Annotated in this window: 52 protein-coding genes and 2 other RNA genes (1 of these 54 running past the window's edge); 27 read left to right on the top strand and 27 right to left on the bottom strand. The window is 38.7% G+C overall.

The genetic code is table 11. The annotated features are described in order from the left end of the window. Window positions 1-843: the 3' portion of a GlxA family transcriptional regulator gene (locus tag ADA56_RS02270; RefSeq protein WP_049368986.1), read on the top strand. Its footprint begins 111 nt before the window's first position; the window shows 843 of its 954 coding nt (coding positions 112-954); the start codon falls outside the window, past its left edge; it ends in the stop codon at window positions 841-843. Window positions 844-1,024: 181 nt separating this feature from the next. Here the strand turns inward: ADA56_RS02270 and ADA56_RS02265 are convergent, their stop codons facing one another. Together ADA56_RS02265 and ssrA are read right to left on the bottom strand one after the other, a co-directional pair. Continuing rightward, window positions 1,025-1,603, bottom strand: coding sequence for an NAD(P)H-dependent oxidoreductase (locus ADA56_RS02265; protein WP_049368985.1), 579 nt, complete (start codon window positions 1,601-1,603; stop codon window positions 1,025-1,027). Between the two features lie 200 nt (window positions 1,604-1,803). Further along, window positions 1,804-2,169, bottom strand: a transfer-messenger RNA (tmRNA) gene (gene ssrA / locus ADA56_RS09605). Window positions 2,170-2,276: 107 nt separating this feature from the next. On the opposite strand from ssrA, the gene ADA56_RS02260 reads away from it, so the two are divergent. Together ADA56_RS02260 and dinB are read left to right on the top strand one after the other, a co-directional pair. Then, complete coding sequence (locus ADA56_RS02260) at window positions 2,277-2,774, top strand: hypothetical protein (protein WP_049368984.1); 498 nt, start codon at window positions 2,277-2,279, stop codon at window positions 2,772-2,774. A gap of 109 nt (window positions 2,775-2,883) precedes the next feature. Continuing rightward, window positions 2,884-3,951: a DNA polymerase IV gene (gene dinB / locus ADA56_RS02255; RefSeq protein WP_049368983.1), complete on the top strand. Its 1,068-nt coding sequence runs from the start codon at window positions 2,884-2,886 to the stop codon at window positions 3,949-3,951. Between the two features lie 85 nt (window positions 3,952-4,036). Here dinB and rnpB read toward each other — a convergent pair. Next, an RNA gene (gene rnpB, locus ADA56_RS09570) (RNase P RNA component class A) lies at window positions 4,037-4,413 on the bottom strand. Window positions 4,414-4,537: 124 nt separating this feature from the next. Here rnpB and ADA56_RS02250 point away from each other — a divergent pair. Together ADA56_RS02250 and ADA56_RS02245 are read left to right on the top strand one after the other, a co-directional pair. Continuing rightward, window positions 4,538-5,473 (top strand): KpsF/GutQ family sugar isomerase, encoded by a 936-nt coding sequence (locus ADA56_RS02250; RefSeq protein ID WP_049368982.1) that lies wholly within the window; start codon window positions 4,538-4,540, stop codon window positions 5,471-5,473. Beyond that, on the top strand, window positions 5,473-6,018 hold the full coding sequence (locus tag ADA56_RS02245; protein ID WP_049367444.1) for a KdsC family phosphatase: 546 nt from the start codon (window positions 5,473-5,475) through the stop codon (window positions 6,016-6,018). Before ADA56_RS02250 ends, ADA56_RS02245 begins: the two co-directional genes overlap by 1 nt. Window positions 6,019-6,089: 71 nt before the next feature. Here ADA56_RS02245 and ADA56_RS02240 read toward each other — a convergent pair whose 3' ends face one another. Beyond that, complete coding sequence (locus tag ADA56_RS02240; RefSeq protein WP_049368981.1) at window positions 6,090-8,747, bottom strand: PqiB family protein; 2,658 nt, start codon at window positions 8,745-8,747, stop codon at window positions 6,090-6,092. After that, window positions 8,731-9,984: a PqiA/YebS family transporter subunit gene (locus ADA56_RS02235; protein ID WP_049368980.1), complete on the bottom strand. Its 1,254-nt coding sequence runs from the start codon at window positions 9,982-9,984 to the stop codon at window positions 8,731-8,733. The genes ADA56_RS02240 and ADA56_RS02235 overlap by 17 nt, the downstream gene beginning before the upstream one ends. A gap of 169 nt (window positions 9,985-10,153) precedes the next feature. Between ADA56_RS02235 and proQ the strand changes: the two genes are divergently transcribed. The 5 genes from proQ (at window position 10,154) to ADA56_RS02210 (ending at window position 15,781) form a co-directional block, all read left to right on the top strand. Continuing rightward, complete coding sequence (gene proQ, locus ADA56_RS02230) at window positions 10,154-10,801, top strand: RNA chaperone ProQ (protein ID WP_049368979.1); 648 nt, start codon at window positions 10,154-10,156, stop codon at window positions 10,799-10,801. Between the two features lie 28 nt (window positions 10,802-10,829). After that, on the top strand, window positions 10,830-12,899 hold the full coding sequence (prc, locus tag ADA56_RS02225; protein ID WP_049368978.1) for a carboxy terminal-processing peptidase: 2,070 nt from the start codon (window positions 10,830-10,832) through the stop codon (window positions 12,897-12,899). A gap of 80 nt (window positions 12,900-12,979) precedes the next feature. Then, window positions 12,980-14,449, top strand: a complete 1,470-nt coding sequence (locus ADA56_RS02220) for a L,D-transpeptidase family protein (protein ID WP_049366156.1) — start codon at window positions 12,980-12,982, stop codon at window positions 14,447-14,449. Between the two features lie 75 nt (window positions 14,450-14,524). After that, window positions 14,525-15,085 (top strand): YcbK family protein, encoded by a 561-nt coding sequence (locus ADA56_RS02215; RefSeq protein ID WP_049365945.1) that lies wholly within the window; start codon window positions 14,525-14,527, stop codon window positions 15,083-15,085. A gap of 66 nt (window positions 15,086-15,151) precedes the next feature. Continuing rightward, a complete protein-coding gene (locus ADA56_RS02210) occupies window positions 15,152-15,781 on the top strand; it encodes an MBL fold metallo-hydrolase (protein WP_049365946.1) in 630 nt (209 codons plus the stop codon). A gap of 165 nt (window positions 15,782-15,946) precedes the next feature. On the opposite strand, the gene pepT is transcribed toward ADA56_RS02210, so the two are convergent. Beyond that, the gene (gene pepT / locus ADA56_RS02205; protein ID WP_049368977.1) at window positions 15,947-17,182 is read right to left on the bottom strand and encodes a peptidase T; all 1,236 of its coding nucleotides are present in this window, start codon (window positions 17,180-17,182) and stop codon (window positions 15,947-15,949) included. A gap of 278 nt (window positions 17,183-17,460) precedes the next feature. Here pepT and potA point away from each other — a divergent pair, with 278 nt between their 5' ends. The 4 genes from potA (at window position 17,461) to ADA56_RS02185 (ending at window position 21,410) form a co-directional block, all read left to right on the top strand. Further along, window positions 17,461-18,579 (top strand): spermidine/putrescine ABC transporter ATP-binding protein PotA, encoded by a 1,119-nt coding sequence (gene potA, locus ADA56_RS02200; RefSeq protein WP_005698520.1) that lies wholly within the window; start codon window positions 17,461-17,463, stop codon window positions 18,577-18,579. Next, window positions 18,563-19,423, top strand: a complete 861-nt coding sequence (potB, locus tag ADA56_RS02195) for a spermidine/putrescine ABC transporter permease PotB (protein WP_005695833.1) — start codon at window positions 18,563-18,565, stop codon at window positions 19,421-19,423. The genes potA and potB overlap by 17 nt, the downstream gene beginning before the upstream one ends. Then, complete coding sequence (gene potC / locus ADA56_RS02190; protein WP_005695832.1) at window positions 19,423-20,193, top strand: spermidine/putrescine ABC transporter permease PotC; 771 nt, start codon at window positions 19,423-19,425, stop codon at window positions 20,191-20,193. Before potB ends, potC begins: the two co-directional genes overlap by 1 nt. A gap of 134 nt (window positions 20,194-20,327) precedes the next feature. After that, on the top strand, window positions 20,328-21,410 hold the full coding sequence (locus ADA56_RS02185; protein WP_049368976.1) for an extracellular solute-binding protein: 1,083 nt from the start codon (window positions 20,328-20,330) through the stop codon (window positions 21,408-21,410). Window positions 21,411-21,484: 74 nt separating this feature from the next. Here ADA56_RS02185 and ADA56_RS02180 read toward each other — a convergent pair whose 3' ends face one another. The 6 genes from ADA56_RS02180 to ADA56_RS02155 all read right to left on the bottom strand — a co-directional run bounded on the left by ADA56_RS02180 (window position 21,485) and on the right by ADA56_RS02155 (window position 29,324). After that, window positions 21,485-22,825, bottom strand: a complete 1,341-nt coding sequence (locus ADA56_RS02180) for a replication-associated recombination protein A (protein ID WP_049368975.1) — start codon at window positions 22,823-22,825, stop codon at window positions 21,485-21,487. Between the two features lie 53 nt (window positions 22,826-22,878). Further along, window positions 22,879-23,505: an outer membrane lipoprotein chaperone LolA gene (gene lolA, locus ADA56_RS02175; RefSeq protein ID WP_049365952.1), complete on the bottom strand. Its 627-nt coding sequence runs from the start codon at window positions 23,503-23,505 to the stop codon at window positions 22,879-22,881. A 36-nt stretch (window positions 23,506-23,541) separates the two neighbouring features. Next, complete coding sequence (locus ADA56_RS02170) at window positions 23,542-26,331, bottom strand: DNA translocase FtsK (RefSeq protein WP_049368974.1); 2,790 nt, start codon at window positions 26,329-26,331, stop codon at window positions 23,542-23,544. A 2-nt stretch (window positions 26,332-26,333) separates the two neighbouring features. Further along, the gene (lrp, locus tag ADA56_RS02165; RefSeq protein WP_005695827.1) at window positions 26,334-26,813 is read right to left on the bottom strand and encodes a leucine-responsive transcriptional regulator Lrp; all 480 of its coding nucleotides are present in this window, start codon (window positions 26,811-26,813) and stop codon (window positions 26,334-26,336) included. A gap of 82 nt (window positions 26,814-26,895) precedes the next feature. After that, complete coding sequence (gene radA, locus ADA56_RS02160) at window positions 26,896-28,275, bottom strand: DNA repair protein RadA (protein ID WP_049368973.1); 1,380 nt, start codon at window positions 28,273-28,275, stop codon at window positions 26,896-26,898. Window positions 28,276-28,301: 26 nt separating this feature from the next. Then, entirely contained in the window at window positions 28,302-29,324 is a 1,023-nt protein-coding gene (locus ADA56_RS02155) for an inorganic triphosphatase (RefSeq protein ID WP_049368972.1), read from the bottom strand. Between the two features lie 137 nt (window positions 29,325-29,461). On the opposite strand from ADA56_RS02155, the gene ADA56_RS02150 reads away from it, so the two are divergent. The 7 genes from ADA56_RS02150 (at window position 29,462) to ADA56_RS02120 (ending at window position 35,994) form a co-directional block, all read left to right on the top strand. Next, entirely contained in the window at window positions 29,462-30,142 is a 681-nt protein-coding gene (locus ADA56_RS02150) for a TIGR00153 family protein (protein WP_049368971.1), read from the top strand. A 36-nt stretch (window positions 30,143-30,178) separates the two neighbouring features. Then, window positions 30,179-31,441 carry an inorganic phosphate transporter gene (locus ADA56_RS02145; protein ID WP_049368970.1) on the top strand — a complete coding sequence of 421 codons (1,263 nt, stop codon included), beginning with the start codon at window positions 30,179-30,181 and terminating at the stop codon, window positions 31,439-31,441. A 74-nt stretch (window positions 31,442-31,515) separates the two neighbouring features. Beyond that, entirely contained in the window at window positions 31,516-32,124 is a 609-nt protein-coding gene (locus tag ADA56_RS02140) for a TIGR04211 family SH3 domain-containing protein (protein ID WP_049365958.1), read from the top strand. Between the two features lie 61 nt (window positions 32,125-32,185). Beyond that, window positions 32,186-33,430 (top strand): multifunctional CCA addition/repair protein, encoded by a 1,245-nt coding sequence (locus tag ADA56_RS02135; protein ID WP_049368969.1) that lies wholly within the window; start codon window positions 32,186-32,188, stop codon window positions 33,428-33,430. Window positions 33,431-33,494: 64 nt separating this feature from the next. Next, a complete protein-coding gene (lolB, locus tag ADA56_RS02130) occupies window positions 33,495-34,118 on the top strand; it encodes a lipoprotein insertase outer membrane protein LolB (protein ID WP_005698818.1) in 624 nt (207 codons plus the stop codon). Next, window positions 34,118-35,035, top strand: a complete 918-nt coding sequence (ispE, locus tag ADA56_RS02125) for a 4-(cytidine 5'-diphospho)-2-C-methyl-D-erythritol kinase (RefSeq protein ID WP_049368968.1) — start codon at window positions 34,118-34,120, stop codon at window positions 35,033-35,035. Before lolB ends, ispE begins: the two co-directional genes overlap by 1 nt. Before the next feature lie 11 nt (window positions 35,036-35,046). After that, window positions 35,047-35,994 (top strand): ribose-phosphate pyrophosphokinase, encoded by a 948-nt coding sequence (locus tag ADA56_RS02120; RefSeq protein ID WP_005695817.1) that lies wholly within the window; start codon window positions 35,047-35,049, stop codon window positions 35,992-35,994. A 322-nt stretch (window positions 35,995-36,316) separates the two neighbouring features. On the opposite strand, the gene mdh is transcribed toward ADA56_RS02120, so the two are convergent. Next, window positions 36,317-37,252, bottom strand: coding sequence for a malate dehydrogenase (gene mdh, locus ADA56_RS02115; RefSeq protein ID WP_005698784.1), 936 nt, complete (start codon window positions 37,250-37,252; stop codon window positions 36,317-36,319). 186 nt (window positions 37,253-37,438) lie between these two features. On the opposite strand from mdh, the gene argR reads away from it, so the two are divergent. Then, on the top strand, window positions 37,439-37,894 hold the full coding sequence (argR, locus tag ADA56_RS02110) for a transcriptional regulator ArgR (protein WP_005698809.1): 456 nt from the start codon (window positions 37,439-37,441) through the stop codon (window positions 37,892-37,894). Then, the gene (locus ADA56_RS02105; RefSeq protein ID WP_049368967.1) at window positions 37,894-38,778 is read left to right on the top strand and encodes a TIGR01777 family oxidoreductase; all 885 of its coding nucleotides are present in this window, start codon (window positions 37,894-37,896) and stop codon (window positions 38,776-38,778) included. The genes argR and ADA56_RS02105 overlap by 1 nt, the downstream gene beginning before the upstream one ends. A gap of 47 nt (window positions 38,779-38,825) precedes the next feature. Here ADA56_RS02105 and folC read toward each other — a convergent pair whose 3' ends face one another. From folC to rplY, 4 genes are all read right to left on the bottom strand, one after another. Continuing rightward, on the bottom strand, window positions 38,826-40,130 hold the full coding sequence (gene folC / locus ADA56_RS02100; RefSeq protein WP_049368966.1) for a bifunctional tetrahydrofolate synthase/dihydrofolate synthase: 1,305 nt from the start codon (window positions 40,128-40,130) through the stop codon (window positions 38,826-38,828). 4 nt (window positions 40,131-40,134) lie between these two features. Further along, on the bottom strand, window positions 40,135-41,025 hold the full coding sequence (gene accD, locus ADA56_RS02095; protein ID WP_049368965.1) for an acetyl-CoA carboxylase, carboxyltransferase subunit beta: 891 nt from the start codon (window positions 41,023-41,025) through the stop codon (window positions 40,135-40,137). Between the two features lie 65 nt (window positions 41,026-41,090). Further along, complete coding sequence (gene truA / locus ADA56_RS02090; RefSeq protein ID WP_049356504.1) at window positions 41,091-41,885, bottom strand: tRNA pseudouridine(38-40) synthase TruA; 795 nt, start codon at window positions 41,883-41,885, stop codon at window positions 41,091-41,093. 103 nt (window positions 41,886-41,988) lie between these two features. Then, window positions 41,989-42,276 carry a 50S ribosomal protein L25 gene (gene rplY, locus ADA56_RS02085; RefSeq protein ID WP_005698823.1) on the bottom strand — a complete coding sequence of 96 codons (288 nt, stop codon included), beginning with the start codon at window positions 42,274-42,276 and terminating at the stop codon, window positions 41,989-41,991. Between the two features lie 226 nt (window positions 42,277-42,502). Between rplY and ADA56_RS02080 the strand changes: the two genes are divergently transcribed. Further along, window positions 42,503-43,108 (top strand): DedA family protein, encoded by a 606-nt coding sequence (locus ADA56_RS02080; protein WP_049368964.1) that lies wholly within the window; start codon window positions 42,503-42,505, stop codon window positions 43,106-43,108. Window positions 43,109-43,316: 208 nt separating this feature from the next. On the opposite strand, the gene ADA56_RS02075 is transcribed toward ADA56_RS02080, so the two are convergent. The 4 genes from ADA56_RS02075 to ADA56_RS02060 form a co-directional block, all read right to left on the bottom strand. Beyond that, a complete protein-coding gene (locus ADA56_RS02075) occupies window positions 43,317-45,134 on the bottom strand; it encodes a DUF2326 domain-containing protein (RefSeq protein WP_049368963.1) in 1,818 nt (605 codons plus the stop codon). A 1-nt stretch (window position 45,135) separates the two neighbouring features. Further along, window positions 45,136-45,378 (bottom strand): ABC-three component system middle component 8, encoded by a 243-nt coding sequence (locus tag ADA56_RS02070; RefSeq protein WP_049368962.1) that lies wholly within the window; start codon window positions 45,376-45,378, stop codon window positions 45,136-45,138. A gap of 3 nt (window positions 45,379-45,381) precedes the next feature. Next, window positions 45,382-46,329, bottom strand: coding sequence for an ABC-three component system protein (locus tag ADA56_RS02065; protein ID WP_049368961.1), 948 nt, complete (start codon window positions 46,327-46,329; stop codon window positions 45,382-45,384). 295 nt (window positions 46,330-46,624) lie between these two features. Continuing rightward, window positions 46,625-47,236: a riboflavin synthase subunit alpha gene (locus tag ADA56_RS02060; RefSeq protein ID WP_049368960.1), complete on the bottom strand. Its 612-nt coding sequence runs from the start codon at window positions 47,234-47,236 to the stop codon at window positions 46,625-46,627. Between the two features lie 45 nt (window positions 47,237-47,281). Here ADA56_RS02060 and ADA56_RS02055 point away from each other — a divergent pair, with 45 nt between their 5' ends. After that, window positions 47,282-48,679, top strand: coding sequence for an MATE family efflux transporter (locus ADA56_RS02055; RefSeq protein WP_049368959.1), 1,398 nt, complete (start codon window positions 47,282-47,284; stop codon window positions 48,677-48,679). A 68-nt stretch (window positions 48,680-48,747) separates the two neighbouring features. Here ADA56_RS02055 and ADA56_RS02050 read toward each other — a convergent pair whose 3' ends face one another. Both ADA56_RS02050 and rng read right to left on the bottom strand, forming a co-directional pair. Next, entirely contained in the window at window positions 48,748-49,089 is a 342-nt protein-coding gene (locus tag ADA56_RS02050) for an Imm8 family immunity protein (protein ID WP_049368958.1), read from the bottom strand. Between the two features lie 135 nt (window positions 49,090-49,224). After that, entirely contained in the window at window positions 49,225-50,700 is a 1,476-nt protein-coding gene (gene rng, locus ADA56_RS02045; RefSeq protein WP_049368957.1) for a ribonuclease G, read from the bottom strand. Between the two features lie 117 nt (window positions 50,701-50,817). Between rng and putP the strand changes: the two genes are divergently transcribed. Both putP and cmoB read left to right on the top strand, forming a co-directional pair. Further along, window positions 50,818-52,332, top strand: coding sequence for a sodium/proline symporter PutP (gene putP / locus ADA56_RS02040; protein WP_049368956.1), 1,515 nt, complete (start codon window positions 50,818-50,820; stop codon window positions 52,330-52,332). Beyond that, window positions 52,332-53,297: a tRNA 5-methoxyuridine(34)/uridine 5-oxyacetic acid(34) synthase CmoB gene (gene cmoB / locus ADA56_RS02035; RefSeq protein WP_014065579.1), complete on the top strand. Its 966-nt coding sequence runs from the start codon at window positions 52,332-52,334 to the stop codon at window positions 53,295-53,297. Before putP ends, cmoB begins: the two co-directional genes overlap by 1 nt. A 164-nt stretch (window positions 53,298-53,461) precedes the next feature. Here the strand turns inward: cmoB and ADA56_RS02030 are convergent, their stop codons facing one another. From ADA56_RS02030 to ADA56_RS02015, 4 genes are all read right to left on the bottom strand, one after another. Next, a complete protein-coding gene (locus ADA56_RS02030; RefSeq protein ID WP_049368955.1) occupies window positions 53,462-53,944 on the bottom strand; it encodes a hypothetical protein in 483 nt (160 codons plus the stop codon). Between the two features lie 28 nt (window positions 53,945-53,972). Further along, a complete protein-coding gene (locus ADA56_RS02025; RefSeq protein ID WP_049368954.1) occupies window positions 53,973-55,064 on the bottom strand; it encodes an IS1595 family transposase in 1,092 nt (363 codons plus the stop codon). A 370-nt stretch (window positions 55,065-55,434) separates the two neighbouring features. After that, window positions 55,435-56,553 carry a GmrSD restriction endonuclease domain-containing protein gene (locus ADA56_RS02020; protein ID WP_049368953.1) on the bottom strand — a complete coding sequence of 373 codons (1,119 nt, stop codon included), beginning with the start codon at window positions 56,551-56,553 and terminating at the stop codon, window positions 55,435-55,437. Between the two features lie 3 nt (window positions 56,554-56,556). Next, window positions 56,557-57,555, bottom strand: coding sequence for an adenine-specific methyltransferase EcoRI family protein (locus ADA56_RS02015; RefSeq protein WP_049368952.1), 999 nt, complete (start codon window positions 57,553-57,555; stop codon window positions 56,557-56,559). Window positions 57,556-57,671: the final 116 nt, after the last annotated feature.

Raw genomic sequence — 57,671 nt, 5'->3', positions numbered from 1 at the left:
GAGTGTAAAATCGTTAGCGATTCGGACAACCTGACAAACTCGCTATTTCACATACATTTAGATGGAGGTTTAGAGTGGTTGGAGAATGCCGATATTGTTGTGATGACTGGATGGCATGATACTCAAGTAATGCCGAGTGAGGCTTTATTAACAGCATTACGGCAAGCGTATCAACGTGGTGCGACAGTAGTGGGGTTATGTTATGGCGCCTATGTGTTAGCGTGCAGTGGCCTACTTAACGGCAAAAAAGCAACCACACATTGGTTGGGAGATAGTGATTTTACTAGTCGCTTTCCTCAGGTGAAATGGGATTTAAATCCTATTTATTTGGAACAAGATCGACTGATTACCTCCGCAGGAACGGCAGCTTCCATGGATTGTTGTCTTTCTATTGTCCGTAAATTATATGGTGTGAAAATTGCCAATCATATTGCCCGAATACTGGTTATCCCCCCTCATCGTGAAGGCGGACAAGCACAATTTATCGAACGCCCTATTTCTCGTTCGACACCTAATCATAATATCAATGCGTTGCTTGCTTATTTAAATGAAAATCTGACCGCACTTCATTCGACTGATAGCCTTGCCGAACGTTTGTCAATGAGCCGTAGCACTTTCACCCGACATTTTCGTAAAGCAACCGGAATGTCATTAAATCAATGGTTAATTGAAGCAAGGCTACAACGAGCAAGAGAGCTTTTGGAAAGCACAGATTTATCTATCACTGACATTGCAGAACAAAGTGGATTTCATAGCGATACCGCCTTACGTCAGCACTTCTTGAAAAAACATAAGATTTCACCGAATCGCTGGCGTAAGCAGTTTCAAATTAAGGATGTTTAGATCTTTTTATTTTAAAGTGCGGTCAGATTTTTAGATGTTTTTGCAAATTCAATTCAAAATTAGACCGCTTGTTTGATCTAAAGTCAGTCTATTCCTCTTCCCTTCCCCGTTAGGAAATTTGATTAGAGAAAAATAAAAAAGGTGAGTTCAAATGCTCACCTTCTAAACTAATATTTTACAATTAACCGAATACTTTTTCCAAATGTGCTTGGTAGTCTGCTAAGTATTGTTCTACTTGTGGATTTTTAATCACATCGTTACATAAGAATGTTGGCAGACGAGTCAAACCGATGAATTCGTTGAGTTTGTGGAAGTGCATGTATAACGCATCCACGCCTTTGCCTTCGAAGAAGTCGCCTTCACGGGTGAACGCTTCAATCGGGGCATTCCATGTAAGTGAGAGCATGTGTTTTTTGCCTTGCAACAAGCCACCTGTGCCGTAGCCTTCTGTCGGATTGACACGATGACGGCCGTCACTGTGGTAAAGCTTGCCGTGTCCGGCGGTTAATACTTCGTCTATGTATTTTTTAACTGTCCAAGGTTCGTGCATCCACCAACCTGGCATCTGCCAAATCACGGCATCCATCCACAAGAATTTTTCAATTTCTGCTTCAACATCATAGCCGGCATCAATCACAGTTTCTTTTATATTGTGTCCAAGTGCAGTCAAAACTTCTTTCGCTTTTTTGTGAAGTGTGTGATTTAACTCACCATGTGAATGGCCAAACTCTTTTCCACCGTCTAATAATAAAATATTCATTTTTTCTCCTTTAGCTGATAATTTACCGATTACTAAGCACTTTAGTAATACAACAATTTAACCAATCAATAAGCGCCAACTATTAAACTTACTACTCAAGTTCGAGAGTTTAATAGAAGTTAAAAGCGTAATAAAAAAGCCTTGAAGTCATTATTTTCAAGGCTTTAAAGTCTTTCATAGGACTTGATAGGTTTATTTTGTGGTGGAGCTGGCGGGAGTTGAACCCGCGTCCGAAATTACTCTACCTTCAGTACTACACGTTTAGTCTCATCTTTAATTTCACTTAAGCATGCGGACAGACACGCTAAACTTAAGCTAGTTTGATTCAATTTAGTGCTTCGATCCTCAAACAGCGGCTTCCACACGATCTCGTTTTGGTTTGACTCCGCTTTATCCCCGTCTTACGAGCGGAAGCTGGGGAGCGAAGGCTATGAGCAGGTTATTAAGCTGCTAAAGCGTATTGTTCGTCGTTTGCGACTATTTTTTTGCGGTTTATTTACGAGGCCTACCGCACCTCGACGTGCACCTTGGGCTTCGCTAATCCCGTCGAATCCAGAATCAGCCCCAAAATTGTTCGGCAGTTTATCAAAAAATCCAAGAAAGGAAAAGAAGCTATTTATTAACCATAGAAGTTAGGGTAAAATTTTGCCACTTTTTTATAAGGAATCGAATAATGAAAACATTGAAATCTCTGACCGCACTTTCATTAGGTGCATTATGTTTAGCATTTAACACGCAAGTTATTGCAAAAGAAGCCCCCCCCGCAAAAGCAACACAAACCCAACAACAAGCGGTAAAAGCGAGTGATAACATCGACAAATACCTTGCCATCAATATTGGTAATCGTGAAATGGTGGTTGATGAAAATGGCCAAGCATTAAGTGCATTCAAACATGAAATCATCAATATTGGTCAAAAACCAATCAAAAACATTCAATGGGTGGGTGTGTATGTGAATAACCGCAAAGTTATTTACAGCCAAGATATGCAAATCAATTTAGAAACCCCATTACAACCAGGCAAATCCATCAATATTAATTTACAAATTCCATTTGTTCAATTAGCTGAAGATGCGCGTAAAGTCTTTATGAACCAACAAGAAAAAATTGATGTTTATCCTATTGAACGCGTTATCCTGTTTGGTGATAAAACCGTTCTCTCAGATCGTTAATTTTCTTATCTAGCCCACGTAATGTGGGCTTTTTAATAACTGTATACTTGAACAGTTATTTTCTTTTAGATATACTAAAAACACGCCTAATTTTGACCGCACTTACAGCATGAATTCCACCCGAAAAATCATTCACATTGACATGGATTGCTTTTATGCCTCTGTTGAAATCCGTGAAAATCCAACGCTACAGGGCAAACCTGTCGCAGTGGGGGGAAGTTCTCGACAACGTGGTGTACTCACGACCTGTAATTATGAAGCACGAAAATTTGGGCTGCACAGTGCGATGCCGACAGCACAAGCTATCAAAAAATGCCCTAATCTGATTTTAGTGCCCGTTAATATGCCCCTTTATAAACAGGTATCCGCACAAATTCATCAGATCTTTCAACGCTATACTTCTATCATTGAGCCACTTTCCTTAGATGAAGCTTATTTAGATGTTACGGATTGTACACAATGTTCAGGATCCGCCACTTGGATCGCACAAGAAATTCGCCAAGCCATTTTTGATGAATTAAAGTTGACCGCCTCTGCTGGTGTGGCGCCCCTTAAATTTCTCGCCAAAATTGCCTCCGATATGAATAAACCGAACGGACAATTTGTGATTCAACCTCATGAAGTTGAGCTGTTTGTAAAAACACTGCCATTAAAAAAAATCCCTGGTGTGGGCAAAGTCACTTCTGAACGTTTATTGAAAATGGGCTTAGAAACTTGTGAAGATGTGCAAAAACTCGATCAATCTATTTTGTTAAATATCTTCGGGAAAATGGGCAAGCGAATTTGGGATTTTAGCCATGGCATTGATGATCGTGAAATTCAAGCTCATCGAGAACGAAAATCTATCGGCGTAGAACGCACTTTATCCGAAAATATTCGTCATCTCGAACAAGGCATAGCATTGTTAGATAATCTCTATACCGAGCTTATTCGTCGCATTGAACGAAGTGCACCGAATATCCCTTTAACCGCTTTTCGCAAAATTGGGGTGAAATTAAAGTTTGAAGATTTTCAGGTGACGACCTTAGAAAAAACAGGCTTGCCTTTATCACTAAAAAGCTTTCAACAATTACTGGAACAAATTTGGCAACGTAGCCACGGAAAATCCATTCGTCTTGTTGGATTACACGTGAATTTACCGGAAGAAAGTCATTTAGAACAAATGAGCTTGTGGTAAAACACAAAAGAAAATGACCGCACTTTTATTCATTCCATCCTGAGTAGGATAATGAAAAACAAAAGTGCGGTCATTTTTGATGAATTTGTTGAGTTGGTCGATAAGCCGAGTTCTGTCGTGGACAATCATTCCTCTAGGCGACAAATTACTCTGCCGCTCAAGCAACCTACCCGAACTCTGGACGGGCCACCCATTGAGTTCCTATTTGGTCTTGCTACGAGTGGAGTTTACCTTGCTGCACGTTGTTACCAACGGCACGGTGTGCTCTTACCACACCCTTTCACCCTTACCGTTTTCACGGCGGTCTGCTCTCTGTTGCACTGGTCGTCGGCTCACGCCGCCCGGACGTTATCCGGCACTCTGCCCTTTGTAGCTCGGACTTTCCTCTCGTTTACTTGTCCCACTAGGTCGTGCGAACACGGTTAAGGGCTTCAATAAACCAGCGATTGTCTAACCAACTCGCGGCGTAGTATAGGGGGAATTCAAAGGGTGGTCAAATTTTCATTCTTATTTTTAATAACTTCCGTTAGAATAGCCCTACAAAACACGGTTATTATCAACCGCACTTTTATCATAAGGATCTCCTATGAATTATTTACAAATCGCACGAGAAACCCTTTCTGTCGAAAGCCAAGCGCTCGCACAATTAAGCCAACGCTTGGATGATGAGTTTTCTCAAGTTGTGGATCTTATCCTTGCTTGCGAAGGTCGTTTAGTCATCGGCGGCATTGGTAAATCGGGGCTAATTGGCAAAAAAATGGTGGCGACTTTTGCCTCAACGGGAACCCCAAGTTTCTTCCTTCACCCTACTGAAGCCTTTCATGGCGATTTAGGCATGTTAAAACCGATCGACATCGTGATGCTGATTTCTTATAGCGGTGAAACTGATGATGTAAATAAACTCATTCCAAGTTTGAAAAACTTTGGTAATAAAATTATTGCGTTAACCAGCAATAAAAACTCAACACTTGCTCTCCATGCGGATTATGTTTTAGATATCACCGTAGAGCGTGAAGTCTGCCCAAACAATCTCGCCCCAACCACTTCTGCGTTAGTGACTCTAGCTTTAGGCGATGCCCTTGCGGTTTCATTAATTACAGCTCGTCATTTCCAACCGGCTGATTTTGCGAAATTTCATCCAGGTGGCAGCCTTGGCCGTCGTTTGTTATGTAAAGTAAAAGATCAAATGCAAACTCGATTGCCGATTACTACACCAGATACCAGCTTTACTGATTGCTTAACTATTATGAATGAAGGTCGTATGGGTGTAGCATTAGTCATGGAAAACCAACAACTTAAAGGCATTATTACCGATGGTGATGTGCGCCGAGCATTAACGGCTAACGGTGCTGACACGCTTAATAAGACCGCGAAAGAATTGATGACCTCGTCACCAAAAACTATTCATGAAAATGAATTCTTAGCGAAAGCGGAAGACTTGATGAAAGAGAAGAAAATTCACTCTCTTGTTGTGGTCAATGATGAAAATAATGTTGTGGGCTTAGTGGAGTTCTCAAGCTAATGATTAACGAAAAATTAAAGAAAATTAAATTAGTCATCACCGATGTCGATGGCGTATTAACTGACGGACTACTCCATTATGATGCAAATGGCGAAGCGATTAAAAGTTTCCATGTGCGCGATGGACTTGGTGTCAAAATGTTGATGGATGCAGGTATTCAGGTAGCCGTATTATCGGGCAGAGATTCGGCGATTCTGCGTAAGCGAATTAGCGATCTCGGAATTAAGTTGTTCTTTTTAGGCAAGCTTGAAAAAGAAAGTGCTTGTTTGGATCTCATGAAACAAGCTGGTGTTACCGCAGAACAAACTGCCTATATTGGTGATGACAGTGTCGATCTCCCCGCTTTTGCAACCTGTGGCCTTTCTTTTGCCGTGGCAGACTCTGCACCTTATGTACAAAATGCCGTGGATTATGTGCTTGCACTTGGAGGCGGGAAAGGCGCTTTCCGAGAAATGTCGGATATGATTTTACATGCTCAGGGCAAAGATGAAGTCTATACTTCAGCCAAAGGCTTTTTAAAATCAGTCAAAAATATGGGCCAATAGCACTCCTCAAAACACCTAAAAAAATAACCGCACTTTGATGATTCAAAAGTGCGGTTATTTCTTTTTATGTTTTATTGATTTGCCGGTAAAGCACCTGAATTCCAAGTCGGTGCTTCAGCTGGTTTCTTCACTTGTAACATAAAGCGCTGATTTGCCGTTGCTTGTGGTTGAACGATCGTACCCGATGGAGTCGAGAACGAAATACCGCCTTTCAACAATTGTTGTACACTACCGGTATTAAACTCTGCGCCTTTCCAACCAAGGTTGAAATCATAACCTGATGAAACCCAGAACTCTGAATTTTTACGTACCAAATGTTGATATTTCGGTGTAATCACAATATGTACCAACACACGATCGCCTAAAGAATTCAATTCAAATTTACGAACAGTTCCCACTTCAACACCGCGATAAAGGACAGGGGAGCCTTCCGTTAAATTCATCGCATCACTGGTTTCCAAAATAAATGGCACGCCATTGCTGTATTTATTTCGAGGTTGTGCAGTTTGCGCTAAATTAAACTGTGTTTTTGCTGGACCTTTGCCTAACTCAATATCAATGTAAGGCTGTAAAAGGCTATCTAAGTTTTCAATTCCACCCGCTGAGATTTGTGGGGAAATCACTTTAAATACAGTCCCCTCTTTTGCAATCATCCCCATATAACTTGGGTTAATTAATGCTTTTGCGGTGATACGGTTTGTCTTTTGATCAAGGGCAATCTGCTCGACTTCACCCACATTCATACCTAGATAACGCAAACTCATTCCTTTACTTAAAGCCGTTGCATCATCTGTAAGTAACGTAATCACTTGCCCCGCTGATTTGGCTCGCAGTTCACTTGGATAAAGCGTTTTATTTTTACCTGACCCCGTATTATCAAAGCTTATCGCGCCTTTTAATGAACGAGCAACTGGTGATGCCTGGATACTAATGCCTTTCGGCGTAATATCAATTTGTGCTGCACTTTCTACCCAGAATACACTTTTATCTGTAAGAAGATTTTGATAAGCCGGATAAATATACACATCAATATCAAAGTTATTGGCTTTCGGTCTTACGTTAATAATTTTACCCACTTCAAACTGACGATAAAGCACCACAGAACCTTTGCTAATACTTGGTAAATTAGTGGAGTGTAACACAATACTTGGATTCACTAAGTTACCCGTAATGCCCGTTTCTGCACTACTGATATCTTTATAAAGTGGATAGCTTGAATGTGGGGCGCCACTTCCTTTTTTAGGTAATACTCTCACCCCACCTTGTAGCCATTTTGATGGTGTTGCTGATTCAAAACGTAATCCGTCGATACCAAAACTTACATCAAAATTAGAGGCAGCCACAAATTGAGTGTTCTCATGAATAAGATTGCGATATTCTGATGCAATCGCCACTTCAAATTTGACACCATCAACATTCAAGTGCTGTTTCACAATTTGCCCAATGGCAATATTGTTATAAAACACCGATTGTCCTTCCGCGATACCATAAGTCTCTGGTGCCGTTAAGGTCAAAACCAAGGTATTTGGTGCTTTGAGTAATAACTCATTTTCTCGAATGACTTCGAATTGCGTTTTGCTTTCCCCACTTCCTGGAATAATTTCGAAATAATCACCACGGAAGAATTTCTGTGGGTTAGCAATATCGCCTAAATCTAACTTACGATTTTTTAATACAATATGTGTATTGGTTTTTAAGAGATTTGCCTGGCTTGGCTCAATTAATAATGTCCCTTGTAAAATATCTTCATTGTTTTCGACGGTTCTTAAAGACGAAAGCAAACCAACTTGCTCATCACCATAATAAACAGAAGTTTGTCCTGCTTGTAACCCAGCAGAAACAGGTAGAGTCACCTCAACTTCAATCCCGCGTTTAGCCGCTTGCAAATTAGAATAAAGGATATAGTTGCTGTTAGTCACCGCTTGCGGGCTATCTGATGGCGAGTCGAATGATACGGCACCTTGCACCACCGCATTTAAACTTTCAACCGACACATTCATACCAGATGAATTAATATTGGCGTTAATACCGCTAATATTCCAGAAACGTGAATCTTTCTTCACAAAATGCGCGAAGGCTTTATCAATTACTACATCAATTTCAACTTTATTGTCTTTATTAAATCGGTAATCATAAATTTTCCCGACTGGCATTTTTTTGAAATACACAGAAGCACCAATCGAAATTGATCCTAAATCATCTGAAATTAAATGAATTAATAAATCCCCAGGATTGACTTGTGCAATAGGGCCTTGCTCTTCTGCAATAAATTCATCTTCTGAATCCCCATCACCTGGTTGTAGGGTAATATAATTTCCTGAAACTAAAGAGTCTAAACCTGAAATCCCCGCGAGCGATACGCTCGGTTGCACAAGCCAAAATTTAGTATTTTCCTTTAACACATCGGTGGCTTCAGAATGAATACTTGCCTCAACTTTCACTTTTTGCATGTTGTCAGTAAAGTTAACCTTCTTCACGACACCGATTTGCAAACCCTGATAGCGTATAGGCGTTTTATCTGCAACTAATCCTGCGCCATTGGAAAACGTGATCGTAATCATCTTTCCTTGTTCTTGCACAATTTGGAAAAATAAAATCGCACCAATACATAATGCAATAAAAGGTAACAACCAAAACGGTGAGATGCGTTTATTCTTACGTAATAACGCTTCTACATTGTTATATTGCTCATCAATAGATTGAGATTCTGGTTTATTGTTTTCTGTCATAAATTTTCCAAATTAATCGACTATCAAACTGAGAAGTTGAAATCATAGTTAAAAACACTGCTGCACCGAAATAAAATGCGGCAGGGCCTACAGTAAAATTAATAATCTGTCCGCGTGTTACTAGAGACATCATCAAGGCTAACACAAAAAGATCCAGCATTGACCAACGTCCTACAAAGTGAACGATATGTAATAACCGCATCTGCCATTTAATTGAATGTCGCCATTTAAAATGCACACTAGCCAGTAAATATAACATAATGAGAATTTTGCTTACTGGCACAAAAATACTGGCGAAGAATACCACGAAAGCAACAAAATAGCTCCCCATGCTTATAAATGACATCACGCCCGACATCAAGGTATCTTGTGACAAATTTCCTGTTAAATAAACACCGGATATTGGGAGTAAGTTTGCGGGGAAAAGCATGATAATCCCTGCCACTAATGTCGCCCAAACGCGTTGTAATTTTACACTATCAGGTGTTTCAATAAGCGATGCACAACGTGGACAAATTGCACGATGACGGTGATCGTATTCTTGATCTTCTTTTAAAAAAGTGTAATCACAGGCGGTACAAAGTTCTAACGGTTTATCGCTTTTGGTAACCGGTTTCTGATCGGGATAAAAATCATGCCACAAGTCATCTAAATTAATTTTAATGAATAATAAAGTGGTTAAAAGTGCAGTAAAAACAAAAGCAATTAAATATACATCCACTTCTAATGTGGCATATTCGCGCACTTTAAACATGGTGACACCCAGTGCAACTAAATAGACGTCAAACATGACCCAAGGCTTAATATATCCCACAAATAATAAGACATTACGAGGCTTAATTTTGAGTAATTTAGAAAGCTGCAACATAATGACTAAAATCGCAAAAGAGACAGGCATTAAAACAGCACAGATAAAAATCATAAATGCAGTATAGGAATATCCCTCCACTGCCATTTTCCAAATTCCTTTCCAAACAGAAGCATCAATTTTAGTACCCAGTAAATCTAAGCTCAATAAAGGATAGCCTAAAGCAAATGGCATTAAAATTAAGATAGAAAGGGCGATTAATGAACAACGTTTAAGTGACCAATGACTTCCTGATTGCAATTTATGATGGCAACGCGGACATTGCGCGTATTCCCCTTCTTGCGGACGACAAACAGACACCGTTGCATCGCATCCTATGCAACGCACTAGTCTATAAGTGGCATGAGTAAAATCAGGTGTTTTTGTCATTATGTTTTCAGAAATTATAAAAGTGAACTATTTTAGCCTGAATTAAGGGAATTTGTGAAGTTATTCATTAGAATTAGAAACGGAATTATTCTGTCCAACCATTGTCAATCCTTATAAAAGTGCGGTACACTGTGCAAGTTTTTATTTTTTATCCTAGGAAAACTCAGAAATGACAGATTCTCAAGTTGAAGCCCAAGTTGAAAATAATGCTGAAGGCGTTCAAAAATTAACTGATACAAAAGCGATCATTGCATATCTTGTAGAAAAATTCCCACTTTGCTTTATTGCTGAAGGTGAAGCAAAGCCATTAAAAATTGGGCTTTTCCAAGATCTTGCTGAAGCATTAAAAGATGATGAACGTGTCAGCAAAACTCAATTACGTCAGGCTTTACGTCAATACACTTCTAACTGGCGCTATTTACACGGTTGCCGTGAAGGTGCTGAGCGTGTGGATTTATACGGCAACCCTGCTGGTGTATTAGACGCAGAACATGTTTCTCATGCAACTCAACAATTAGCAGATGCAAAAGCTAAATTTGCAGAAAAACGCAAAGCAGAATTAGCAGCCAAAAAAGCACAACAAAAACGACCTGCTCGTAAACCAAATTCAAATCAAGCCACTCGCAAACCCAAAGCCCCGCAAGTAAAACTAAGTGCGGTTGATTTCACAACACTTTCTGCAGGTAGCAAAGTGAAAGTGAAAGTAGCAGAACAAGCGAAAAATGCGACCGTATTAAATGTGGAAAAAGATGGCGCACGCGTAGAACTTGAAAATGGTTTAGTGATGACAGTCACCGCAGATCGTTTATTTGCCTAATAATTTATTTCTTATCGGGAAAGGTTAAATGAAATTACATACAACCAAAAGTCTTATTGCGACAGCAATTTTAGGTGCGTTATTTCTTCATTCGTCTGACACATTTGCCGTGCAGCCGAAATTAAAGCAAAGCGATATTACGATTCCTTCGGCAACTGACGCAAATCAGTTGGCAACAAAGCGTGCAACAACACGTTTAACCCAATCACATTATCGTAAATTCCAGCTTGATGACGCCTTTTCCGAAAAGATTTTTGATCGTTATATTAAAAGCTTAGATTACAGCCATAACACCTTTTTAAAATCAGATATTGATGATTTACGTGCTAAATATGGTTCTAAATTAGATGACCAACTTAATGAGGGCGATCTTTCAGCTGCATTTGCGATTTACGATCTGATGATGAAACGTCGTTATGAGCGTTATGCTTATGCTCTATCTCTATTGGATAAAGAACCTGATCTAAAAGGTAATGATCAAATTGAGATTGATCGTGAAAAATCTGCTTTCCCAGCAACGGAAGAAGAAGCGAATAAGCTTTGGGAAGAACGCGTCAAAAATGATGTAATCAGCCTGAAATTAAAAGATAAAAAATGGCCTGAAATTAAAGAAAAACTCACTAAACGTTATAATTTAGCGATCCGTCGATTAACTCAAACCAAAGCGGATGACATTGTTCAAACTTATATTAATGCTTTTGCTCGAGAAATTGACCCACATACAAGCTACCTTGCGCCACGTACTGCAAAAAGCTTTAATGAAAGCATGAACCTTTCTTTAGAAGGGATTGGTGCAACATTACAATCTGAAGATGACGAAACTAGCATCAAGTCTTTAGTACCTGGTGCACCGGCTGAACGCAGTAAAAAATTACAAGCGGGCGATAAAATCATTGGTGTAGGCCAAGAAAAAGGTGAAATCGAAGATATTATCGGTTGGCGTTTAGAAGATATCGTTGACAAAATTAAAGGGAAAAAAGGAACAAAAGTTCGTCTTGAAATTGAACCTGCAAAAGGTGGAAAAAGCCGTATTGTTACCTTAGTTCGCGATAAAGTCCGTATTGAAGACCAAGCAGCAAAACTCACTGTTTCTAAAGTGGAGGGTGAAACCGTTGGCGTCATTAAAATTCCAAGTTTCTACATTGGCTTAACTGATGATGTGAAGAAATTATTAGTGGATGCTGAAAAGAAAAAAATTGGCGCTTTAATTGTGGATCTTCGTGAAAATGGCGGTGGTGCTTTAACAGAAGCCGTTGCGTTGAGTGGTTTATTCATTACTGATGGTCCGGTGGTTCAAGTTCGTGATGCTTATCAACGTATTCGTGTACACGAAGATGATGATAATGCTCAGCAATATAAAGGGCCATTGTTGGTAATGATTAATCGCTTCAGCGCATCCGCCTCTGAAATTTTTGCTGCGGCAATGCAAGATTACAATCGTGGTATCATTATTGGGCAAAATACCTTTGGTAAAGGTACGGTACAACAAAGTCGTTCATTAAACTTTGTTTATGATTTAGACCAAACGCCACTTGGTGTGTTGCAATATACTATCCAAAAATTCTATCGAATTAATGGTGGTTCAACCCAATTAAAAGGTGTCGCAGCAGATATTAATTTCCCTGAAATTATTGATGCCAAAGAAATTGGTGAAGAAAAAGAAGATAACGCCTTACCTTGGGATAAAATTCCACCAGCGACTTATTCTGAAACCAATAAAGCACGTAAAGATGTTGAAGCATTAAATGAAAAACATCTTGAACGTATTGCAAAAGATCCTGAATTTATTGCTTTAAATGAAGATCTTAAAATCCGTGATGAACGTCGTGAGCGCAAATTCTTATCATTGAATTTCCAAGAGCGTAAAGCAGAAAATGATAAAGATGATGCGAGACGTTTAAAAGATCTCAATGATCGTTTTAAACGTGAAGGTAAAAAAACATTAAAAGATATTGATGATTTGCCAAAAGACTATGAAGCACCTGATTTCTTCTTAAAAGAAGCGGAAAAAATGGCAGCTGATTTAGTTAAACTTAATGCGAGTCAACAAAAAGTGGATGCTGAAATAAAACAAGAAGCGGCAAAAGCAACAAAATAACGATTATTTTGACCGCACTTTGGCAGATGAAAAAAACTGAAGTGCGGTTATTTTTTATGAATATTTTTAAAGGTACAGCAATGTTAAAAGGAACAATGAAATTAAGCGCATTAGTCTTATCATTATCAATGATGACGTCAGGTTGTGCATTAGCTGAATGGGCTAAAACAGTTGGACAGCCTCAACAAGCCGAAAATAAAGGCGTTGATATGTCTAAATTAAGTCCAGAAGAGCGAGCAAAACTTGAAGCTGAAATCAAAGAAGATCAAGCTCGTCTTGCCGCTGAAAAGCAAGCGATGCTAGAGATGTCATTAACGCATGAAATTGGTGAACAAAATCTACAGTTCAAACCAATTTTGGCTAAATTATATGCCGATAATAAATATGACCTAATGTGGAAAGACAAGGCGGCTGAGAAACAATTCCTACGTGAATATGCAGCCATGGTGGCATCTGGTATTTCTAAACGTTCAGCTCAATCGTTAGTCAATTTACATAACGCTGAAAAAACGGGTGGACTCACCTATGATGTGTTGTTAAGTGATGCTTTCCTTGATTACTTGTATTACAGCAAGAACGTAAATCAACAAGCACAACGTTGGTTATATGCAACGAATGCTTATAAACCAGAATTACCAAATCAAGAAGTTATCGACCAATGGCAAAGTGCAGTTAAAAACAATGCTGTTTCTGGTTTTATAAACGGATTATCTAACCATAATCGTTTATATCGTGAAACGGTACAAGCACTTCCATCGATGATTTCAGCTTCAGGTATTTCTGCAATGGGTAAAAAACTTGCCCTTAATGCACAACGCTTACGCGTCATTCCTGATTTTGAAAATGGAATCTTTGTTAATATTCCAAGCTATCAATTGAAATATTATCGTGATGGTAAAGCAATTTTAGAATCACGCGTTATCGTAGGGAAAAATGAACGTCGTACACCGGTAATGTACAGCCGTTTGAGCAATGTGGTTGTTAATCCACCTTGGAATGCCCCTACACGCTTAATTAATGAAGATATTTTACCGAAATTAAAACGTGACCCTGGGTATGCGGCTGCACACAACTACTCTATTTTGGATAGCAAAGGTAATACTATCGATCCTTACTCAATTAATTGGAGTAGCATCGGTGATAAATTCCCGTACCGAATCCGTCAAGCAGCTGGCGACAGTGCATTAGGTAACTATAAATTTAATATGCCAAGCTCTGATGCGATTTATCTTCACGATACACCAAATCATAGCTTATTCAGCAAAAAAGACCGAGCATTAAGCTCAGGTTGTGTGCGTGTAGAAAAATCCGATCAACTTGCCTCTATTCTGTTACAAGAAGCTGGTTGGTCAGAAGATAAAAAACGTAACGTTTTAGAAAGTAAGAAAACAACGTCTGCGAGCATTCGTACAAATGATCCTGTATTCTTATATTATGTAACTGCATGGGTTGAAAACGGCCAAACACAGGTTTTACCGGATATTTATAAATACGACGATGCCGCGACTTTTAATGGTATTGACTGGGCTGTTGTAAAAAAATATCTTTAAACAATGTTCACGCTAGAACTTTTTAAAGAAAAAATTGTCTAGGGTGAGAGATGGGTAATAAAAGAGACTAAAAAAATGGGTAACATTGACAAAAATCGTCGTAAATGGCTTTCATTAGGCGGCATCGTTTTAGGCGCAAGCATGATGCCGAGCACGGTGTTAGCGATGGTCTCTACCCCTAAACCTCGCATTCTTAGCTTTTATAATGTCAATACCAATGAACGATTAAGCGGTGAGTTCTCTGCAACGACTGGATTTAATCGTTCATTACTTGGTAAACTTGATTACTTCATGAGAGATCGCCGTACTGACCAAGTACGCCGAATGGATCCGAATCTCTTCATGAAGTTTTATCATTTACAAAGTGATTTAGGTTTACGTACTGCACAAATTGATGTGATTTGTGGCTATCGTAGTGCAGCGACAAATGCCATGCGTCGTAGACAAAGTCGTGATGTAGCAAGCAACAGCTATCATATTAAAGGCCAAGCGATTGATTTTAAAATCCCTGGTGTACCTTTAGCAAGATTACGCCAAGCGGCTGAAAATCTTGATAGCGGTGGTGTAGGATATTACCCGTATAGTAATTTTATTCACGTGGATACTGGCCCTGTAAGAACATGGCGTGGTGCATAAAAAACAGTTTAATTTTAGACCGCACTTTAGTGCGGTTTTTTTTGTTATCAACGATAAGGAAAAAAGATGAATATTGAAATTATTCCAGTTACAGCCTTTCAGCAAAATTGCTCACTTATTTGGGATGATGAAAAAAATGCGGCAATTATCGATCCTGGTGGTAATGCGGAAAAGCTTATTCAACGCATTGAGGAATTAGAATTAAACCTAAAAGCAGTCTTATTGACGCATGGTCATCTTGATCATGTAGGTGCGGCAGAAACGATTCGCGATCATTTTAACATTGAAATTTGGGGCTCACAGGAAGATGATCGTTTCCTTTTTGAAAGTCTACCACAGCAATCTCAGCAGTTTGGCTTACCTTATATTTCTGCATTTACACCTGATCGCTGGTTTAATCAAGAAGGAGAAAAAATTCAAATTGGTACATTTACCTTTGAAATTCTTCATCTTCCTGGTCATACACCTGGCCACATTGGTTTTATTGAACATGAAAAAAATATTGCTTTTACTGGCGATGTCCTTTTCCAAAACAGTATTGGTCGTACAGACTTCCCTCGTGGAAATTTCGACACATTGATCTCATCAATCAAAAATAAATTATTTACATTGAACGATGATATGGTTGTTATTGCAGGACATGGCCCTTACACCACCATTGGACAAGAAAAACGAAGCAATCCGTTTTTGAAGTAAAGATCTGAATTTAGGGTAAAAAAAAGCTCCTAATTTCTTAGGAGCACCAAAAAGGAATTTATGAATAAAATCTCTAAAGTTTAGCTTTATCAAAGGAATCTCGATAAAACGCTAACGATTATATTGACATATTCTGACAAATGCAAGCTTTTTCTTTACACTAATTTACAAATCTTTACAGTTTGCTATTTTTATAACCACTTCGACGGCTTTTTCCATCCCTTCAAGGGTCACTAATTCATGTTTGCTATGGAAATTATAGCCACCAGTAAAGATATTTGGACAAGCTAATCCTTTTTCCGCTAAAAATGCCCCATCGGTTCCACCCCGTATTGGTTTGTGATTTGGTGTAATACCACAAGCTTTCATTGCTGCATCAGCAAGTTTAATCGCCTGTGGAACATTTTTGACAGTGTCATACATGTTTTTGTAACTGTCTTCAATCACACATTCCACGGGCTCTTTCAAGCTTTTCTCTCTATTAAATTTTTCCACCAGTTGATAAATAAACGCCTTGCGTTGCTCAAAATTAGCTTGGTCAAAATCTCGAATCAGATAATGTAATTCAACTTTCTCAATATCCCCTTTAAAATCATCTAAATGGAAAAAACCTTCTTTTCCTGATGTTTTTTCGGGAACATCATCTTTTGGAAAGCCTTGTTGAAACTCACAAGCTAAGGTAAGCGCATTCACTAATTTGTTTTTCGCATAACCCGGATGAATACCTCGACCTTTAAAGGTAATTTTTGCCGTTGCCGCATTAAAGTTCTCATACTCGAGCTCGCCCACTTCTCCCCCATCAATGGTATATGCCCAATCACAAGGAAAATCGTCTAATGGGAAATAATGCATTCCTAAACCAATTTCTTCATCAGGCGTAAATGCCACTCGAATATTGCAATGTGGGATATTTTCCTGTTGTAAGACAGAAAGTGCGGTCATAATTTCTGCGATTCCGGCCTTATTATCCGCACCTAGTAAAGTGGTTCCATCTGTCACAATCAAGGTTTTACCAATAAGCTGATGTAAAAATGGATAATAAACAGGGCTAATAAACTCTTCCCCTAAACCTAATGCGATATCTCCTCCCCGATAGTTTTCAATCACTTCGGGTTGAACATTTTTACCGCTACATTGTGGTGAGGTATCTAGGTGAGAAATAAAACCAATGGTTTGTGTTAAATCAGGATGATTTGAGGGTAAATAAGCCGTGACGACGGCATGCTTAGTCACATTGACATCTTGTAAACCAAGTTCAATTAATTCTTGCTGCAAATGCAAAGCTAATTTCATTTGTCCTGGCGAACTGGGTGAATGTTTTGCAGACGATTTAGATTGCGTATCAAACGCGACATAAGTTAAAAATCGCTGTAATAATTCATTGTTATTATGTTCTTCCATTTTAAAATTCTCCTTTATATCGGCACTAGTCTAATCCCAAAATTCGTTACAGTTCTTGATATATAACAATAAAGTAGAGAGTTATAAGATTTTCTGAAAAAAGTGCGGTCAAATTTTCGATAATTTTTTTCCTAAAAACACGATTAAATCCTTTTCATCATTAACAATTCGCTATATCATATCTGTTCAATTTTATGTCGCCCCTGCATCATTTTTTGCAGGTTTATTTCTACTCAGTACCAATCAAATTGGTGAAATTAGGGAGAAAACCAAAGCTAGTGGAAAATCTGGTTCAAAACAAGCCTATTATTGAGCTTCGTTCTATCAAAAAATCCTATGGTTCCAACACAATCATTAATGATTTCAATCTAACCATTAATAACGGTGAATTCGTCACAATTCTTGGCCCTTCTGGCTGTGGTAAAACTACAGTTTTGCGTTTATTAGCGGGTTTAGAAGAATTAGATGAAGGTCATATTATTTTGGACGGTGAGGACATTACTAATGTTCCGGCGGAAAAACGCCACATTAACACCGTATTCCAAAGTTATGCATTATTCCCGCATATGACTATTTTTGATAACGTGGCTTTTGGTTTGCGTATGCAAAAAGTGGCAGAAAGTGAGATTAAACCTCGTGTTCTGGATGCATTGCGTATGGTGCAATTAGAGGAAATGGCCGACCGTAAACCAGCTCAACTTTCTGGTGGTCAGCAACAACGTATCGCGATTGCTCGTGCTGTTGTGAATAAGCCAAAAGTATTGCTACTGGATGAATCTTTATCTGCGCTGGATTATAAGTTACGTAAACAAATGCAAAACGAACTTAAACAATTACAGCGTCAACTTGGCATTACCTTTATTTTCGTTACTCACGATCAAGAAGAAGCAATCACCATGTCAGACCGTATCGTCTTATTGCGTAAAGGTAAAATTGCACAAGATGGTTCACCACGTGAAATCTATGAAGATCCTGCCAACTTATTCGTCGCTCGCTTCATCGGTGAAATCAACGTATTTGATGCCACTGTGATTGAACGTAAATCTGACGATGAGCTACTTGCTAACGTAGAAGGTCGTGTATGTGATATTCACACCAGTATCTCTGCTGAAAAAGGTCAAAAACTACAAGTGTTATTACGCCCAGAAGATATTGTGATTGAAGAGCTTGACGAAAATGAGCACTCAAATGCAATTATCGGTCGCATTGTGGATCGTACCTATAAAGGGATGACACTTGAGTCTACAGTAGAATTTGATCATAACGGCAAACGCGTATTAGTAAGCGAATTCTTTAACGAAGACGACCCACATATGGATCACAGTGTTGGTCAACGTGTAGGTATTACATGGCACGAAGGTTGGGAGGTTGTACTCAACGATGAAGATAATCAATAATAAATTCCAGAAAATTACTGTTGCAATTATCTTCAGTTGGTTAATCTTCTTTGTGCTAATTCCAAACTTATTAGTATTAACCGTAAGTTTTTTAACCCGAGATGGTAGCGACTTTTATGCTTTGCCATTTACTTTAGATAACTACACTAACCTGTTTAATCCGCTTTATGCGCAAGTGGTGTGGAACTCATTGTATATGTCTGGCATCGCGACGATTATTTGCTTACTGATTGGCTATCCATTTGCCTTTATGGTCAGCAAAATTAATCCAAAATATCGTCCATTTTTGTTATTCCTCGTGGTATTGCCATTCTGGACAAACTCACTGATTCGTATCTATGGGATGAAAGTCTTCCTTGGTGTGAAAGGTGTGTTGAATACCATGTTAATGGATATGGGCATTTTGAGTGAGCCTATTCGTATTTTAAATACCGAAGTAGCTGTAATCATTGGTTTAGTGTATCTCCTTTTACCATTTATGATTCTACCGCTCTACTCTGCTATTGAAAAATTAGATGGCCGTTTATTAGAAGCGGCAAGAGATTTAGGCGCGAATGCAGTTCAACGTTTCTTCCGTGTAATTTTGCCATTAACCATGCCAGGTATCGTAGCGGGTTGTTTATTAGTATTACTACCTGCAATGGGTATGTTCTATGTAGCTGACTTACTGGGTGGTGCGAAAGTGTTATTAGTCGGTAACGTGATTAAGAGTGAGTTCTTAATTTCTCGTAACTGGCCATTTGGTTCGGCAATCAGTATCGGCTTAACCATCTTAATGGCATTGTTGATTTTCGTTTACTATCGTGCAAATAAATTGTTGAATAAGAAAGTGGAGTTAGAATAATGAGTCGTTTACTGCGTAATATTTTTATGTTTGTGGTATACGCTTATTTGTATATCCCAATTATTATCTTGGTGACTAACTCCTTTAACGAAGACCGTTATGGTTTAAGTTGGAAAGGCTTTAGTTGGAACTGGTATGAGCGTTTATTTAATAACGATACCTTAATCCAAGCGGCGTTCCACTCTGTCACGATTGCTTTCTTTGCTGCAACCTTAGCAACTATTGTGGGTGGTTTAACCGCGATTGCACTTTATCGCTATCGTTTCCGTGGTAAACAAGCAGTAAGTGGTATGTTATTTATCGTCATGATGTCACCAGATATCGTAATGGCGGTTTCTCTACTTGCCTTATTCATGGTTGTAGGGATTTCGCTTGGTTTCTGGTCATTATTGTTAGCGCACGTAACATTCTGTCTACCTTATGTTACCGTAACGATTTTCTCTCGCTTAAATGGCTTTGATGCAAGAATGCTTGAAGCGGCGAAAGATTTAGGTGCTAGCGAAGTCACTATTTTGCGTAAAATTATCCTACCACTTGCCTTACCTGCAGTGGTATCAGGTTGGTTATTAAGCTTTACTATTTCATTAGATGATGTTGTTGTATCCTCTTTCGTAAGTGGTGTAAGCTATGAAATCCTACCGTTGCGTATCTTCTCACTTGTAAAAACAGGGGTAACACCAGAAGTAAACGCGTTAGCAACGATTATGATCGTGCTTTCATTAGGATTAGTCATTTTAAGCCAATTAGTTACACGCAAAAATAATCATTAAACATTGATATAAAAAGGTTTCACAAATCTTTTAAGATCAAATAGAATACGCCTTGACGCACAATCAAGGCGTTTTTTTATACCTGCATTAATGCAGGTGGTTTTTTACCCCTCTTTTACGGAGAACAAAGAAAAATGAAAAAATTTGCAGGTTTGCTTACTGCCGGTTTAGTTGCCGCTACATTAACTGCTTGTAACGACAAAGAAGCCAAGTCTGATGCAACAAAAGCACAGACTCCAGCAAATGATACTGTGTACTTATATACTTGGACTGAATACGTACCAGATGGTCTTTTAGATGACTTCACAAAAGAAACTGGTATCAAAGTTATCGTAGCAAGTCTTGAATCTAATGAGACGATGTATGCCAAAATGAAAACCCAAGGTGATGCAGGTGGTTATGATGTTATTGCACCATCTAACTACTTCGTATCTAAAATGGCACGCGAAGGCATGCTACAAGAATTAGATCACAGTAAATTACCTGTTATCAAAGAATTAGACCCTGATTGGCTCAACAAACCTTATGACAAAGGCAATAAATACTCGCTTCCTCAGTTGTTAGGTGCGCCAGGTATTGCATTTAATACCAATACCTATAAAGGTTCTGACTTCACTTCTTGGGGTGATTTCTGGAAACCTGAATACGCAAACAAAATCCAATTATTGGATGATGCGCGTGAAGTATTCAATATTGCGTTATTAAAAATTGGTCAAGATCCAAACACCAAAGATCCAGCAATTATCAAGCAAGCTTATGAAGAGTTATTGAAATTACGTCCAAACGTACTTTCTTTCAACTCTGATAACCCTGCAAACTCTTTCATCTCTGGTGAAGTAGAATTAGGTCAATTATGGAATGGTTCTGTACGTATCGCGAAAAAAGAACAAGCGCCATTAAATATGGTGTTCCCAAAAGAAGGTCCTGTTCTTTGGGTTGATACTTTAGCGATTCCTAAAACCTCTAAAAACCCAGATGGTGCACACAAGTTAATTAACTACTTGTTAGGTGCAAAAGCAGCGGAGAAATTGACTTTAGCGATCGGTTACCCAACAGCTAACCTTGAAGCGAAAAAAGTACTTCCAAAAGAAATTACAGAAGATCCATCTATCTATCCACCAGCAGAAATTCTTCAAAAAAGCTACTGGCAAGATGATGTAGGTGATGCGATTCAATATTATGAACAGTATTACCAAGAGTTAAAAGCAGCAAAATAATGCGCTTTTAAGTGATAACAAAAAGTGCGGTCAAATTTGACCGCACTTTTTTATATTTACCATTTTCGAAGAAACTATTTATAGCGTTTTTTTGATGCGCTTTTATCTTGCTCTTGTAAACGTTCAAGTTTTTCTTTAATTTGAATTTCCATCCCTCGATTAGTTGGGAAATAATACTGGGTATCTTTCAGTTCGGGTGGAAAGTAATTTTCTCCTGCGGCATAAGCATTTGGCTCATCATGTGCATAGCGATATTCAGCGCCATAGCCTAATTCTTTCATTAAAGCCGTTGGCGCATTACGTAAATGAGGTGGCACATCAAAATCAGGAAACGCTTTCGCATGCTGTTTGGCTGCATTAAATGCGTTGTAAACCGCATTACTCTTCGGTGCTACCGCTAAATAAATAACAGCTTGAGCAATAGCCCGTTCTCCTTCATAGGCGCCCACCCTCGTAAAACAATCCCAAGCTGCGAGAGCCACTTGCATTGCGCGAGGATCAGCATTGCCTACATCTTCTGAGGCAATCGCTAATAAACGTCGTGCAACATAAAGAGGATCGCCGCCGGCAGTGATAATTCGTGCATACCAATAAAGTGCCGCATCTGCTGCTGAGCCACGAATGGATTTATGTAAAGCAGAAATCAAATCATAAAAACGATCGCCTTGTTTATCAAAACGTGCTTGTCGTTCTCCTAATACTTCTTTCAACAAAGTGCGGTCTAATTTTTTACCGTTTTCTGTTTCAGGAGCCATATCAACCATCAGTTCAAGACAATTTAAAGCCAGGCGCGCATCACCATTCACATATTCGGCTAATACCTGTAGCAAATTCTCTTCTAAAACTAACCGCTCTTTACCTAATCCTCGTTCAGGATCAGAAATCGCCTGTTGTAGAACTTGTTCGATTTCAGCAACTGTCAATGACTTGAGGAGATAAACTCTCGCACGAGAAAGTAAGGCATTATTTAATTCAAAGGAAGGATTTTCTGTTGTCGCACCAATAAAAATAATCGTCCCATCTTCAATATGGGGTAAAAACGCATCTTGTTGGCTTTTGTTAAAGCGATGCACTTCATCCACAAATAAAATCGTTTGGCGATCTGCAAGTCGATTTTGTTTAGCTCGCTCAATTGATTCTCGAATTTCTTTCACGCCGCTTGTTACCGCAGAAATTCGTTCAACTTCTGCATTGATACGATGAGCAATAATTTCCGCCAGTGTTGTTTTACCTGTACCCGGCGGTCCCCACAGAATCATAGAATGAACATGCCCAGCTTGAATTGCTTTACGAAGCGGCTTTCCTTCCCCAATTAAATGCGTCTGCCCATAATATTGCTCCAAATTAGTTGGTCGCATACGGGCAGCTAAAGGGCGAAAGTCATTTTCAGCAAAATCAAAATTAAGATTAGACATATTCTTTCCTTAATAAGCAAAAGGTGTGAAGATTATCATTCACACCTTATGGATTATTTTTTACCTTTACGTTGGTCATCCAATTCAACACCTTTCGGTACGCTAAATTGGAATAAGCTATCAGCTAAGGTTTGGTTTGTAATGTTGCGCAATACATAAAGATTGGTTTGACCATCTTTTTCTGTCGTGCTGAAATTTTTTAACACACCATTTGCATCGACACGAATATCAAATTGTTTAATATTGCTATTTTTCGCCTTTGGTTTTAACACAAAGGTATCCGCATTCTGTGTCACTGAATATTGATTCCAGTGACTTTTATCGTTACTGGTTAAAAGTACAAAAGGTGTATTATTGACTGCATCCTTCACCCATTGAGCTGTCACTTGTTGTACGAATGGATCGTAATACCAAAGGGTTTTACCATCTGCAATAATTTGTGTTTCTTGCGGTGATTTGGTATCCATACGGAAAAGATTTGGACGTTTAATTTGAAGTTTTCCACTTCCTTGTTGGACGTTTTTACCGCCAACAGAGGTCACAGTTTGAGCAAAATCAGCACTCAATACTGTCACTTGATTTAAGCGATTTTGCAGCTCATCTGCCGCATCGGCAAAAGCAAAACTACTTGCGCTTAAAAGTGCTGTAAGTGCGGTCATTTTTAATAATGTTTTTTTCATTCTACTTTCCTTTTTGTAAAGTTAAACTTAAGAGAATTAATATTCGGAACGTCGAGCTAAAATTTCTCGTTTTCCATTTTTCATTGGGCCTAAAATACCTTGTTCTTCCAGCTGATCCATAATTCGAGCCGCTCGGTTAAACCCAACACTAAATTTGCGTTGAACATAAGAAGTCGATGTATTACCTGTGCTTAAGACAAACTCAACGACGTCATCAAATAATGCATCAAGATCGCCACTACTTGCCGTTGATTTCTCACCTGAGTCTTCATCATCCGCGCCGTCTAAAATACCATCGATATAATTTGGTTTACCACGTGCACGCCAATCATCTGCTACACGGGCCACTTCATCATCACTCATAAAGGCACCATGTACCCGAACAAGATCCGAAGAACCTTGACCTGAATATAACATATCACCACGGCCCAATAAGGCTTCTGCACCGCCCTGATCCAGAATCGTTCTAGAGTCAATTTTACTTGCTACAGTAAAGGCGATACGGCTTGGAATGTTAGCCTTAATCAAACCTGTAATCACATCTACTGATGGGCGTTGTGTGGCTAAAATCAGGTGAATACCAATTGCACGAGCTTTTTGTGCTAAGCGCGCAATCAACTCTTCAATTTGTTTACCCGCAACCATCATTAAGTCCGCAAACTCGTCGACGATCACGACAATATAACTCAATTTTTCTAATGGAGGCGGCATCTTATCCATTGTATCGCCAGGCTTCCAAATTGGGTTTGGAATTGGCATATTGAGTTTTTCATATTCTTCAATTTTTTCGTTATACCCTTCAATGTTACGCACACGTAAGGCGGATAATAATTGATAGCGGCGTTCCATTTCTTCTACGCACCAACGCAGTGCATTTGCCGCTTTCTTCATATCCGTCACTACTGGGGTAAGTAAGTGTGGGATATCGTTATAAATAGAAAGCTCAACCACTTTCGGGTCAATCATAATAAATTTCACTTGATCCGGTGTTACGCGGAAAAGCAAACTTAAAATCATGGTGTTCACACCAACAGACTTACCTGAACCTGTTGAACCTGCCACAAGCAAGTGAGGCATTTTAGCCAAATCAACCACAACGGGTTTTCCGCTGATATCTTTACCTAAAGCCATTGAAAGCAACGATGTTGAGGAACGGAATTCATTACTATCGAGCACATCACGCAATGGCACCATTTGGCGGTGAGCATTTGGCGTTTCAATACCAATATAAGGTTTGCCAGGAATCACTTCTGCTACACGAATCGCACGGAACATCAAAGCACGTGCTAAATCGGTATCAATACTGGTGACTTTTGATGCTTTTACACCCGGCTGTAATTCAAGCTCATAACGAGTCACCACTGGGCCAACTAACACATCTTGTACCGTTGCTTTGACATTAAAATTCTTTAATTGTTGTTCTATACGTGCGGATGTGTCTAAAATTTCTTCACGCGTAATATCTTGAGCCTGTGTAGGACGATGCTCAAGTAAATCTAAACTTGGTAATGGTGTCGTCGGTTTTTCACGTTTATTCGTTGGTTGTTGGAATGCTGGGTGAATAAGCGTATCAGAATACGGCTTATAGGTTGTTTCAGTTGCATTCTCAATATGAATTTCACGCGCTTTAGGTGCTGAAACTGCCGGTTCATTTAAGATCACTTTTAATGCATCTTCAGCATTTGCAGCTTTTGCACGCACTTCCATTTCTTGCAAACGTGCTTGCTCTTGTGCGGCAAACTGACGTGCTAATTCATCTTCTAAACCATCATTTTCTGATTCTAAAGGTTCATCATAAGTTGGATAAAGTGCGGTTATATTTTCAGGTGTTTTAAGTGACACTTTTGGCATCACATTTTCTTCAAAAATGTCATCTGATTCATCCACACCTTGATGATTCACTTGTGGATTTTTCCATGTGGCTGAAAAATCTTCTTTTGTCGGTAATTCAACAGAAGAAGTGGCAGAAATAGACACATTCGGTAAATTGTCAGATTCAACCGTGAAACCTTTAAACTTATCTTCTAATTTTTCAACATCTGCAGGCTCTGAAACACTCGGTGAGGATAATCCACTGATATTAATTAGCTGCTCAGGCTTCACAAAAGCATTTCCAGACTCATCCTCTTTTTTATCTTCTGCTGATTCTGTTTCCAATTGAGAATCAGGAAAAGCGAGTTGTTGAGGTGCCTCAATCACAATTTGTTCAAGCTCATCTACAGAAGTATGCTCTGCCTGCTCCTCTTCTGCCGGCTGATTTTTCATGGTTAGCCAATGGTAGAATTTCACAATTAAACGAATTAATGATGCACCAGAACAGAAAATAAAGCCCACTACCGCACAGATAAAGCCCACTAAAATACAGCCAAACTTGCCAAGCGTAGGATATAAGTTCACTACTAAACTGCCACCAAACACGCCTCCAGCTAAATAGTAGTTCGTATTTGAAAGCAACAATGTGGCCATCATGGTTAAACCAACGATGAGAGCAATAAAGCCAAAGGAACGTAATGCAATACGGGTTGCAGAGAGAGAATGAACCGCTTTGGTTTTCAGTAAATAGATCGGTACGATGAAAATGACAAACGGAATGAGGTGACCTACATAGCCGAGAAAAACAAAAAACGCATCAATTAACCAAGCACCGAAAGCACCGGCTTTATTAATGGTTTCAGTTTGAAAACTTGCTGTAGACCAAGAGTTATCTAATGGCGTATAGCTTGACCATGCCACGATTAAATATAAACCTAAAAGTGCGGTCAATCCGAGTAATAATTCTGCTAAATATTGTTTCGGTGTAAATCGTTTTGTAATTCGTTTAATCATTTTTATTTTAGTACGAGATAATTAGTTTGTTTCACTTCTTCCATGACGACATAAGTTCGGGTGTCATTCACACCGGGTAAGCGCAATAATGTGGTACCTAATAATTTTCGATATGCCGCCATATCAGCTACACGTGTTTTGAGTAAATAATCGAAATCACCTGATACTAAATGACATTCGAGAATTTCATCAAGCGCTTGAATCGCAGCATTAAACTCTTCGAAAACATCCGGTTTACCACGCACAAGCGTGATTTCAACAATAACCAATAAAGGGGCATCCAGTAATTCAGGATTTAGTAGTGCGCGATAGCCCATAATCACACCTTGTTTTTCTAGGCGTTTTACCCTTTCTAAACAAGGCGTTGGCGATAACCCCACTTTCTTTGATAAATCGATATTAGAGATTTTACCGTTGCGTTGTAATTCATTTAAGATTTTGATATCAATGCTATCCAACGCTTTATTTAATTTCTTTTCCATAACCTTTCCTTATGTACGGCACATATTCTATCTAATTTATCAAAAACTTTCAGTAATCAGACAACAATAGGACAACGTTTTTTTAGAAATTATCCAAAATGGCAAGTGCATCAGAGAGTTTTTTCACCGTAAAAACTTCCATATTTTCGACCGCACTTTTCGGCTTGTTGGCAAAAGGCACAATCGCGCGTTTAAAGCCATGCTTTGCCGCTTCACTAATACGCTCTTGACCACTGGTCACCGGGCGAATTTCACCCGCTAACCCTACTTCACCAAAGACAACTAAATCTTGTGGTAATGGGCGATTACGGAAACTGGAAATTAATGCGAGCAATAACGCAAGATCCGCGCCTGTTTCCCCAACTTTTACCCCACCAACGACATTCACAAAAACATCTTGATCCGACATTTGTAATCCCCCATGACGATGCAATACCGCAAGCAATAAGGCTAAACGATTTTGCTCTAACCCCACCGCCACACGACGCGGATTTGCAAGCATGGAATGATCCACCAATGCTTGAATTTCGACTAAAAGCGGACGAGTACCTTCCCATAGTACCATCACGGAACTACCTGGTGTTTGCTCATCTCCTCGGCTTAAGAAAATCGCCGATGGATTTTTCACCTCACGCAAACCTTGCTCTGTCATACCAAATACGCCAAGCTCATTCACCGCACCAAAACGGTTTTTATGGCTACGTAACGTACGGAAACGGGAATCTGCCTCCCCTTCCAGTAATAAGGAACAGTCAATGGCATGTTCCAATACTTTCGGACCGGCAAGAGTGCCGTCTTTCGTGACGTGTCCAACCATAATGATAGCGACCTGTCGAGTTTTCGCATAACGAGTCAGGAAAGAGGCACATTCACGCACTTGTGCCACACTTCCTGGAGAAGATTGAATATCCGAAAGATGCATAACCTGGATCGAGTCTACTACGATAATTTGAGGTTTCAGCTGATCCGCCAGATTACAAATTTGCTCAACCGATGTTTCAGATAACATATTTAATTTATCTGTCGGTAGATTTAAGCGATTAGCTCGCATCGCCACTTGTTGAAGTGACTCTTCCCCCGTCACATAAAGTGCGGTCATGTTTTTCGCTAATCCGCACATCACTTGAAGTAACAAAGTACTTTTACCTGCACCTGGATGACCACCAATTAAAATGGCACTCCCTGGCACGATCCCGCCGCCTAACACGCGATCTAATTCTTTAAACCCACTGGTGAAACGCGGTGTTTCTTGTAAACTAATTTCAGAAAGCGTTTGGATTTTTGCGCGAGTTTCTCCTGCATAACCACTAAAACGATCATTTTTGGTGGAATTTGAGGCTGAAATTAACCGCACTTCACTAATCGTATTCCACGCTTTACAGGCAGAACATTGCCCTTGCCAGCGCGAAAATTCAGCGCCACAATCATTACATACATAAGCGGTTTTAGGAGCTTTTGCCATTTTTACTATCCTTTAGAGAACCCGTTTTACGCCATCAACATCATTAAACCAAGCATTCTTTCAAAATACGCACGACTCTTTAGTAATGCTTTTAACTTTTCAATAGTTTGAACATTATCTTTTGTCTCACTATGAAAGGTAATCAAGCCTTTAATTTCATTTAGGAAAAACTGATTACTTGCTAATAACTCAGCTGATTGACTTTCTTCCAGTTTTTCAAACAAGGCTTTGTTGTCATCATAATAATGATAAAGGTTAAAAAATGCGCCAACACGTTCAACGGTTTTCATAAAATCGAAAGCAAACACATCTGTTGGGAATGAAAGGGTTTCTTCAATTAATTGCTGTTCCATTTTCATGACCGCACTCAATTTCTGGCGAGAATCTACCGCACTTCCCTCACGTTCCTCTTTTAAGAAATCACGCCATTTATTTAACCAATCAATTAAAAGAGGTTTGCTACCTAATTGATAGCCGCGTTTCGCTTTGCTTGCTGAACTAAAATAAATATCCTGTTCAAAAGGTAAAAGTGAGACAAAATGGAAAAGATCTGAAACGAGCCCTTCTTTTAATTCGAATTCAATTTCACAAATAGGCTGTGTTTTTTCCTCTGATAAAATTTTCCCTTGATCAAAAGCCACTTCAATTTTTGATGTCCCAAACGCAATTAACCAAAAAGTGCGGTTAAAATCTGTTGAGAAAATAGGCTGTAATGCAGCAGAAGGTAAATTTTCAAATGGATACAATGAGGTTAATTGTTCCGTTGTGGGTACTGAATTATCAGGTATAGATAAATTGTATTCTGGACGGCTATGCAATCCGCCAACCACTTTTCCGTCTGTTTTTAAAGTGAGTGTGAAATCATTATTTTCCTGACGGACACGCAATCCCATTTTTTGTTTAGCTAAGAAATGGTCGGGATAATCGAAATAGGTATTTCCCAGAAAGACTGTATTTTGTTCTAAGATTTTGAATTGATTGAGATGTGTTTTTAAGGCATCGAAAGCCTCAGAGGTAACTGCAAGCTTTAATTCAACTTCATTACTCATTTTATTTTCCTTATCATTTTTAACTGTTTAAATATACAGATATTTTTATACAAATCAAGATCTTTTTCGTGTATTTCCTTATAAAATCAGGTAATATGCAACCGAAATTTTAACCCTTGTTATGGAGTAAAACACCTATGGCAATGAATAATATTCTCGGATTATTTGCCCATTCTCCTTTAAAACCACTGCAGAAACATTCTGACAAAGTGACCGAATGTTGTGATTTATTAATTCCATTCTTCCAACATACCTTTGTAAAACAATGGGATGATGCGGAAAAAACACGTCTAGATATTTCTCAATGTGAACGTGAAGCAGATAGTTTAAAACGCGAAATCCGTTTGAAATTGCCTCGCGGTTTATTTTTACCCATTGATCGTACTGACTTACTCGAATTAGTCACCCAACAAGACAAATTGGCTAACTATGCTAAAGACATTGCTGGCCGTATGATCGGTCGCCAATTTGGTATTCCTGAAGAAATGCAGGAAGAATTTTTGCATTATGTTCAACGTAGTTTAGATTCTATTCATCAAGCTCATTTAGTGATTGAAGAAATGGATAAACTACTTGAAACCGGTTTTAAAGGCCGTGAATTAAATTTAGTGAACCATATGATTCAAGAGCTAGACAGCATTGAAGATGATACGGATCAAATGCAAATTAAATTGCGCAAAATGCTCTACACGATTGAAAGTCGTTATAACCCTATTGATGTGATGTTCTTATATAAAATCATCGAATGGGTAGGCGTATTAGCTGATCAAGCTCAACGTGTTGGATCTCGCATTGAATTAATGCTAGCCCGTTCCTAATTTTGACGACATTAACTACAACATAGGGAAATCACTATGGAAATTATTAATGCATACGGTTCGTGGTTAGTCTTAATTACCGCGGTATTCGGTTTTTTTATGGCATTTGGTATTGGTGCCAACGACGTATCAAACTCAATGGGCACCTCAGTTGGTTCTGGGACCATTACAGCCAAACAAGCAATTATTATTGCTCTAATTTTTGAATCTGCCGGCGCGTATTTAGCTGGTGGCGAAGTAACTGAAACCATCAAAAGTGGTGTGATCGACCCTACTCAATTTGTTGAAATGCCAGACGTATTGGCATTAGGGATGCTTTCTGCCCTCTTTGCCTCAGGTGCTTGGTTGTTTATCGCCACAAAAATGGGCTGGCCTGTTTCTGGTACTCATACCATCATCGGGGCCTTAATTGGTTTTGCTTGTATTACGATTGGCCCAAGTTCTGTTGACTGGTCTACCATCGGTGGGATTGTGGGAAGCTGGTTTATCACCCCCGTGATCGCAGGACTTTTAGCTTATATCATCTTTGCAAGTATACAGAAACTCATTTTCGATACCGAAGAACCGCTGAAAAACGCACAAAAATATGGCCCTTACTACATGGCGATCACCGTATTCGTACTTTGTATCGTGACTATGGCAAAAGGTTTAAAACACGTTGGTTTAAATCTTTCCAATAATGAAACGCTCGTTATTTCATTACTTATCAGTGTTGTTGGTATGATCTTCTGCCATTTCTACTTCCGCAGTAAAGCATTTACTGCAAAAGCAAGAAAAGGATCATTCGGCTCAGTAGAAAAGATTTTTAGTATCTTAATGCTTCTAACCGCTTGTGCAATGGCATTCGCGCATGGTTCTAATGACGTAGCCAATGCAATTGGTCCGCTTTCTTCTGTGGTATCAATCGTGCAAAATGGCGGGAAAATCCTCAGTGGTGGTGATTTAGCTTGGTGGATTTTACCTTTAGGTGCATTAGGTATCGCTGTTGGTCTTATCGCAATGGGACAAAAAGTGATGGCAACCGTAGGGTCAGGTATTACCGATTTAACCCCTAGCCGTGGTTTTGCTGCACAATTTGCAACCGCGATGACTGTTGTTGTGGCATCGGGTACGGGTTTACCTATCTCCACTACGCAAACTTTAGTGGGCGCAATCTTAGGTATCGGTTTCGCACGTGGTATTGCAGCGCTTAACTTAACGGTTATCCGTAACATCATTAGTTCATGGGTTGTGACGTTACCTGCTGGTGCATTCTTTGCGATTGTGATTTTCTACATCCTTCGCGCGATTTTCCACTAGTATAATTATTAAAAGTGCGGTTATTTTTCATTTCATTTTCCAACCGCACTTTCTTCATGAATCTAGGAAGTATTATGTCAAAAGTGAGCAAACTTTTATTTTCTTGTGTTCTATTGGGCTCAACCATTGGAACTGTACAGGCTGAAACGCAATATGTGACAGAAAATCTGAATACATATTTACGCCGTGGTGCAGGTGATCAATTTAAGATCGCAGGTGCTATCCAATCTGGCGAAGCGGTAACCGTCTTGGAACAACAAGGAAAATACACCCTGATTCGTGATAATAAAAATCGCGAAGCTTGGATTTTAACTTCTGAACTAAGTACTACACCAAGTAGCCGTGAAGAAAATCCAAAATTAAAAGCACAGGTACAAGAATTAACGTTAAAACTGAATCGTGTCGATTCAGATTGGCAACAACGTACAAACGAAATTCAACGCCGTAGTAAACAAGCGGAACAACAAAGCAGTGAATTGCTTGAACAAAATTCACAACTTAAACGTGAATTAGAAATGACGAAAAACAAAAATCGTGATTTAGAAGCGATGCTTGATGCCAATAAACGTGAAATTGCGATTCAATGGTTTATTTATGGCGGCTCGGTATTAGGCGTAGGTTTGTTAATCGGTCTTGTATTACCTCACATTTTACCTAGACGTAAACGCCGTGATAGCTGGTAATGATTCATCATTGAGGTAGGCATTTGCCTACCTTTTCTTTATATTTTGACGGGAGAGCAAAATGGAAATTTATCTTGTCGGCGGTGCAGTACGTGATCAACTTTTAAGTTTACCGATTAAAGATCGTGACTGGGTTGTCGTGGGCGCTACACCAGAAATGTTGTTAGCTCAAGGTTACCAACAAATTGGCAAAGACTTCCCCGTTTTTCTCAATCCTGAAAACCATGAAGAATATGCACTTGCTCGTACAGAACGAAAATCAGGTAAAGGTTACACCGGATTTATTTGTGATTTTTCAGATGAGATTACGCTTGAACAAGATTTAATTCGTCGAGATCTCACCATTAATGCCATTGCCCAAGACAAAGATGGCAAGCTGCACGATCCTTATCATGGTGTAGAGGATATTCATCAACGTATTTTACGTCATATTTCACCTGCTTTTGCTGAAGATCCACTGCGTGTATTACGTGTTGCACGCTTTGCGGCTCGCTTTCATCATTTAGGTTTTTCTATTGCCGAAGAAACCCTTAAATTAATGGCTGAACTCACTGAACAAGGTGAACTCGCCCACCTAACGGCTGAGCGAGTTTGGATGGAAACAGAAAAAGCATTAAACGAACCACATCCTGAAATTTATTTTGAAACACTACATCAAGTCGGTGCACTCAAAGTGCTCTTTCCTGAGATTGCCGCCTTAGACGGTGTACCGAACCCAGCCAAATACCACCCTGAAATTGACAGCTTTATTCATACCATGCTCGTATTGCAACAAGCGGTTAAACTCACAGAAAATACCAATTTGAATAAAAGTGCGGTTCGTTTTGCCGCGATTTGTCATGATCTTGGAAAAGCCCTTACACCAAAAGAAATGTGGCCAAGTCATCATGGTCATGAAAAAGCGGGGATTAAACCAACTCGCTCATTATGCAAACGCCTTAGAGTGCCTAATTATATTCAAGAATTAGCCGAATTAACTTGTGAATATCATACGCATGTGCATAAAGCTTTAGAACTTCGCCCTGAAACAGTGGTGAAACTCTTTAATACGTTTGATGTTTGGCGTAAACCTCAGCGCTTCGAAGAATTTCTATTAGTATGTTTATCTGATACTCGTGGACGAACGGGCTTTGAAAATAAAGAATATCCGCAAATTGATTATCTCAAAGCGCTTTATCAAGCTGCCCTTGCTGTTGATGTACAGCAAGTCATTGCAGATGGTTTTGAAAAACAAGGTATTCGAGATGAATTAACGCGTCGAAGAATTACCGCGGTGAAAGCGGAGAAAACACGCTTAAATGCTTAATCCATCTTTACTAAAAGTAAACTAACCCTTACAATATGTGCAATTTTTTAGTAAATATTTTGTTATGAAATTATTAAAATCTCTTCTAGCACCTGTATTTGCAAGTGTGATCTTATCCGCTTGTACTCTTGATGCAGAGCGCCCAACAGATGTTCAACATATCGATAAAAACGATATTACGTGGCAACAACACCTCAAAAAAATCAAACAAATTCAATCTTATAGCACTAAAGGACAAATTGGTTACATCAGTCCACAAGAGCGTTTTTCGAGCCGCTTTGAATGGCAATATCAAAACCCAAAAGCCTATAAGCTAAAACTTTATTCTCTGATTAGCAAAACGACACTAACTATGGAAATGCATCCAAACGGTATGACAATTTCAGATAATAAAGGCAACCAACAATCTGATAAAAACGCTAAATTATTGTTACGTGAAATCATCGGAATGGATGTGCCATTAGAGCATTTATCTTATTGGTTAAAAGGTCAGCCAGCTGATAATGCAGATTACCAAGTTGGAACGAATCATCTTTTATCCGAATTTAGCTACCCACTTGATGGATCGATGTGGACAGCCGATTACTTAAGTTATCATGCAGATAATTCGATGCCTGAAAATATTCTGTTAAAGAACAAAAGTACATCGCAAACCCTAAAAATTCGTGTGGATGAATGGGCGTTCTAATGAAAACACATCACTTTTCAACCGCACTTTCAACTTCTCTTGGAAAGCCTAACCGCTTTCCAAGCCCCGCAAAACTCAATTTATTTCTCTATATAAACGGTAAACTGCCAAACGGCTACCACGAATTACAAACGCTTTTCCAATTTCTTGATTTCGGCGATTGGCTCACCATTGATATTCGCCAAGATAAACAAATCCACATCACACCAGAAATTCCTGGCTTACCTCTAGAACAAAATTTAATCTATCGTGCAGCGACACTACTACAGGAAAAAACAGGCTGTACGCTCGGTGCCACAATTCATTTAGATAAAATTCTGCCAATGGGCGGTGGTATTGGTGGCGGTTCATCCAATGCGGCAACTACCCTCCTTGCTTTAAACTATTTATGGCAAACCCATTTATCCATTGATGAACTTGCTGAGCTTGGGCTAAAACTTGGTGCAGATGTCCCCATCTTCGTTCATGGCCAAGCCGCTTTTGCAGAAGGCGTAGGTGAAAAAATCCAATACTGTGAACCACAAGAAAAATATTATGTGGTACTAAAACCTGAAACTGCGATTTCTACTGCAGTGGTCTTTAGTGATCCCGATTTGCCTCGCAATACAGAAAAAAGATCCCTTGCCGAACTTTTGAATCAACCGTTTGCAAACGATTGCGAAAAAGTCGTGCGAACTCAATATCCTGAAGTTGAAAAAGCCCTACTATGGTTGCTACAATATGCACCAGCCAGATTAACCGGAACCGGCGCTTGCGTTTTTGCTGAATTTGATGATGAAAAATCAGCACAAGCTGTTTTCCAACAAAAACCGAAGGAATTTTTCGGCTTTGTTGCTAAAGGATTAAACGTTTCACCATTACATGTGATGTTGAAACAACTCTCGACCAACCAATCTATCTATCTACACTCAACCTGAGGTTATATAAAATGCCAGACATTAAACTCTTTGCTGGAAATGCTACGCCTGAGCTAGCGAAAAAGATTTCTGAACGTCTTTACATTTCATTAGGCGATGCCACTGTTGGACGCTTTAGCGATGGTGAAATCCAAGTGCAAATTAATGAAAATGTGCGTGGTGCAGACGTGTTTATTATTCAATCTACTTGTGCACCAACGAATGACAACCTGATGGAATTGATTGTAATGGTTGATGCTTTACGTCGTGCATCTGCCGGCCGTATTACTGCCGTTGTTCCTTATTTTGGTTATGCTCGTCAAGATCGTCGTGTGCGTTCTGCTCGTGTTCCAATCACTGCAAAAGTGGTGGCAGATTTACTTTCAACTGTAGGGATTGACCGCTTATTAACTTGTGACTTACACGCAGAGCAAATCCAAGGTTTCTTTGATGTACCAGTTGATAACGTATTCGGTTCACCAGTTTTACTTGATGACATCTTGAAGAAAACGGATCTTGTCAATCCTATTGTTGTTTCTCCGGATATCGGTGGTGTTGTTCGTGCTCGTGCAGTAGCGAAATTATTAAATGATACAGAGATGGCGATTATCGATAAACGTCGTCCACGTGCAAACGTATCACAAGTTATGCATATTATCGGGGATGTTGCAGATCGTGATTGTATCCTTGTGGATGATATGATTGATACAGGTGGTACATTATGTAAAGCGGCTGAAGCATTAAAAGAACGCGGTGCAAAACGCGTATTTGCTTACGCAACTCACGCCGTTTTCTCTGGCGCCGCTGCACAACATTTAGCGAGCGATGCCATTGATGAAATCGTGGTAACGGATACTGTGCCACTTTCACCTGAAATGAAAGCACTTGGTAAAGTACGCGTGCTGACTCTTTCAACTATGCTTGCTGAAGCAATTCGTCGTATCAGCAATGAAGAATCTATTTCAGCAATGTTTGAATAATTTTTTCGCTTAGTATTCATTTTAAAAGTGCGGTCAGAAAATCCAATGTTTTTTGACCGCACTTATTTTTATATCGACTAAAAATAAGGCAAAAAAAAGTGCCCCACTGGGGCACTACTCGGAAAGCAAAATAGATGTCGGCTATTTAAAAATAGCACTTGTTTTTAGTGATTTAAGAATACGGCAAAGTCCTTTATATTGCAAATAGCAATGTTCAAATTTGTGAGCTAAATCACGCTTTTTCTTCACTTTTTTATGTTTAATCGTTTTCATATAAAAAAAGAGGAGCATACAGCTCCTCTTCTCTAGAAATAGAATTAAATTAACCGTTAATAAATTTTTCGCCTAATTCAATATCTGCACGCAATGTTGGTAACATTGCCTCTAAAGCTTCTTGTTCAAATTTGCTTAAGGTACCGATTGGTAAAATTTCTTCTACACCTTCTTTACCTAACCGTACCGGTTGAGCGAAGAAACGTGCATATTTACCGTCACCTTCCACATAAGTACATTCAACCACTGTTTCGCCACTTAAGCCTTTCACTAATGAACGCGCAAAACGTGCTGCAGCTTGAGCCATAGAAAGTGTCGCAGAACCGCCACCTGCTTTTGCTTCAACTACTTCGGTACCTGCGTTTTGGATACGTTTAGTTAATGGTGCAATTTCCTCTTCTTTCCACTCAGCATATTGAACTTGTGAAAGTAATGGAAGAATGGTTACACCTGAGTGTCCACCAATTACTGGTACACTTGTACGAGAAACATTTAAGCCTTTTAATTCAGAAACGAATGTTTCAGAACGTAATACGTCTAAAGTGGTGACACCGAATAATTTACGTTTGTCGTAAACACCTGCTTTTTTCAACACTTCTGCAGCAATCGCAACAGTCGTATTCACAGGGTTGGTGATAATACCTACACAAGCTTTTGGACAAGTTTTTGCAACATGTTCAATTAAGTTACGCACGATCCCAGCATTGATGTTAAAAAGATCTGAACGATCCATACCCGGTTTACGTGCTACCCCTGCAGAAATTAAAACGACATCAGCACCTTTAAGTGCAGGTGTTGGATCTTCTCCCGCAAAACCTTCTACTTTCACTGCAGTTGGAATATGACTCACATCTTTAGCCACACCTGGTGTCACTGGTGCAATATCATAAAGTGCTAATTCACTTTCAGCGGGTAATTGTAATTTAAGTAATAAGGCTAATGCTTGACCAATACCGCCTGCTGCGCCTAATACTGCAACTTTCATAAAATACTCCTCATGTATTAATTAATCCTAACTAGGTAGAATTTTAAAGTCTTAGTCATTAAATTACAAACAGAGAAATTCAATAATGCGATCTAGCTCAAACTTTTCAAACAGCAAATTTATTTTAATTGCCTAAAATGAATTTTTATGCAATTCTTATGCAAATTCCCCTATACGAGAATAGCTATGTCAGATCAATTAACAAAAGCATTTAAAGAACTGCTCCATCAAGAACGATTTGCTTCTCAGAGTGAAATTGTTGATGCCTTAAAAAACCAAGGATTTCAAAGCATTAACCAGTCTAAAGTTTCACGCATGCTAAGTAAATTTGGGGCAGTTCGTGCGAGAAATACGAAAATGGAAATGGTGTATTGCTTACCAAGCGAATTAAGTGTACCCGCCACCAGCAGCCCATTAAAAAATTTGGTTTTGGATATTGATCACAATGATTTCGTTATCGTCATTAAAACCTCTCCAGGTGCCGCGCAGTTGATTGCCCGCTTATTGGATTCCATAGGTAAACCAGAAGGCATTTTAGGCACGATTGCGGGAGATGACACCATTTTTGTGACACCAACAAAAGACACAACAATTAAATCGCTTTTAGGACAAATTCAAACGCTCTTTGAAAGCAATCTATAATGAATATCTTAGTAACCGGTGGAACGGGATTTGTTGGTAAACCCTTAGTTGAATCGCTACTTTCACGTGGCGATAACGTTACCGTATTAACTCGCTCGATTGAAAAAGCCCAAACTATTTTTCCTGAAAAAATACCACAATTTTTGACCGCACTTTCAACACTCAAAGATTTGAATAACTTTGATGCGGTCATTAATCTTGCCGGTGAGCCAATCTTCGATAAAAGATGGACTGTTCAACAAAAAGAGAAACTGCGTCACAGTCGTATTGATTTAACCCAACAGATTGTTCAACTCATTAACCAAAGTGAACATCCGCCTGTATTGATTTCTGGTTCTGCAACGGGAATTTATGGAAACTGTGGCGAAGACCAGATCACTGAAGAGACAAATCCAAGTAGTCAATTTACCGCACAACTTTGTATTGATTGGGAAAATTCAGCCAAACAAGCCAACACGAGAGTCTGTTTAGTCAGAACGGGATTAGTGCTTTCTCCAAAAGAAGGGGCTTTTGCAAAAATCCTTCCGCTCTATCGCTTCGGATTAGGCGGCAAATTAGGGAATGGCGAGCAATATTGGAGTTGGATTGCGTTAGAAGACATGGTAGAAGGCCTTCTCTTTTTACTTGATCATAATAATTGTGGAGGTGCATTTAATTTTACTGCTCCACATCCGGTTAAAAATAAGACCTTTAACCAATTATTAGGTCAGGCGTTACATCGACCTTGTTTTGCTCAAGTGCCTCAATTTTTACTCACTTCTCTTCTCGGTGAACGCGCTTGCATTCTATTAGACAGTCAGAATGCCTATCCAAAACATTTGTTAGATTGCGGATTTACATTCCAATACTCAGAATTAAATGATTACTTTCACAAAATACTTTAAAAAACAAAAGGCTGGTCAAAACCAGCCTTTTGTATTTTCCATCGCCATTAAGCTAAATACTCTAAAAATTCCCCTACGGTGTGGAAGGATCCAAATACCAGCACAATGTCATTTTTATCGGCATTTTTAACCGCACTTTTCACACCTTCAACTACAGAATCTTCAGAAACACTTTTTGCTGATGGGCAAACTGTTGTCAATTTTGTATTTAAGTCGTCACCGGATTGACCCCGGTAACCGCCTAATGTGACACAATACCATTGGTCAATAACAGATGTCAGTTGGTTAAACACCGACTCCGCATCTTTATCTTTCAGCATACCGCAAATAGCAATGATACGACCTGATATTTGTGCCTTAAGTGCGGTCAATTTTTCGGCTAAATATTTTGCCGCATGAGGATTATGCCCCACATCAATGATCACTTTTGGTAACTGTGAATAAGGGACATTCAAGAGAGCTGCCAATTTTTCTAGCTGATAACCTTTCAATTGTTGGAAGCGACCAACTAATTCCACTTCAATTAATGAACGTTTAATGGTCTCAACAGAAATATCAAAAGACAGCTGTTCAATGGCAGCCAAAGCGGTTGCCGCATTAGCTAATGGAATTTGGCAAAACGGCAGATTTTCTAACCGCACTTTGTTGCTCTGCCACATCCAAGTTTGCTCATTGGCTTTAAACGACCAAGTGACATCTCGACGTGAAATGTAGCAATGTAATTTCTCCGCTTGTTCTAACATAGGTCGCGGGACATTTGGTTCGCCAATCACAACCGGTTTATTCACACGGAAAATGCCTGCTTTTTCAAAGCTAATTTCTTCACGTGTTGAACCCAGAAAATCTGTATGATCAATATCAATACTGGTGATAACCGCCAGATCATTATCCACAATATTTGTTGCGTCCAAACGCCCACCAAGCCCCACTTCTAAAATCACAACATCAAGCTTCGCCTGTTTAAATAAATGCAAAGCCGACAACGTGCTAAATTCAAAATAAGTGAGAGACTGCGTTTTATGTTTTTCGATAAAATCAAAAGAAGCGGTATGCATTTCATCCGGCAAGTCTTGATTTTGAATACGAACACGTTCGTTATAACGCAATAAATGAGGTGAGGAATACACACCCACACGCAAACCGTGATTTAGCAAAATAGTTTCAAGCAAACGGCACGTTGTGCCTTTACCATTTGTTCCCCCCACCGTGATCACATAAGATGCGGGATTTAAAAGATCCAATTCTTCTGCCACGGATTTAATACGATCTAGCCCTAAATCAATCGCTTTGAAATGACTGTTTTCCAAATAAGAAAGCCACTCAGCGAGTGGCGAAGTGGCTTTTAAATTCATTGTATTACTCATGTTCAACAACTTCTACTTCAACAAAAGGTGAAGGTTGATTGGTGAGTTTGCTTAAAAGGTTTCCAAGGGTTGAACGCATTTCTGAACGTTTCACGATCATATCAATCGCCCCTTTCTCAAGTAAGAATTCACTACGTTGGAAGCCTTCCGGTAATTTTTCACGTACAGTTTGTTCAATAACACGTGGGCCTGCAAAACCGATTAATGCTTTTGGTTCAGCAATGTTCACATCACCTAACATCGCAAAGCTTGCAGAAACACCACCTAATGTTGGATCCGTTAATACAGAAATAAACGGCACACCTTTTTCACGCATTTTTGCTAACACCGCACTGGTTTTCGCCATTTGCATTAATGAGAAAAGGGCTTCTTGCATACGTGCACCGCCACTTGCAGAGAAACACACAAATGGACAGTTTAATTCAATTGCTTTTTCTGCCGCTTTCACAAATTTTGAACCCACAACAGAGCCCATTGAACCACCCATGAAACTGAAGTTAGATGCAGCAACAACTACAGGCATGTTGTAAAGTGTACCCGTCATTGTGATTAAAGCATCTTTTTCACCAGTTTCTTTTTGTGCAGCAGTAATACGATCTTTATATTTTTTTAAATCTTTAAATTTAAGAATATCTTTTGGCTCTAAATCAGCCGATAATTCTTGGCTTGAACCTTCATCTAACAAGGCTAAAAGGCGCTCACGAGCATCAATACGCATATGATGACCGCATTTTGGACAAACATATAAATTACGTTTTACTTCTTCACCGTAAAGCACTTGTTCACAAGAGGTACATTTTGTCCAAACCCCTTCTGGTACGTTAGCTTTACGTGATGCAGAGGAAGAGGTTCCTTTGCTAAAAATTCTATCAATCCAGCTCATTTTTTACCTTTTTTATTAACTAGAAAAGTTTGCGTATTTAATCATAATTTAGCGAAATTTGCTAGTCAGATGAGATTATCTTCTAAAAACAATGGCCCTAAATTTTTCTGTGGAATCGCAAATTTTTCAGGGTAAATCACATTGACTAAATACAGGCCTTCTGGTTTCGCTGTTGGCGCGGCCAATTTACGATCTTTTTGCTCTAACAACCATTTCATCCACTCAACAGGTTGATTGCCTGCGCCGACTTCAATCAAGCTTCCTACAATGTTACGCACCATGTGATGCACAAAGGCATTAGCTTGAATATCCACAATAATGTACTGCCCTTTTCGCACCACATTTAAATGATGCACATTTCGCCAAGGGGTATTCGACTGACATTGTGCCGCACGGAAAGAGGAAAAATCATTTTCACCCAATAAGAACTGTCCTGCTTGGTGCATTTTCTTTTCGTCTAAATCTAAATGGCAATGGGTAATCCCTTCCGGCAAAATGGCTGAACGTAATTTATTGCAATACAAGATATAACGATAACGACGCGCGGTTGCCGAAAAACGGGCGTGAAATTCATCATCCACCACTTTTGCCCAACTCACTGAAATGTCATCAGGCAAATTTGCGTTAGTACCAAATGCCCATGCTTTTTCGGGGCGAACTGCTGTAGTTTCAAAATGCACCACTTGTCCTGTGCCATGAACACCAGAATCTGTTCTGCCCGCACAAAACACTTCAATTTTTTCATTTGCCACGAAAGATAACGCTTTTTCTAATTCTTCTTGTACACTGCGCACTTTCTCTTGTCGTTGCCAGCCACAATACTGTTTTCCGTTATATTCAATGCCTAAGGCTATCTTCATAGGGAAATACTCCTAAAACGATTTCAAATTTGACCGCACTTTGCCCGAAAAGAAAAAACACCAATAACTCATCATTATTGGTGTTCTTATCACAAGCTAAAAATTAAGCACGTTTGAAGTCAATGTGAACCAATTTTGGTTTGAATGGGTGACGTTGCATTGCTTGAACTTTCACTGCAACTTCTTTACCTTCAACCACTAAAGTGATTACATCGCTATAGAAAGAATCGTGAGCTTGTGCGTTGTTTAATTCATCGTGATTTAAGATGATTGAAACAGGTGCTTCGCTGCCACCATAAATGATTGCAGGGATTTGACCGTTGTGACGCAGGCGGCGGCTCGCACCCTTACCTTGCGCTTGACGAACTTCAGCGTTAAATTTAAATGCCATTTTAATGTTCTCTTGATTAAAAGTTTAAAATAAAAAATTGCAGGCGACCCAGCAATTTTCCTAAATTTGCTCAAAGACAAACTTTGAGAGCGACGGATTATAAAATATTCAGCCCCACAATGCAAATTTACACCGCAAATTTTTTCTAGGCTTTTCAAGGCAAAGCGATTAAAATAAGCCCCAATTTTTAATTAATTTTAACTAACTGATTGTAAGTGGGTTTCAAATGGAATTTCTTATCAGCTTTTTTACCGATTACGGTTATTGGGCGGTGCTATTTGTTCTTATTATTTGTGGCTTTGGTGTACCCATTCCAGAAGATATCACGCTCGTATCCGGTGGCGTAATTGCTGGTCTTTATCCTGAAAGTGTCAATTCCCACTTAATGTTAGTCGTGAGTATGATTGGCGTACTTGCCGGTGATTCAACCATGTACTGGCTTGGCCGCATTTACGGTACGCGTATTTTGCGTTTTCGCCCAATGCGTAAAATCGTCACATTAGAACGCCTCAAAATGGTACGTGAAAAATTTGACCAATACGGCAACCGTGTTCTATTTGTGGCCCGTTTCTTACCTGGTTTACGTGCACCAATTTATATGGTTTCTGGTATTACCCGCCGCGTCAGCTACACCCGCTTTGTATTGATTGATTTCTGTGCCGCGATTATTTCTGTACCGATTTGGGTTTACCTTGGCGAATTTGGTGCGAAAAATTTAGATTGGTTACACGAGCAAATTAAAAAAGGCCAACTTGTTATCTATATCCTAATCGGTGTTTTAGCTCTGTACCTATTTTGGAAATGGAAAAAAGCGAAGAAACAAGCTAAATAATTTCCTATAAATTGCGGTTAAAATTTTATAAATTTTCGTCAATAAAAAAACGCTTAATAATTTTATTAAGCGTTTTTTGAGTAGAATTATCTCATAAATAAATTTTCTAAAAAAGCAGCTCTAATTTTCAATCTCTAGTCACCTATTACAATTAAGTGTAAATTAAAAGTAAAAAATAAAGAGGAAAATATTGGTATAGACTGCTATTTTACCAGGAAGCCATCTTAAATAATCGCCCAGAATTATCTTCCTTATCATTTAATTCTAAGATGATTTCATCAGGTTTAACGCCTTCATCTGCTAATGTTACAACTTCATCTGATAATAGCGTAATAAAGAATTGAATACCAAATTGGGAGTATTCACGGATAATATTTAACAGATTTCTTTTCGGATTGTTATCTAAAGATTCTAAAATTCCATCATGATAAACAAACAAAGAATATCCCTGCTCTGCATAGTAACGGGCAATAGCCATATCAAATGCAATGCATAATAACTTTTTAAATGACGTTCCCTTATCTTTGTGGTTTTTTATGCCTTGGTTCTCAAAATAAGCATCAAAATCAATATTTCCCTCTCTATTTTGTTCCACTTTAATAATAGCTTGTTCACCAACTACTCGCATAATGATCGATACAAAATAATCACGTATTTTGATAAATTGACTATTGGAATCATTCCGAACTTTAAACGTTAGATCTTTTTCAATTTCTTGAATTAAATCCTGTTTAGTTTGTATTTTATCTTTTAACTTAGAGCTTACATTAGAAAGATCCTCAATCACTTTCTTTTGCTGTTTCAAGAGAACCAGCTCTGCCCTATGATTATCTAACAATGCAGATGTTTTTTTGTATTTTTCAAAGATTTCCTTTTCATTAAGAAATGATAATCTATTGCTTCTCTCTTGATTTAATTCCGTTAAGCGGAACTGAATGCTCACTATTCTAGCATTCGTTTTTTTCAAATCATTTGCTAAATAATCATTTCGTTCTTGATTAATAGCTTCATTAAAATTAATCAGTTGTTCGAAATCTTTTTTCAATTGATCCGAAAATAAAACTCCAGCTTCTTTAAAAAGTGCCTCAGCCTCTTTTGTGTTAAAAAGAATTCTAGTCGGCTTTAAAGAATCTTCTAAACGTTGCTTTCGTCCTTCTAATTGATACAGTTGAGTGTTTAACCCAACAATATTATCATCAATGTTATCAATTAATTTACGGATGTTTTCTTTATCTTCATTTCCAAAATCAAGTTTAGATAATGCATTTTCTGCTATTGATATTTGATTTTCAATAAATGCAATTTGTGCCTCTATTTCAGAAAGTCCTTTGTGATCTATTTGGTTAATTTTTTTTCTTAGTTTTATTTCTTCTTTTAAACTCTTTATTTCATCTGCGTTCTGATATAAACGAATTAATAATTCATCATTAAATCCTAATAAACGAGATAGAATAGGCTTCCAATCTTTATCTTTTGAACGGCTATTTCTGTTTAATTTGAATACATCTGTAAAATCTGACTGGGCACGAAGCAAATAGGCAAGAAATTTACGATAAGAATACCCCTTTATAAATTTAAGCCCTAGCAACCCTTCTAGATAGCTGCGAGCCTCATTTAACCCCAATTGATATGCAGACCATTCTTCAGGCACTAATCCTAAAAAGTCTTGATTTGGCAGAGTATGCCTTTTAAAACTGACTTTAGATGGATTACGTACAGTTCTACAAATAGTTAAATATTTGGGAACTTCTCCATGCTCTGAATCATTTAGACATATCTCAAGATAAAACTCAAACTCACAAAACTGTTCTATTGTCATAAGAAAATGATTTTTATGATCACAAATCAAGCAAAAATCAATCACTTTAGCTAAAGTGGACTTTCCCAAATTATGGGAGTGCTTTTTATCATCATCCAAATAGTTGGATTTTTCTCTTACTGTTCCAATAATCGCATTAATACCACTATTGAATACTAAAGTTCTAAAAATATTCTCTTGATTTGAGTAAAGTTTCATTAATCTCATTTTATTTTCCTCTATACTCAAAGGAATCATTTGTTGAGTGATACTCTACAAGGCCTAATAAATAAAGTAAATTTATTGCTGGCATAAATAAAACATAATCACAACCTGTTGCTTGTTTTACAACTGAAAGCAACTTATCGAAGGCAATATACCTATCACATTTTAATGATTTCAGCATTAAAGTAGCCGCATACATAACTGATTTATCAGGATCTGTATATTTATCGGGTTGAATCTTTATCATATTTTACTCTTTGCGACCAATATCACAATTCCAATACATATAATAAACGAGCATTCTAACCTTATTCTCAAAATATTTACCTGAAGTCTTTTCATTCTTAACAAAAAGAGAAATTAGGCTCTCTAATCTCGTATTAATGTAGTCATCACTATGTAGTGATTCAAGTTTTGCTTTAGTATCTAAAACAAGGTCTTTATAGTCTTCCTTTAGTGTATTATTCTCTGGATTACGCAACACATCATCAATTTGTTTAATGAATGGATCAAAGTAGCTCATCATTATCTCTGCAAAATGAGGCGTCGCATTATTTTTCTCGTTCTTTGTAATTAGATTACAACGTGTCAACAAATTATTATCGTCTTGACTTTGGCTACAAGAATCTATCAAACGCTTGCATTTTTTTATTACATCTGCAATATGACTAGTTGTCAATAAATCAGCATAAACCTCAATCAAATGCTCTAGCTCTGCCTCCCTAATAATTTCTGGATATCTAGCAATTAAACGATCAAGGTATTCTCTACCTAATATTGCAATATTCTCATAAGGTAAACCTGTATATTGATGAATAAGCTCGATAAGCTCGGGATGGGATTTCCCCGTTTCTTTTCTATTTGTCACTAATAAATAGAAACCAATTTGTCCATCTTCCACCATTCGTTTTAATTTTGGCAGTTCTCCCTCAATAATCTTTTTAAACTCTTTGGCTCCTGTCGTAGAATTCAAATTTTGGGTATGCTTAGCTTGAATAATAACTACCCTACCACTTTCAGTTTCCCAAGGTTTTGCTGCGCTTGGAAAATCATTTGCTATCCCTGAAAAAGTGCCATCACGCCCCCCATCAGGACCTTTAGAAAAACCAACCACCCCCTGCCCAAGAATCTTGGAACAGCAGGTAACAGTAAAAACCTCAAAATCAGCATCATTAGTAATAAGAGAAACAAAATTCATTTTATTTATCTATCTATTCTTATTAACGGTCACATTTCAAATAACCTAACTCTAAATCCCTACAATTTATTCATTTTTGTTAGCCAATTAAAATAATACGAGCAAGAATAAATATCTCATCATCTTAGTAAAAGCCTATTTTTGCAGAGGGGATTATCAAAATTTGTTGGGTTCCATTATACCACTATAAAATGGAAAAAAGCGAAGAAATCCAAAGCTAACTAATCTCATATAATTCAATAAAAAGTGCGGTAAAAAACAACATCGTTTTCTACCGCACTTTTTTTCATTCCAACTAAGCTTTAGCGGCTAAATACCGCTCCACCGTATCCACAATCGCTTGTGTTTGCGGATCGATTTCGATATTCACTAAATCACCGATTTGACGCTTACCGATAAGTGTTCGGTGTAAGGTTTCAGGGATTAGATTCACACAGAATTCATCATCTTTTACTTCACCGATAGTAAGACTGATGCCGTCAATCGCAATAAATCCTTTTGTTAGGATATATTTCATCACATCTTTATTAGGTAATTTAAACCAAACCTGACGATTGTTTTCGCTTTCGATAATCTGTGAAACGCTTGCAGTACAATAAACGTGGCCCGATAAAATATGTCCACCAATTTCTGCGCCCATTTGCATTGCGCGTTCGATATTCACAAAATCCCCGGCTTTTAAGCCGCCGAGATTCGTGATGCGCAAGGTTTCTTGCATTAAATCAAAGCTGACAAGATCGTCGTGAATTTCAGTCACTGTTAAGCACACGCCATTATTCGCCACGGATGCACCGATTTCCAAGCCTTTTCGCATTTCAGCTGGTAATTTTACGATCTGTGTTCTAAAATTATCACTGTCTTTAATTGCATAAATTTGGGCGATGCCCTGTACAATACCTGTAAACATTATTATTCCTTCATTAAAAATTTTTCCAATATTATAGCAAAATTTATGAATCCTCGTCTTTTTTCTCAATACCGTATTGATATTCAAAAACTTATCCGAATTGCGACACCTATCGGGCTTGCCCAGTTAGCTCAAACTGGCATGGGTACCGTGGATGTGATTATGGCTGGGCGTGTCAGCTCTGCAGATGTAGGCGGTGTTGGTATCGGAGCCTCCATTTGGCTACCTTTGGTACTTTTCGGACAGGGCTTATTACTCGCCTTACCACCAACGATTTCCTATTTAAATGGTTCAGGGCAGCGCCATCGCATTGCTCACCAAGTGAGACAAGGTCTTTGGATTTCATTTTTAGTGATGATTCCCCTTGCACTCATCATCTATCATAATGATTTCATATTACAGTTTATGAATATGGATGCCCACATGGCTGATGTGACGATGAACTATTTGCGTGCGATGGTGTGGGGCTTGCCTGCCTATTTATTGCTGATTAATTTCCGCTGTTTGAATGATGGCATTGCCAAAACAAAACCCGCCATGGTAATAACCTTCATGGGGTTAATGCTGAACATTCCGCTGAATTATATGTTTATTTACGGCAAATTTGGTGCGCCTGCATTGGGTGGTGTCGGTTGTGGTGTGGCAACGGCTATTGTTAACTGGGCGATGGCAATCTTGATGATTACCTATTCAGCCAAAAACTATAATGAACGTAGTTTGAAAGTCTTTGAAAAGATTATTGAAAAGCCAGACATCAAAACACTGAAAAAATTGACCGCACTTGGCTTGCCGATCGCGATTGCGCTGTGCAGTGAAGTCTCACTATTTGCGTTAAGTAGTTTATTACTTTCCCCATTAGGCGCAGATGTGGTCGCCAGCCACCAAATTGCCTTAAACACCAGTGCCGTAGCCTTTATGTTCCCAATGTCTATTGCGATGGCTGCCACCATTTTAGTGGCGCAAGAGCTCGGTAATCACGCACCACAAAAAGCCAAAATTATGGCTCACGCGGCTATTATTCTTGGCTTGATTGTGGCAAGTGTATTGGCGTTGGTAATTTGGGTATTTAGTGCAGAGATTGCCACATTAATTGTAGGCGATAATGCTACTGTTATTGCCCTTTCAGGCAGCTTATTAGCGATGGCAGCGATTTATCAATTTTCAGATTCGGTACAAGTAGTAGTAAGCGGTATTTTACGTGGCTATAAAGACACTAAAATTATCCTTTATATCACGTTACTTGCCTATTGGGGCGTGGGTATTCCCGTTGGTTATATTCTTTCTCGCACGGATTGGATTGTTCCAAGCATCGGTGCAAAAGGTTTCTGGGTTGCTTTTATCATTGCCTTAACCATTGCCGCCGCTTTACTCTTTATACGTATGCGAAAAATCCAATCACAACCTGATGAAGCCATTATTCAACAGTTAGAAAGATTGAAGTAGTTAAAATAAAAAGTGCGGTCAATTTTGACCGCTCTTTTTATTCTTGAATTAGATGCTTTTTAAACTCCTCAAGTCCCTTGATATTCCCAATCAAAATATTCTTGTAACTGAATAACAATATCATCCCAAGTTTCTCCTGATATACTATTTATCATGACTGACAAATAATTTTCTATGTCATCTAATGTATTCAGAGCAACAACAATTCCCTTATTTATCATCAATACCTTTTCTCTTTGTACCATTCCTACATTAAAAACATTAGTATAAAAATAGTCACTCCCAGAATCCCCTTTTGTTCCTATTGCTAATGTTAAATGTAGGCAATAAGCAGGTTCAAGAACTATTAGGGAGGCATCATCCCTTGTTGGGCTGTTGTAATCAATCCATTTTAGATCAGCTATAAGCATTTACTTTTCCTATGAACTTTCAATTATACGTTTTATAAATGAAAACTTATCAACACGCAATTAAAAACTAACATCAGAAAATTTATGCCATTAAAAAGTAAAAAGTGCGGTCGAATTTGACCGCACTTTTGTCTTTTACATCACTACCACATCAAACTGCTCTTGGTTGTAGTACTGCTCGGTTTTAACTTGAACTTGTTTGCTGATGAACATTTCGATCTCTGGTAATAAACCATGCGACTCTTCTTTGATTAAGTAATCTGCCACAGCTGGAGAGGCATAAACCACAAATTGTTCGCTCGAGAATAAATGGTTAACTCGAATGATCTCACGCATAATTTCATAGCATACTGTTTCGACGGTTTTTACTCGTCCACGTCCTTGGCAAGTTGGACATTCATCACACAAAACGTGCTCTAAACTTTCACGAGTGCGTTTACGGGTCATTTCCACTAAACCAAGTTGAGTGAAACCATTTACATTGGTTTTTACACGATCTTTCGATAGCGCTTCTTCCAAGGATTCAATTACACGATTACGATGTTCATCGGTTTTCATATCAATAAAATCAATAATGATAATACCGCCTAAATTACGCAGTTGTAACTGCTGAGCAATGGCTTTAGTGGCTTCAATATTGGTGTTAAAAATCGTTTCATCTAAATTCCGATGACCGACGAAAGCGCCTGTATTGATATCAATCGTCGTCATGGCTTCGGTTTGTTCAATAATGAGATAGCCGCCCGATTTTAAATTCACGCGTTTTTCAAGTGCATTTTGAATACCACGTTCTACACCATAAATATCAAAAATCGGCTGACTGCCCGTATAAAGCATTAATTTTTCACTTAACTCAGGCATAAATTCATCGGTAAATTCTTTGACTTCGTTAAAACAAAGTTTGGAATCAATATGAATTTTCTCTAAATTGGCGCCGATAAAATCACGTAAAATACGCTGTGGTAATGCGGGTTCGCCATAAATTTTAGAACGGGTTGGATATTTACCTTTACGCTCAAGTACTTTACGCCATAAACGTTTTAAGAATTCCGCATCTTGGCGCAATTCTTCTTCCGTTGCGCCTTCGGTAGCAGTACGAATAATAAAGCCACCTAACTCATCACAAAAAGGCTCAACTAACGCTTTTAATCTTGCTCGCTCTTCTTCGCTTTCAATACGTTGTGATACACCAACATGGCTATTTTCCGGCATAAAGACGAGATAACGAGAAGGCAATGTAATATCCGTGGTTAATCTTGCGCCTTTGGTGCCCAAAGGATCTTTTACCACTTGTACCACGATATCCTGCCCCTCGCGGACGAGTTCAGAAATGCTTTTTGCACGGAATTGCTTTTGCTCATTCACGTCTACACACTCGGTATGTGAAACAATATCGGAAGCATGCAAAAATGCGGCTTTTTCTAAACCGATATCCACAAATGCGGACTGCATCCCCGGTAAAACACGGGTTACTCGCCCTTTATAAATATTCCCCACGATGCCACGTTTGGCTTGACGTTCAATATGAACCTCTTTTAAAACACCCGTTTCCACCAGCGCAACGCGGGTTTCATTGGGCGTAACATTCATTAATAATTCAACAGAATTCATTTTTTCGACCTTAGTTTTAATGGTATAAGTCTATCGAAAAGGAAAATAGAATAATAGACCCAAATAAGGTAAAATATGACCTTTCTCAAATTTTCATGACTTTTTTTGAGGTATTTAATGTTTGGTTTAGACCCAACACTTATTACTTTTAGTATTTATATTTTCGGCATGATTTTAATCGGTGTCCTTGCCTATTATTATACAAACAACTTATCCGATTATATTTTAGGCGGCCGTAAACTCGGAAGTTTTGTGACAGCCATGTCTGCTGGCGCATCTGATATGTCCGGCTGGTTATTAATGGGCTTGCCCGGTGCAGTGTATGTGTCAGGTCTAGTTGAAGGTTGGATCGCCATTGGTTTAATCCTCGGGGCTTATTTTAACTGGTTGCTCGTGGCGGGTCGTTTACGGATCTACACTGAATTTAACAACAATGCACTCACATTACCGGAATATTTCCACCATCGTTTTGGCACATCGCATAATCTCTTAAAAATTGTGTCTGCAACAATCATCTTAGTATTCTTCACCATTTATTGCGGTTCAGGTGTCGTTGCTGGGGCGAAATTATTCCAAAATCTATTCTCAGTCGACTACTCCACCGCCATTTGGTACGGCGCTTTAGCGACTATTGTCTATACTTTTATCGGTGGATTTTTAGCGGTAAGCTGGACGGATACCATTCAAGCCACATTGATGATTTTTGCTCTGATTTTAACGCCTCTCTTTATCTTTTTAAGTTTGGGGGATGCATCACAATTTACGGAAGTGCTACATCAAGCTGAAATCGCAGCAAATAAAGACTTTACCGATTTATTTAGTTCTACCACGCCGTTAGGTTTATTAAGTTTAGCGGCTTGGGGCTTAGGTTATTTTGGTCAACCGCATATCCTTGCACGTTTTATGGCGGCTTACTCGGTGAAATCCCTCATTAAAGCACGCCGTATTAGTATGACGTGGATGGTGATTTGCCTAGCCGGTGCGATTGGTATTGGTTTCTTCGGTATCCCTTATTTCTTTGCTAACCCTAATGTGGCTGGCGTGGTAAATAATGAACCAGAACAAGTATTTATTGAACTGGCTAAATTGCTCTTTAATCCATGGATTGCCGGTATTCTACTCTCTGCGATTTTAGCGGCAGTCATGAGTACACTTTCCGCACAATTATTAATTTCTTCAAGCTCTATTACGGAAGATTTTTATAAGGGGTTTATTCGTCCAAAAGCTTCTGAAAAAGAATTAGTCTGGTTAGGCCGTGCAATGGTCTTAGTCATCGCTGGCATTGCGATTTGGATTGCACAAGATGAAAATAGCAAAGTATTAAAACTCGTTGAATTTGCCTGGGCTGGCTTTGGTTCAGCATTTGGTCCTGTCGTGCTTTTCTCCTTATTCTGGAAACGCATGACTTCATCAGCGGCGATGGCGGGAATGGTTGTCGGTGCAGTGGTTGTCTTTGCTTGGAAATCGGTGATTCCTGAAACCAGTGAATGGTTTAATGTCTATGAAATGATCCCTGGATTCATTCTTGCTAGCCTGGCGATTATTGTAGTTTCCCTCCTTTCTGCAGAACCTGAAAATGAAGTTAAAGAAACTTTTGAGAAAGCAGAAAAAGCTTATAAGGAAGCAAAATAATGATTGATTTTCGTCCTTTTTATCAGCAAATTGCCACCACGAATTTATCGGCTTGGCTAGAAACATTGCCTTTGCAGTTAAAAGAATGGGAAAAACAAACTCATGGTGATTATGCCAAATGGTCAAAAATCGTGGATTTTCTCCCTGATTTACAAGCAGATACTATCGATTTAAAAAATGCCGTGAAATCTGACCGCACTTCCCCACTTTCAGAGGGCGAAAAACAACGCATTATTCATCATTTGAAGCAATTAATGCCATGGCGAAAAGGACCTTATCATTTATTTGATATTCACGTGGATTGCGAATGGCGTTCTGATTTCAAATGGGATCGTGTTTTGCCTCATCTTGCCCCATTAAAAGATCGTACCATTTTAGATGTGGGCTGCGGTAGCGGCTACCATATGTGGCGAATGGTTGGCGAAGGTGCAAAAATGGTGGTCGGAATTGATCCAACCGAACTTTTTCTCTGCCAATTTGAAGCGGTTCGAAAATTATTAAATAACGATCGTCGAGCTAACTTAATCCCATTAGGTATTGAAGAAATGCAACCACTTGCGGCATTTGATACCGTATTCTCAATGGGCGTGCTTTATCATCGTAAATCACCGCTTGATCACCTCACTCAACTAAAAAATCAATTAGTAAAAGGTGGCGAATTGGTGTTAGAAACCTTAGTGGTTGATGGTGATGCCAATACGGTCTTAGTGCCTTCAGATCGTTATGCAAAAATGAAGAACGTGTATTTTATCCCTTCCGTTGCTGCACTCATTAATTGGTTAGAAAAAGTCGGCTTTACTAATGTGCGTTGTGTGGATGTCGCCACCACAACGTTAGAAGAACAGCGTAAAACGGATTGGTTAGAAAATGAAAGTTTGATTGATTTCTTAGATCCAAATGATCACAGTAAAACCATCGAAGGCTATCAAGCCCCAACTCGCGCAGTGATTTTAGCGAATAAATAATTGCTTAAATAAAAAATGCGGTCAAAAAACATGGGATTTTTTCGGTATTATGTAGCAGTTGCACAAAGACCAAAATTTAAACAAAACCGTACAAAAATGCCCTTATTTCGATAAGGGCATTATTTTTTATAAATGTATTTTATAGAATTCTACTTATTTTTCCATTACTCACTTTTCCGTTTTCTTCTAAACAGTCTTTCTCGTTGCTCCTCTAGCAACATTTGTTCCATCATTGCAGGGTAAGCCTGTTCGCAGAGAGCAACGTATTCAGGTTGAGTGAGGTGTTCTCTAATTTTAGTCGGGCAACGTAGATAGATTTTATCTTCTGCAAAACTACTAATAATAGAAAGCATCTGATAAGGTTTCCCATCTTCGGTTTCAAACACTTCATCGGTAAATTGCATTTCAAATATCGCTACAACTACCTGATTATTAGTGATTTCATAGGATCCATAAAATATCAATGGATTACGGGGTAAAGTACTGACTTCTTTCGCAAGGTCTCGCAAATTGTGATAGAACAACAGATAGGCATCATCTTTTACGTTTGAATACATCTGAGCCAGTTCTCGCATAAAAGTTTTGAATGTTTCATAGTCCATCTTTTTTAAATCCACGTTAAGTGGCGTGTGTGTCATGGTTTCCATTATTGCTCCTTGTGTTGCTTTAAATTGTTTAGGCTACGGCTAAATATTGGTTATCGTTTGAGGCTTCTAAACATAAACTTTCCAATCCGAATTTTGCCGCAGGTTTCTTATTTCCCTGCCAGTAGCCAGTTAAATCTCGTGAAGGTCTGGCTTTCAAACAGCGTTTTAGTACGTTGTCGAATTTGTCTTTATCCGATTGGTAACGAAAATCCTCACGCCATGCGGTTTCATTCGCATAGTGCATCATGTAATTATTTCCCATCTTATGATACACACCCATAATCATTCTTCTAAATCTTGCAAAGAAGGATTCAGCTAGGTTATTGGTGGTGCCGTCAATCGAGCAATATTCTTGCGAATGGTTTACGCGATATAAGTCATAGTGAAATGCCAAGCCATCATAAGCAGGATTTTCATCAGCGCAAATTGTAGATTTTGGTGCGACTAAGCGATGTGTTAAAGCAAGCATATCATCAGCATTTTCCTCTTTAACTAATGCAACGAGAGTGCGGTCGGCTCCTTTTATTATTTCCTGATTTGCAGCTTGTTGACGGAAAACCATAACACAGGATTTATCTTTACGTTGGTGACATCTCTTACGTCTATCAATTCGCTTATGTTTAAAATTTTTGGGGCGAAGGTAGTTATTCACATAACAACCATCAATATGAATAATGCCCGTGAGTGGTGTGTAATCTTGCGTTTTTTCAACTGCTTCACGGAATTTATGTAGTAATGCCCATGACGTTTTATATTGCACGCCAATATGACGAGATAAGTTAAGCGCAGAAATCCCTTTACTATTGATAGTGAAATAATAAACCGATAACAGTAGCTTTTTTAGGGAAAGTTTAGTGTGCTGAAAAATTGTACCACTTTTTACAGAAAAACGATGTTGGCAATGCTTACACTGCCATTGCTTACGAGAAGAAATAAAATAGGCTTTATGCTCAATATGACAACGAGGACATTGAACAGTATGAAAACAATGAGAATTTCCCCAACGAGCATTTTTAAGAAGAATGAGTATTTCGGTATCAGATAAATCGTAAATAGCGAACGCAGAGAGATTGCGAAGTGCAGAAAGTAAAAGTGGTGATGTTTTCTTGTTGTTTTTCATTTTTTCGTTCAACGTGCATAATCAACTTCCAACTTATTGTTTTGTAGCCAATAAGTCATGTTTCTCTTGCTAAATTGGTTGAACGAATTAAATATGAAAAAAGCAAACGAGAAGATTTGCTCAAAAGTGGGTGGCATTTTAGATCAAAGTTTGATCGATTTGCAAGAAGAAAAAAGCAACCTCTTTCGAGATTGCTTATATGTATAGAAAGTTATTCTTTATAAGATAGATAAAATATCATTATTCATTTTATATTTTATTTGTTTGGCTGTGTTTTAACGATGTGTTGATTATATTTTAAGTAGAAAGCCATTATGGGTGGCTTTCTACTTTTTATTTGTTCCAAATGAGTTTATGGCAGTATGTTGAACTACTTATTAGATTTGGTTTGATTGCATGGCTTACACAGCATTTGTCCGTTCTCTAATATGGTTTTACCACCTTGCGACCACGGTACAATATGGTCAGCATCCATTTGCGACAACTCAAAATGTTGCTGGCAATGCGGACAAACACCATTTTGTTTTTGATACATTTTCTGCTTATCTTTTTCGCTAAATGCACGCAAATTTAAATATTTTTCTTTCCCTGACAATAAATAAGGATAAATACCGCTCGTCTTTTGTACTTCATCATCATCGATCAGTTTGAGAATTTTGCGTTCTAACTCTTCAGCATTAAACGTTGTTTCCTTGTATTGATTATACCAAATGCCCCATTCTTGTCCTTTCATCAACTTCACGCGCTCTTTGCTGTGATTACTGAAAATCCGTTTAACCCACGCAAAAACTTCTTGAATGTATTGATGCAATTCACTTGCACTCTCATCTTTTTGATGATTGCTCATATATTGCTCAATCGTTTGTTTTTCACATGCAGCAATCCATGAAATCGCCGTTTCCAAAAACTCTTGGCGTTCTGCCGTGCCTTTCAAATAATCACCAAATTGCTGTTGAACCACACAATTTCGCTTGCTGAAATATTTTTTTGCAGCCGAAACCCACGAACCAGAATAAATCGCATTTCTCAATTCTTGTTCGGTTAATTTTTCGCCAGCAATATTGATGGTTTTGAACCAATCTAATTTTTCACTATCTGTGCCAGTGCATTGATAAACCTGCAATTTATAATCCAAAAACTTATTTTGTTGGTCATCGGTTAAATTACCAAAATTAAGTGGTTTGTCTTTTTCAAACTCTACCGAAAACAGACTTTGGCTAAATTGGCAAATAGATATTGTGCGTTGTTGTCCATCAATCAATTCAAATTCGCCATTTTCGCCCACCGCCCAATACATCACATTTAAGGGAAAACCTTTCATAATCGTGCGAATCACTTCATCACGCTGTTTGTCTTTATAAACAAATTCGCGCTGATACGGCGGACGGATATTCAGGCAGCCTGAAAAACCGAATACACCCTGTTCATCATTATCTTGATAATCTTGTGTTAATTCGCGAATGGAGATTTCTTTTAATTGGATTTTCATGATTTAGCCTTTTTTGGGATGTTTGTGTTTAATAAGAATGCGAGCATAGGTTTCTTTTCCATTTAAAGTAAACCGTTTTCCATAATTGGGATTATCTTCAACATAACGGTCAAGTCCAACAATCTCAAATTGTTCAGGATTGTATTTATCCAAAAATGTAACCGGCACACCCATTGCACCGTCAAAATCAATCGGAATATCTATAACTTTATTAACGTTAATCGCATCATAATTATCGTAATGCGGATATTCTTCGGACGTATAGGTTTTCCATAAAATCAATGGTTCATGGCGTTTAGAATGGTCTAAATTGGTAAACCAACAAGCATTGCCCAAACTGCGCCAATTTTTACCGTTTTCATCACGCCAACTGCGTGTTTCGCGCATTTCATAATAATCAGGCACTTGAAATGCCATATCGCCGCTTTTGTAACCGAGCCAAATTTTATTTTCTTTGATTAACGAAAAAATTTCTTTGTAAGTAATCGCGTTTTGATTGCCGATAATGATGAATTTCTTATCATATTCAACCAATTGCGCCACATATTCCCGAAACAGCGAAAACGGCGGATTGGTAACCACAATATCCGCTTGTTTCAGCAGATTGATACATTCCGCGCTGCGGAAATCGCCGTCGCCCTGTAAGGGTTTCACTTCAACTTCATCGGGCGATGGAACACGGTCGCCATCTTTGTCGCCCTCGTAAATCAAATAAACGGCTTGCTCGCTGTCGTTTCGGCTGAATACATCGGAATGCTGGTTTTTGTAGCATGTGGCAATCAGTTTTTTCAGCCCCAAGCGTTCAAAATTGTAGGAAAAATAATGAAAGAAATTGCTTACTCGTGGGTCATCGCAGTTGCAATAAACCACTTTGTCTTTGAAATGACCGGTGTAGTGTTGCAGTTCGCGCTCAATATCAGAAAGTTGCGTGTAAAACTCGTCATTTTTGCCGCGTTTTGCCGCATGAAGATTGTTGTTTTTGGCAGAAGTATTTTTTAACATTTCAAACTCCCAAAAAAATGTTGGAAGTTTGAAAAGACAAGATTAAACTAGGCTTGTAGGCTTGTAGGCTTGTAGGCTTGTAGGCTTGTAGGCTTGTAGGCTTGTAGGCTTGTAGG

Origin of the sequence: Parahaemophilus parainfluenzae (assembly GCF_001055095.1) — a bacterium.
In the GTDB taxonomy this organism is placed as follows: Bacteria; Pseudomonadota; Gammaproteobacteria; order Enterobacterales; family Pasteurellaceae; genus Haemophilus_D; species Haemophilus_D parainfluenzae_Z.
Note: the sequence above shows the minus strand (reverse complement) of the source record. Positions and strands in the feature narration are given on the sequence as shown.

Bases quoted from the DNA above. Each gene is read 5' to 3' on its own strand.
- ispE (WP_049368968.1), top strand. From the start codon at position 34,118: ATGAAAACACATCACTTTTCAACCGCACTTTCAACTTCTCTTGGAAAG.
- ADA56_RS02105 (WP_049368967.1), top strand. From the start codon at position 37,894: ATGAATATCTTAGTAACCGGTGGAACGGGATTTGTTGGTAAACCCTTA.
- truA (WP_049356504.1), bottom strand. From the start codon at position 41,885: ATGAAGATAGCCTTAGGCATTGAATATAACGGAAAACAGTATTGTGGC.
- cmoB (WP_014065579.1), top strand. From the start codon at position 52,332: ATGATTGATTTTCGTCCTTTTTATCAGCAAATTGCCACCACGAATTTA.
- prc (WP_049368978.1), top strand. From the start codon at position 10,830: ATGAAATTACATACAACCAAAAGTCTTATTGCGACAGCAATTTTAGGT.
- ADA56_RS02050 (WP_049368958.1), bottom strand. From the start codon at position 49,089: ATGCTTATAGCTGATCTAAAATGGATTGATTACAACAGCCCAACAAGG.
- accD (WP_049368965.1), bottom strand. From the start codon at position 41,025: ATGAGCTGGATTGATAGAATTTTTAGCAAAGGAACCTCTTCCTCTGCA.
- argR (WP_005698809.1), top strand. From the start codon at position 37,439: ATGTCAGATCAATTAACAAAAGCATTTAAAGAACTGCTCCATCAAGAA.
- rplY (WP_005698823.1), bottom strand. From the start codon at position 42,276: ATGGCATTTAAATTTAACGCTGAAGTTCGTCAAGCGCAAGGTAAGGGT.
- rng (WP_049368957.1), bottom strand. From the start codon at position 50,700: ATGAATTCTGTTGAATTATTAATGAATGTTACGCCCAATGAAACCCGC.
- pepT (WP_049368977.1), bottom strand. From the start codon at position 17,182: ATGGAAGAACATAATAACAATGAATTATTACAGCGATTTTTAACTTAT.
- radA (WP_049368973.1), bottom strand. From the start codon at position 28,275: ATGGCAAAAGCTCCTAAAACCGCTTATGTATGTAATGATTGTGGCGCT.
- ADA56_RS02120 (WP_005695817.1), top strand. From the start codon at position 35,047: ATGCCAGACATTAAACTCTTTGCTGGAAATGCTACGCCTGAGCTAGCG.
- mdh (WP_005698784.1), bottom strand. From the start codon at position 37,252: ATGAAAGTTGCAGTATTAGGCGCAGCAGGCGGTATTGGTCAAGCATTA.
- ADA56_RS02250 (WP_049368982.1), top strand. From the start codon at position 4,538: ATGAATTATTTACAAATCGCACGAGAAACCCTTTCTGTCGAAAGCCAA.
- proQ (WP_049368979.1), top strand. From the start codon at position 10,154: ATGACAGATTCTCAAGTTGAAGCCCAAGTTGAAAATAATGCTGAAGGC.
- ADA56_RS02025 (WP_049368954.1), bottom strand. From the start codon at position 55,064: ATGAAAAACAACAAGAAAACATCACCACTTTTACTTTCTGCACTTCGC.
- ADA56_RS02135 (WP_049368969.1), top strand. From the start codon at position 32,186: ATGGAAATTTATCTTGTCGGCGGTGCAGTACGTGATCAACTTTTAAGT.
- ADA56_RS02215 (WP_049365945.1), top strand. From the start codon at position 14,525: ATGGGTAACATTGACAAAAATCGTCGTAAATGGCTTTCATTAGGCGGC.
- ADA56_RS02020 (WP_049368953.1), bottom strand. From the start codon at position 56,553: ATGAAAATCCAATTAAAAGAAATCTCCATTCGCGAATTAACACAAGAT.
- ADA56_RS02265 (WP_049368985.1), bottom strand. From the start codon at position 1,603: ATGAATATTTTATTATTAGACGGTGGAAAAGAGTTTGGCCATTCACAT.
- ADA56_RS02140 (WP_049365958.1), top strand. From the start codon at position 31,516: ATGTCAAAAGTGAGCAAACTTTTATTTTCTTGTGTTCTATTGGGCTCA.
- lolB (WP_005698818.1), top strand. From the start codon at position 33,495: ATGAAATTATTAAAATCTCTTCTAGCACCTGTATTTGCAAGTGTGATC.
- lolA (WP_049365952.1), bottom strand. From the start codon at position 23,505: ATGAAAAAAACATTATTAAAAATGACCGCACTTACAGCACTTTTAAGC.
- ADA56_RS02240 (WP_049368981.1), bottom strand. From the start codon at position 8,747: ATGACAGAAAACAATAAACCAGAATCTCAATCTATTGATGAGCAATAT.
- folC (WP_049368966.1), bottom strand. From the start codon at position 40,130: ATGAATTTAAAAGCCACTTCGCCACTCGCTGAGTGGCTTTCTTATTTG.
- ADA56_RS02155 (WP_049368972.1), bottom strand. From the start codon at position 29,324: ATGAGTAATGAAGTTGAATTAAAGCTTGCAGTTACCTCTGAGGCTTTC.
- ADA56_RS02030 (WP_049368955.1), bottom strand. From the start codon at position 53,944: ATGGAAACCATGACACACACGCCACTTAACGTGGATTTAAAAAAGATG.
- ADA56_RS02075 (WP_049368963.1), bottom strand. From the start codon at position 45,134: ATGAGATTAATGAAACTTTACTCAAATCAAGAGAATATTTTTAGAACT.
- potB (WP_005695833.1), top strand. From the start codon at position 18,563: ATGAAGATAATCAATAATAAATTCCAGAAAATTACTGTTGCAATTATC.
- ADA56_RS02210 (WP_049365946.1), top strand. From the start codon at position 15,152: ATGAATATTGAAATTATTCCAGTTACAGCCTTTCAGCAAAATTGCTCA.
- ADA56_RS02170 (WP_049368974.1), bottom strand. From the start codon at position 26,331: ATGATTAAACGAATTACAAAACGATTTACACCGAAACAATATTTAGCA.
- ADA56_RS02055 (WP_049368959.1), top strand. From the start codon at position 47,282: ATGAATCCTCGTCTTTTTTCTCAATACCGTATTGATATTCAAAAACTT.
- lrp (WP_005695827.1), bottom strand. From the start codon at position 26,813: ATGGAAAAGAAATTAAATAAAGCGTTGGATAGCATTGATATCAAAATC.
- ADA56_RS02015 (WP_049368952.1), bottom strand. From the start codon at position 57,555: ATGTTAAAAAATACTTCTGCCAAAAACAACAATCTTCATGCGGCAAAA.
- ADA56_RS02260 (WP_049368984.1), top strand. From the start codon at position 2,277: ATGAAAACATTGAAATCTCTGACCGCACTTTCATTAGGTGCATTATGT.
- ADA56_RS02145 (WP_049368970.1), top strand. From the start codon at position 30,179: ATGGAAATTATTAATGCATACGGTTCGTGGTTAGTCTTAATTACCGCG.
- ADA56_RS02065 (WP_049368961.1), bottom strand. From the start codon at position 46,329: ATGAATTTTGTTTCTCTTATTACTAATGATGCTGATTTTGAGGTTTTT.
- potC (WP_005695832.1), top strand. From the start codon at position 19,423: ATGAGTCGTTTACTGCGTAATATTTTTATGTTTGTGGTATACGCTTAT.
- ADA56_RS02150 (WP_049368971.1), top strand. From the start codon at position 29,462: ATGGCAATGAATAATATTCTCGGATTATTTGCCCATTCTCCTTTAAAA.
- ADA56_RS02070 (WP_049368962.1), bottom strand. From the start codon at position 45,378: ATGATAAAGATTCAACCCGATAAATATACAGATCCTGATAAATCAGTT.
- ADA56_RS02180 (WP_049368975.1), bottom strand. From the start codon at position 22,825: ATGTCTAATCTTAATTTTGATTTTGCTGAAAATGACTTTCGCCCTTTA.
- dinB (WP_049368983.1), top strand. From the start codon at position 2,884: ATGAATTCCACCCGAAAAATCATTCACATTGACATGGATTGCTTTTAT.
- putP (WP_049368956.1), top strand. From the start codon at position 50,818: ATGTTTGGTTTAGACCCAACACTTATTACTTTTAGTATTTATATTTTC.
- ADA56_RS02235 (WP_049368980.1), bottom strand. From the start codon at position 9,984: ATGACAAAAACACCTGATTTTACTCATGCCACTTATAGACTAGTGCGT.
- ADA56_RS02245 (WP_049367444.1), top strand. From the start codon at position 5,473: ATGATTAACGAAAAATTAAAGAAAATTAAATTAGTCATCACCGATGTC.
- ADA56_RS02185 (WP_049368976.1), top strand. From the start codon at position 20,328: ATGAAAAAATTTGCAGGTTTGCTTACTGCCGGTTTAGTTGCCGCTACA.
- ADA56_RS02080 (WP_049368964.1), top strand. From the start codon at position 42,503: ATGGAATTTCTTATCAGCTTTTTTACCGATTACGGTTATTGGGCGGTG.
- ADA56_RS02060 (WP_049368960.1), bottom strand. From the start codon at position 47,236: ATGTTTACAGGTATTGTACAGGGCATCGCCCAAATTTATGCAATTAAA.
- ADA56_RS02220 (WP_049366156.1), top strand. From the start codon at position 12,980: ATGTTAAAAGGAACAATGAAATTAAGCGCATTAGTCTTATCATTATCA.